This window comes from Amycolatopsis sp. cmx-11-51 (assembly GCF_047608665.1).
Classification (GTDB): domain Bacteria; phylum Actinomycetota; class Actinomycetes; order Mycobacteriales; family Pseudonocardiaceae; genus Amycolatopsis.
The window spans coordinates 1-41494 of the sequence record NZ_JADNQO010000030.1 but is presented as its reverse complement, the minus strand read 5'-3'; the positions used below and the strand labels follow the sequence as shown (position 1 = coordinate 41494).

Annotated in this window: 42 protein-coding genes and 7 pseudogenes; 29 read left to right on the top strand and 20 right to left on the bottom strand. The window is 66.4% G+C overall.

All coding sequences use genetic code 11. The annotated features are described in order from the left end of the window. Positions 1 to 419 precede the first annotated feature (419 nt). The 4 genes and pseudogenes from ACM6LU_RS38525 to ACM6LU_RS38510 form a co-directional block, all read right to left on the bottom strand. Positions 420 to 761, bottom strand: a complete 342-nt coding sequence (locus ACM6LU_RS38525; RefSeq protein WP_414942800.1) for a hypothetical protein — start codon at positions 759 to 761, stop codon at positions 420 to 422. Positions 762 to 854: 93 nt separating this feature from the next. Beyond that, a pseudogene (locus ACM6LU_RS38520) lies at positions 855 to 1055 on the bottom strand (ATP-binding cassette domain-containing protein); the annotation flags it as partial. Between the two features lie 293 nt (positions 1056 to 1348). Further along, positions 1349 to 2068 (bottom strand): annotated as a pseudogene (locus tag ACM6LU_RS38515) (ABC transporter transmembrane domain-containing protein); the annotation flags it as partial. 68 nt (positions 2069 to 2136) lie between these two features. Further along, positions 2137 to 2694, bottom strand: a complete 558-nt coding sequence (locus ACM6LU_RS38510) for an ATP-binding cassette domain-containing protein (RefSeq protein WP_414942806.1) — start codon at positions 2692 to 2694, stop codon at positions 2137 to 2139. Between the two features lie 745 nt (positions 2695 to 3439). Here ACM6LU_RS38510 and ACM6LU_RS38505 point away from each other — a divergent pair. Further along, positions 3440 to 3796, top strand: a complete 357-nt coding sequence (locus ACM6LU_RS38505) for a peptidase inhibitor family I36 protein (protein WP_414942799.1) — start codon at positions 3440 to 3442, stop codon at positions 3794 to 3796. 971 nt (positions 3797 to 4767) lie between these two features. Continuing rightward, a complete protein-coding gene (locus tag ACM6LU_RS38500) occupies positions 4768 to 5169 on the top strand; it encodes a DUF6924 domain-containing protein (RefSeq protein ID WP_414942798.1) in 402 nt (133 codons plus the stop codon). Between the two features lie 359 nt (positions 5170 to 5528). On the opposite strand, the gene ACM6LU_RS38495 is transcribed toward ACM6LU_RS38500, so the two are convergent. After that, entirely contained in the window at positions 5529 to 6308 is a 780-nt protein-coding gene (locus ACM6LU_RS38495) for an alpha/beta hydrolase family protein (protein WP_414942797.1), read from the bottom strand. A 536-nt stretch (positions 6309 to 6844) separates the two neighbouring features. Then, a complete protein-coding gene (locus ACM6LU_RS38490) occupies positions 6845 to 7603 on the bottom strand; it encodes an SDR family oxidoreductase (protein ID WP_414942796.1) in 759 nt (252 codons plus the stop codon). A gap of 102 nt (positions 7604 to 7705) precedes the next feature. Here ACM6LU_RS38490 and ACM6LU_RS38485 point away from each other — a divergent pair, with 102 nt between their 5' ends. Next, positions 7706 to 8695, top strand: a complete 990-nt coding sequence (locus tag ACM6LU_RS38485) for a helix-turn-helix domain-containing protein (protein ID WP_414942805.1) — start codon at positions 7706 to 7708, stop codon at positions 8693 to 8695. 631 nt (positions 8696 to 9326) lie between these two features. Here ACM6LU_RS38485 and ACM6LU_RS38480 read toward each other — a convergent pair. The 5 genes from ACM6LU_RS38480 to ACM6LU_RS38460 form a co-directional block, all read right to left on the bottom strand. After that, complete coding sequence (locus tag ACM6LU_RS38480) at positions 9327 to 9908, bottom strand: carboxymuconolactone decarboxylase family protein (RefSeq protein WP_414942795.1); 582 nt, start codon at positions 9906 to 9908, stop codon at positions 9327 to 9329. Next, positions 9895 to 10233, bottom strand: coding sequence for a hypothetical protein (locus ACM6LU_RS38475; protein ID WP_414942794.1), 339 nt, complete (start codon positions 10231 to 10233; stop codon positions 9895 to 9897). Before ACM6LU_RS38475 ends, ACM6LU_RS38480 begins: the two co-directional genes overlap by 14 nt. A 51-nt stretch (positions 10234 to 10284) precedes the next feature. Beyond that, entirely contained in the window at positions 10285 to 10779 is a 495-nt protein-coding gene (locus ACM6LU_RS38470; RefSeq protein WP_414942793.1) for an SRPBCC family protein, read from the bottom strand. 77 nt (positions 10780 to 10856) lie between these two features. Continuing rightward, positions 10857 to 12092, bottom strand: coding sequence for an RNA polymerase sigma factor (locus tag ACM6LU_RS38465; protein ID WP_414942792.1), 1236 nt, complete (start codon positions 12090 to 12092; stop codon positions 10857 to 10859). After that, positions 12089 to 12463: a YciI family protein gene (locus ACM6LU_RS38460; RefSeq protein WP_414942791.1), complete on the bottom strand. Its 375-nt coding sequence runs from the start codon at positions 12461 to 12463 to the stop codon at positions 12089 to 12091. The genes ACM6LU_RS38465 and ACM6LU_RS38460 overlap by 4 nt, the downstream gene beginning before the upstream one ends. Positions 12464 to 12577: 114 nt before the next feature. On the opposite strand from ACM6LU_RS38460, the gene ACM6LU_RS38455 reads away from it, so the two are divergent. After that, entirely contained in the window at positions 12578 to 12877 is a 300-nt protein-coding gene (locus tag ACM6LU_RS38455) for a hypothetical protein (RefSeq protein ID WP_414942807.1), read from the top strand. On the opposite strand, the gene ACM6LU_RS38450 is transcribed toward ACM6LU_RS38455, so the two are convergent. Next, a complete protein-coding gene (locus ACM6LU_RS38450) occupies positions 12857 to 13942 on the bottom strand; it encodes a response regulator transcription factor (RefSeq protein ID WP_414942804.1) in 1086 nt (361 codons plus the stop codon). The genes ACM6LU_RS38455 and ACM6LU_RS38450 overlap by 21 nt on opposite strands. Before the next feature lie 44 nt (positions 13943 to 13986). After that, positions 13987 to 14634, bottom strand: a complete 648-nt coding sequence (locus ACM6LU_RS38445; RefSeq protein WP_414942803.1) for a sensor histidine kinase — start codon at positions 14632 to 14634, stop codon at positions 13987 to 13989. Between the two features lie 287 nt (positions 14635 to 14921). On the opposite strand from ACM6LU_RS38445, the gene ACM6LU_RS38440 reads away from it, so the two are divergent. The 10 genes and pseudogenes from ACM6LU_RS38440 to ACM6LU_RS38395 form a co-directional block, all read left to right on the top strand. Beyond that, on the top strand, positions 14922 to 15197 hold the full coding sequence (locus tag ACM6LU_RS38440) for a hypothetical protein (protein ID WP_414942790.1): 276 nt from the start codon (positions 14922 to 14924) through the stop codon (positions 15195 to 15197). A gap of 121 nt (positions 15198 to 15318) precedes the next feature. After that, the gene (locus ACM6LU_RS38435) at positions 15319 to 16923 is read left to right on the top strand and encodes a carboxylesterase/lipase family protein (RefSeq protein WP_414942789.1); all 1605 of its coding nucleotides are present in this window, start codon (positions 15319 to 15321) and stop codon (positions 16921 to 16923) included. 25 nt (positions 16924 to 16948) lie between these two features. Then, complete coding sequence (locus tag ACM6LU_RS38430) at positions 16949 to 17128, top strand: hypothetical protein (protein ID WP_414942788.1); 180 nt, start codon at positions 16949 to 16951, stop codon at positions 17126 to 17128. 453 nt (positions 17129 to 17581) lie between these two features. Continuing rightward, positions 17582 to 18490, top strand: coding sequence for a hypothetical protein (locus ACM6LU_RS38425; protein ID WP_414942787.1), 909 nt, complete (start codon positions 17582 to 17584; stop codon positions 18488 to 18490). Then, positions 18483 to 18839 (top strand): hypothetical protein, encoded by a 357-nt coding sequence (locus ACM6LU_RS38420; protein ID WP_414942786.1) that lies wholly within the window; start codon positions 18483 to 18485, stop codon positions 18837 to 18839. Before ACM6LU_RS38425 ends, ACM6LU_RS38420 begins: the two co-directional genes overlap by 8 nt. 575 nt (positions 18840 to 19414) lie before the next feature. Continuing rightward, positions 19415 to 19810, top strand: a complete 396-nt coding sequence (locus tag ACM6LU_RS38415; RefSeq protein WP_414942785.1) for a DUF4260 family protein — start codon at positions 19415 to 19417, stop codon at positions 19808 to 19810. Next, positions 19803 to 20312: a TetR/AcrR family transcriptional regulator gene (locus tag ACM6LU_RS38410; RefSeq protein WP_414942784.1), complete on the top strand. Its 510-nt coding sequence runs from the start codon at positions 19803 to 19805 to the stop codon at positions 20310 to 20312. Before ACM6LU_RS38415 ends, ACM6LU_RS38410 begins: the two co-directional genes overlap by 8 nt. Before the next feature lie 45 nt (positions 20313 to 20357). Continuing rightward, a pseudogene (locus ACM6LU_RS38405) lies at positions 20358 to 21089 on the top strand (DDE-type integrase/transposase/recombinase); the annotation flags it as partial. Between the two features lie 242 nt (positions 21090 to 21331). Beyond that, positions 21332 to 22528 (top strand): IS30 family transposase, encoded by a 1197-nt coding sequence (locus ACM6LU_RS38400; RefSeq protein ID WP_414942783.1) that lies wholly within the window; start codon positions 21332 to 21334, stop codon positions 22526 to 22528. 46 nt (positions 22529 to 22574) lie between these two features. After that, positions 22575 to 22820 (top strand): annotated as a pseudogene (locus tag ACM6LU_RS38395) (transposase); the annotation flags it as partial. A gap of 580 nt (positions 22821 to 23400) precedes the next feature. Here ACM6LU_RS38395 and ACM6LU_RS38390 read toward each other — a convergent pair. Continuing rightward, entirely contained in the window at positions 23401 to 24540 is a 1140-nt protein-coding gene (locus ACM6LU_RS38390) for an epoxide hydrolase family protein (RefSeq protein WP_414942782.1), read from the bottom strand. A gap of 81 nt (positions 24541 to 24621) precedes the next feature. On the opposite strand from ACM6LU_RS38390, the gene ACM6LU_RS38385 reads away from it, so the two are divergent. Continuing rightward, a complete protein-coding gene (locus ACM6LU_RS38385) occupies positions 24622 to 25581 on the top strand; it encodes an AraC family transcriptional regulator (protein ID WP_414942781.1) in 960 nt (319 codons plus the stop codon). 382 nt (positions 25582 to 25963) lie between these two features. Here the strand turns inward: ACM6LU_RS38385 and ACM6LU_RS38380 are convergent, their stop codons facing one another. Then, the gene (locus ACM6LU_RS38380; protein ID WP_414942802.1) at positions 25964 to 26323 is read right to left on the bottom strand and encodes an amidohydrolase family protein; all 360 of its coding nucleotides are present in this window, start codon (positions 26321 to 26323) and stop codon (positions 25964 to 25966) included. On the opposite strand from ACM6LU_RS38380, the gene ACM6LU_RS38375 reads away from it, so the two are divergent. The 5 genes from ACM6LU_RS38375 to ACM6LU_RS38355 all read left to right on the top strand — a co-directional run bounded on the left by ACM6LU_RS38375 (position 26288) and on the right by ACM6LU_RS38355 (position 29258). After that, entirely contained in the window at positions 26288 to 26950 is a 663-nt protein-coding gene (locus ACM6LU_RS38375; protein ID WP_414942780.1) for a DUF2891 family protein, read from the top strand. The genes ACM6LU_RS38380 and ACM6LU_RS38375 overlap by 36 nt on opposite strands. A 289-nt stretch (positions 26951 to 27239) precedes the next feature. Further along, entirely contained in the window at positions 27240 to 27404 is a 165-nt protein-coding gene (locus tag ACM6LU_RS38370; RefSeq protein WP_414942779.1) for a hypothetical protein, read from the top strand. After that, positions 27401 to 27736, top strand: coding sequence for a helix-turn-helix domain-containing protein (locus ACM6LU_RS38365; protein WP_414942778.1), 336 nt, complete (start codon positions 27401 to 27403; stop codon positions 27734 to 27736). The genes ACM6LU_RS38370 and ACM6LU_RS38365 overlap by 4 nt, the downstream gene beginning before the upstream one ends. A gap of 395 nt (positions 27737 to 28131) precedes the next feature. Further along, the gene (locus ACM6LU_RS38360) at positions 28132 to 28794 is read left to right on the top strand and encodes a hypothetical protein (RefSeq protein WP_414942777.1); all 663 of its coding nucleotides are present in this window, start codon (positions 28132 to 28134) and stop codon (positions 28792 to 28794) included. Next, the gene (locus ACM6LU_RS38355; RefSeq protein ID WP_414942776.1) at positions 28764 to 29258 is read left to right on the top strand and encodes a hypothetical protein; all 495 of its coding nucleotides are present in this window, start codon (positions 28764 to 28766) and stop codon (positions 29256 to 29258) included. The genes ACM6LU_RS38360 and ACM6LU_RS38355 overlap by 31 nt, the downstream gene beginning before the upstream one ends. 113 nt (positions 29259 to 29371) lie before the next feature. On the opposite strand, the gene ACM6LU_RS38350 is transcribed toward ACM6LU_RS38355, so the two are convergent. Further along, positions 29372 to 29521, bottom strand: a complete 150-nt coding sequence (locus ACM6LU_RS38350; protein WP_414942775.1) for a hypothetical protein — start codon at positions 29519 to 29521, stop codon at positions 29372 to 29374. Positions 29522 to 30308: 787 nt separating this feature from the next. Here ACM6LU_RS38350 and ACM6LU_RS38345 point away from each other — a divergent pair. Next, a complete protein-coding gene (locus ACM6LU_RS38345) occupies positions 30309 to 31127 on the top strand; it encodes a MerR family transcriptional regulator (protein ID WP_414942774.1) in 819 nt (272 codons plus the stop codon). 17 nt (positions 31128 to 31144) lie between these two features. On the opposite strand, the pseudogene ACM6LU_RS38340 reads toward ACM6LU_RS38345, so the two are convergent. Together ACM6LU_RS38340 and ACM6LU_RS38335 are read right to left on the bottom strand one after the other, a co-directional pair. Further along, positions 31145 to 31638 (bottom strand): annotated as a pseudogene (locus ACM6LU_RS38340) (transposase family protein); the annotation flags it as partial. Positions 31639 to 31679: 41 nt separating this feature from the next. After that, entirely contained in the window at positions 31680 to 32525 is an 846-nt protein-coding gene (locus ACM6LU_RS38335; RefSeq protein WP_414942773.1) for an NAD-dependent epimerase/dehydratase family protein, read from the bottom strand. A gap of 110 nt (positions 32526 to 32635) precedes the next feature. Between ACM6LU_RS38335 and ACM6LU_RS38330 the strand changes: the two genes are divergently transcribed. After that, positions 32636 to 33073, top strand: coding sequence for a MarR family winged helix-turn-helix transcriptional regulator (locus ACM6LU_RS38330; RefSeq protein ID WP_414942772.1), 438 nt, complete (start codon positions 32636 to 32638; stop codon positions 33071 to 33073). 392 nt (positions 33074 to 33465) lie between these two features. Here the strand turns inward: ACM6LU_RS38330 and ACM6LU_RS38325 are convergent, their stop codons facing one another. Then, positions 33466 to 34194, bottom strand: coding sequence for a dienelactone hydrolase family protein (locus tag ACM6LU_RS38325; RefSeq protein WP_414942771.1), 729 nt, complete (start codon positions 34192 to 34194; stop codon positions 33466 to 33468). A gap of 448 nt (positions 34195 to 34642) precedes the next feature. Here ACM6LU_RS38325 and ACM6LU_RS38320 point away from each other — a divergent pair, with 448 nt between their 5' ends. The 5 genes and pseudogenes from ACM6LU_RS38320 to ACM6LU_RS38300 all read left to right on the top strand — a co-directional run bounded on the left by ACM6LU_RS38320 (position 34643) and on the right by ACM6LU_RS38300 (position 38501). Further along, positions 34643 to 35005: a VOC family protein gene (locus ACM6LU_RS38320; RefSeq protein ID WP_414942770.1), complete on the top strand. Its 363-nt coding sequence runs from the start codon at positions 34643 to 34645 to the stop codon at positions 35003 to 35005. Positions 35006 to 35209: 204 nt separating this feature from the next. Further along, positions 35210 to 35593: pseudogene (locus ACM6LU_RS38315) on the top strand (transposase); the annotation flags it as partial. Between the two features lie 307 nt (positions 35594 to 35900). Further along, positions 35901 to 37036: pseudogene (locus ACM6LU_RS38310) on the top strand (reverse transcriptase domain-containing protein); the annotation flags it as partial. Further along, entirely contained in the window at positions 37019 to 37522 is a 504-nt protein-coding gene (locus ACM6LU_RS38305; protein WP_414942801.1) for a group II intron maturase-specific domain-containing protein, read from the top strand. The pseudogene ACM6LU_RS38310 and the gene ACM6LU_RS38305, both read left to right, overlap by 18 nt. Before the next feature lie 28 nt (positions 37523 to 37550). Next, complete coding sequence (locus ACM6LU_RS38300) at positions 37551 to 38501, top strand: IS256 family transposase (protein WP_414942769.1); 951 nt, start codon at positions 37551 to 37553, stop codon at positions 38499 to 38501. A 450-nt stretch (positions 38502 to 38951) separates the two neighbouring features. Here the strand turns inward: ACM6LU_RS38300 and ACM6LU_RS38295 are convergent, their stop codons facing one another. After that, positions 38952 to 39491 carry a PadR family transcriptional regulator gene (locus ACM6LU_RS38295; protein ID WP_414942768.1) on the bottom strand — a complete coding sequence of 180 codons (540 nt, stop codon included), beginning with the start codon at positions 39489 to 39491 and terminating at the stop codon, positions 38952 to 38954. Positions 39492 to 39586: 95 nt separating this feature from the next. Here ACM6LU_RS38295 and ACM6LU_RS38290 point away from each other — a divergent pair, with 95 nt between their 5' ends. Next, positions 39587 to 40726, top strand: coding sequence for a serine hydrolase domain-containing protein (locus ACM6LU_RS38290; protein WP_414942767.1), 1140 nt, complete (start codon positions 39587 to 39589; stop codon positions 40724 to 40726). Positions 40727 to 40948: 222 nt separating this feature from the next. Continuing rightward, a complete protein-coding gene (locus ACM6LU_RS38285) occupies positions 40949 to 41362 on the top strand; it encodes a hypothetical protein (RefSeq protein WP_414942766.1) in 414 nt (137 codons plus the stop codon). Positions 41363 to 41494: the final 132 nt, after the last annotated feature.

Here is a 41494-nt window from a genome sequence, read left to right as displayed (position 1 = left end):
CCTGATCACCACCGCGCCCGACCGCGCCGTGACCTGGACATGGTCACACTGGCGCCGACGCCACCAACACCGAGCCCGACAAGCCCACTACCAGCGAAGACAAGCCATCAATCACAAAGTGCGGCTGGAGTACTAGTACTCCAGTGCGGCTGGAGTACTAGGGTCCTGCTACGCGAGACCGCGCTGTTGCGAGCTGGGAGCACGGTTATTCCTGACCGGCCCTGCGTGCGCACAGGGCGTTGGCCGCCATCGGCCGCAGGACTGTTGTCCCAGCAAACAGCAGCGGCGATGCATGTTCGGCCAGCCCCAGGACGCCCCGAGCTACGGGAGGTTGAGCCAGGAGACGTTGCAGGAGAACAGTTAGCCGAGGCGGCAGCGCGAGCTTGCGGTCGGTGTTATCAGCGCGCTCCCGGAGGCAGTTATACCCACATGCTCACGGCGTAGCTGCACAATCGTGGTGACTGAGATTCCGTAGAGCAGGGTAAGAGCACCTGCGACGCGGAGTGGAAGCGGAATGCTCTCGTCATCGAGGCACCGAGGGAGCTGGATGAGCCATTCTTCGTCGTCTCGTACTGGGCGTACACACGGGCGAACATTCCCCCGGTCTCGCGGAGCTGGACAGGGGTGCCCTGCTCGACCACTCGGCCCGCGTCGAGCGCGACCACCGCGTCGGCCGTGGCCAGGGTGGCCGGACGGTGGGCGATGACGATGACCGTGCGGTCGGGGTCGGTGGTCAGATTGGCGATGGCTTCGCTGACCATGGCCTCGTTCTCCGGGTCGAGGGCCGAGCCCGCCTCGTCCAGGCGGGCGGCGCGGGCCGCGGCGTGCAGCTCGTCGTCGGTGGCGTCGGGGCGGGCCAGGCGGAGGTTGTCCTCGATGGTCGTGTCGAACAGGTAGACGTCCTGAAAGACGATGGCGATGTCGTCCAGCAGCGCGGCCGGGTCGAGGTCGCGGACATCGACGCCGCCGACGCGAACCGAGCCCTGGTCCGGGTCGAAGAAACGGGCGACGAGCCGGGTGACCGTCGTCTTGCCCGAGCCAGAAGGGCCGACCAGCGCGGTCGTCGTGCCCGGCGCGCACGGAAGGACACGTCCGACAGCGCGGGCCTGCCCTCGGGGCCGTAGGAGTAGGTGACCCCGGCGAACTCGATGCCCGCGTCACGCTTGTCCGATATCGGGTTCGCCGAGTCGGGCAGCGGCTCCTCGGCGAAGATGTCCTGCACGCGCGTAGTCGCGTTGTCCATCGCGTGCAACACGCCCATCAGCTCGGTCAGCGTGCCCAGCGGCTCCAGGAACCGAACGGCGAGCACGAGCAGGGCGACCGCGTCGGCGACCGGGAGCTGGCCGCTGAGCAGGAAATGCGTCCCCATGATCAGGACCGCGGTGAACCCGAGCATGATGACGCCGGTGTAGGAGAGGTCCGGGAACACGGTGCGGCGCAGCCCGCGGCGGTAGCTGGCGCGGTGCTCGTCCAGGGCGGCGCGCATCCGTCCGCTGCCCACTCGGCCCAGCCCGGCGGCGCGCAGCACCGGTTGCGCTTGACCCAGCTCGATCGCCCGGCCCGCGATCTCGACCGCGGCCTTCTCCAGGTCGCGGTCGACCTCGGCGACGATGCGACCGGAGCGGCGCAGCGCCAGGAAGGCCGCAGGCAGCACCAGGAGCAGCAGCAGTGCGAGCCGCCAGTCCACGAAGAACACCACTGCGACGACGGTGAGCGGGACCAGCGCGCCGCTGATGGTGGGTGGGCCGAAGGTGACGCCGAGGTGCGCCACCGCCCCGGCCGAGGTGGTGATGGTGCGCGAGAGCTTGGCCTTGGCGCTGGAGGTGAACCAGCCCAGCGGCAGCTTGGTCACGTGCGCCATCAGCCGGTTGCGCACCTGGGCGGCGATCCGCATGCTGACGGCGAAGTCGATCGGGGTGGAGACCGCCTTGAGCACCCAGTAAACGGTCACCCCAGCCGCACCCAGCAGCAGCCACGGCAGGGCTGCGTCGATGTCGGGCTCTGGCTGGAGCAGCGCACGCAGGACGGGAACGAGCAAGGCGAGGATGAGCCCTTGCAGGATCGCCATCGTGCCGTGCACGCCGATGACCTTGGCCAGGTCGGACGGGTGCGGGTGGAGCCGGTGCAGGCGGCCGATCACGAGTCGTCTCCGTTCTGCTGGGCGGCCCACATGCGGCGGTAGAGGCCGTCGTGGGCGAGCAGGGTGGGGTGGTCGCCGGTCTCCACGACGCGGCCGCCATCGAGCACGACGATCCGGTCGGCGGTGGCGACGGTGTGCAGGCGGTGGGCGATGACGACGACCGTGCGGCCCACGATCAGAGTGGCCAGCGCGTCCTGCACAGCGGCCTCGCTGTCCGGGTCGAGCGCGGCGGTGGCTTCGTCCAGCACCACGATCGGCGCGTCGGCGAGAATGGCGCGGGCGATGGTCAGCCGCTGCCGCTCGCCGCCGGAGAGGCCGCCGCCGACAGCGTCGAGGACGGTGTCGTAGCCGTGCGGCAGCCGCTCGACCACCTCGTCCACACGCGCGGCCCGAGCGGCGGCGCGCACCTGCTCGTCGGTGGCCCCGGGGCGGCCGATCTGGATGTTCTCGGTGATGGTGTCGCGCAGCAGGATGACGTCCTGGAACACCAACGCCATCGACGCCAGCAGCTGCTCCGAGGCCATGTCGCGTACGTCCACGCCGCCGATGCGCACGGAACACGACGAACTCAAGGTCGCCGCCCCCCTCGTCGTCTGACCACGGGGTGCGACACAGGGGGCCTTCGCTATGAGTTCCGTCGGGCACGCGAAGAAGCGGGGATGCCAAAACCCTGTGTCTTATTGGGCGCTACCCCGGCCTCGAATTAGTGACTTGCGTCACGCGAGCGAAATGATCGGGTTGGCCGCCGCCCTGACAATCCCAGCACATTCATGCAGTTCCGGACTTCGCCGTAAACGTCTCGGCACCATGCTCGCGCTAAATCGCGCTGCGACGGGGGAGGACGATGCCGCGCCGGGCGACCTGGTCGCTGATCCTCGCCGCACACTGGCACCGCCTGGCGCCGCTGTGAGAGCGTGACGCGCGGTGATGTCCGATAGTGCATCGTGAGTCGAGCAGATCGCATCAAAAGGACATTGCTTTTCCCGCGGTGCAGGACAAGGCTGAATCTCGCAGACGTCCTCGGATCGAGCGATCGCCCCTGCGGTGATCTTAGTGGCCACGGCCGTCAGATCGAGGGTTTCCTACCGGTGCCTCGGCAGCACACCTGAATGAAGCGCTCCGCGCGACCGGTGTCGTCGCGTCGGGGGAGTGGGTGGCTTCACCGACGTACTCGGTACTTCCGGAGGCGCTGACCTTTGTCATGCTCGCATCGATACCGCTAGGCGAGAATGGCGCAACGATCTTCGCCTGGACATGAACCGCAGAAGTCTCTGCGCTGGATCAAGGAAAGGAAAACAGATGTCGTTCTTCAAGAGAGGTCTTGGCATCGTGGTGATCGCTTTGGCCGGTGTGCTGGTCACCGTGCCGTCGGCGGACGCTGCGACGGGATATGACCGCTGTACGGCGGGGTATATGTGCCTGTTCGCGGGAGATGACGGACAAGGTGCCATGGCACTCTTTCAGGTTGGTTCACCGGACTTGTCCTTGCAGAATTTCGATGATCGTACGAGGAGTTGGAACAACAGGAATTCGAGCTCGTTCTGCATGTATGTCAACAAGAACTATGACAACAGTGCGGGTGCCGGTACCTTTCATTCAGGAACCAAGGGGAACGTTGCCGAATTCAATCGGTACAGCTCACTTCGCCGCTGCTGACGAAGGCCCGCCTCTAGATGGGCTGAACTTCGTCACCGGCGTTGCGCTTTCTCCCTGGAAATCGCGGAGCTGATGATGCGGGCGGCCGTGTCTCCGGACGAGATGTCGACTCCTGCGGAGGCGGTGGCTTTCGAGTGCGACGTCACGCCATCGTTCCCCTGCGCCGTCGGCTGGATGGATGCCGTAGGTGGTCGGACTCGCGAGTCGTGCTTGTTCGCCGGCGCTGATCCAGGACTGGAGAACGGCAGCTTCGGTGTGCTTGTGGCCCAGCTCCGGCTACACCCGCGTCTTGACTGAGGGCATTCGCGTGGTCGTAGGTCGCCGGAGATGCTGATGCGCCGGTCACGCATTGACGAGCGATGGGATGGGACCGCAGAACAGGTCGTGGTCACGTGTCGGCCGGCTGCGGATCGCGGTATCTGCTTCAAGCCCACATCGAACTTCTCTACGCTCTGGCGGTACGGCGGAAGAATCGTGTACCGAGGTGCAGGTTCGATGGTCGCCTGGGGCGGTGATCAGTCGGCGCGGTGTGTGGGGTGAGCACAGAGCGCCGGCCTCGGCCGGTTCGTGCGGTACTGCCGCCCACGCCGGCGGGAACCGGTCGTCGTGTCCGATATCGCCACCGACCGGTTCTGGAGGATTTCCAGGCTGGCTTGGCAAGCCAAGCCAGCCTGGACGCCTGCTGGCCGACGCCGACCCTGGCCCGTGACGGGGCCTGCTGGAACCTTCCCCATGTACCGTCGTGTCCAGCGCGTCCCGCAGGACTCCGCCCCCGCCCGAGTTTCGGCCGGCACCGCGGCCCTGATTATCGAACGCCACTATAACGAGCAGGCAGGGCAAAACGCGGAGGACAGGCCGCCCGGTATTCCCTCCCGGCCGTTCTGGAGCTAAGGTGGCAGACAGGAGCGCGGGTGTCTCTGAAATTCAGCTAACTGGCATGTCGCATGCGCGAGAAGTGAAAGGACGTCGCCATGAAAAGTCAGCCTGAAGCTGTCGGAACTCCGCTGATTCGCACGGATTTCTCCGATCCGGCTCGCTGGGAGGCATTGCGAACGGCGGTGGAGACACCGAACGAGGACGACTTCCTGGCGCATGTGCACTTTGTGGACGACCAAGCCTATCGCGACATGACCGCCGAGCAGCTTCTGCCGTTGATCGGTCCACATTCGCTCTTCATCGTCGCCGACAGACGGGCATTGTCTGATTTCGGCCAGCCGTTACTGTGCATATACCGAGGTGGCCAGCAAACTGAACAGCTAAGAGTTATCTCTAGAGAGTTGTGGTCAATCGAGAACAACATTTCCTTGGCGAACATGGACTGGGACGAGTTCGCCCGCGCGGCAGACGACGACGGCGTCTTCCGAGGGTTTTGAGCTGCAAATCGCGCCGGAATAGACGTGGTATCCCGCAGCAGGCCTGCTTACGTTGGACAACGATGTCAACATGAACACGATCTCGGGGAACGTCACACGATCGTTTACCGGGCGGGGCCCCGCTGACGTGACTCAATTCTGGGATCAACGCCTACAGCTCATCCGGACCCAAGCGCGGCGATAGATCTTTGCCTCGCCATCAGCACAGGGGTTGCGACGGCATCGGCACCGTCTGCGAAGTCGGAGAAAGCGTGTGGTCACCGGCCAAGGCTGCCTTGACCGGCATCCGGTCCCGCATCGGACCGATGAACCTTGACCTGACTGGTGCGACGCATGCGTCAGCACTGCTCTGGCCGAGCTCAGCTCCTGGTGAGCCCGAGGTGCTCAGTCAGGAACTCAGCCCGGTCGGCATACGCGGCCACGTCGTTGATCACGTGCCCCGAGTCGTACCATCGCTGCTGCTTGGGCTGCGGCGCCATCGCGTAGAACTCCTCGGACTCCGCCGCGGTGACACCGATGTCGAACCGCGCGAACTGGTAGAGCACTGGGACTCGCACGTCACCGATGAAATGTTCCGCGTCGTACGGCGCCATCTCGGCCAGGGTCCGCTCGAACAACTCCGGCGGCAACGACGCCCGCATCCGTGCGACCTCGGGGTGGTGGGTGTTGCGCCAGTGATGCGTCAGGCCCGCCATCGGCACTTCGAGTACGAAACACGCAAACCGCTGGTCGAGCCCGGCAATCACCGCCATCATCATCGCACCACCGCTGTGCCCGACACCCGCGATCCGATCTGTCCGGCCCAGCAGCAGATCCGCGCCCCGACGCAGGGCCAGCATCGACCGGCGGATCGCGGCCACCTGGTCGTCATCGACGTACTGGAACTGCAAGCACAATCCGATCCCGCCCGATCTGGCCAGCGCGATCGCCTCCGGCAGGAACCCCTCCGTGCCACTGGTGGTGTGCATGTACAGCACGCCCGCCCTGGGTGTGCCGTCGGGCTCGACCAAGTATCCTGTGACGCGGCCGCCCTCGGCGTTTTCGAACGAGCAACGGGAAATCGTCACACCGGGACGGACGGCAAGTAGTTCGGAAGTTTCGTGCAGCGGGGCAGACGGGTCGCAGTGCAAGTCGGGCACGAATTCAGTATATACGCGCCCGACAGCGGTTGACCCGATTTTTGCCGTCTTTAACAAGCTCAACCTGTTGCTTGCCAAACGGGTGGGGCCCTGCCGACGGCGTTTTCCAGCGGACGCTTCGATTTCGTCGTTGCACGGCGTTGCGGGCAGTCCGGGATGAACAACCGGATCGAGCTGAGCTCTTTCGGAGCAGTGAACACTGAGTCCATTTCCTGGCGATGTTCGTGGCGATGATGACGACTTTCGCCGTCTGCGGACAGCTTCAGTCCTGCTCGACAGTTCCCAGACAGCTCCACTCACATGTGGAGGCCTTCACCTGTCAGCATGACAGGCCTAACCACCCCAACCCGAATTACACCTCAAGTGCTCGCTGATGCGGAATATGGCACTTCGATACTTGTCTGTTTATCGATGCGTGAACAGTGAGGTGGCAGGGATCGGCGTCGGGGCTGAGCAGCCTATACGCGTGAATCTCGGGGCAGCAACCCTGTAGGACCGCTCGGTGGTAACACAGCGAAGACGGTCACCTCGTCGTCCTACTGCGGTTGGGCAGACGGCATCACCGTGAGCTGGGAGAGGCAGGTCCCCACCGGACGGCTCACCGCGTAAGCGATCGCGTCAGCGACGGTAGCCGGATCGAGCAGTTTCCCACTACGGACCGCCGAGGCGAGCCGATCGCGGATGCCGGTATGAGTGGTGTGTTCGAACAGTTCGGTGGCAACGCCACCGGGTTTGACGTCGGTGACTCTAAGTCCCGTGGCGGCGAGTTCCACACGTAGAGCTCGGGATAGATAGGACAGTGCGGCCTTCGTCGCGCCGTAGACGGCGAATGCGGAGACGGGGACGTCAGCGCCGGTACTGGAGACGTTGACGACGTCTGCGGCCCTCCCGGCGCTAGCTGCGGCTTGGAGACTGGGGAGCAGTGTGCGAGTCGTGTGGAGAACCGCGCTTACGTTCAGGTCGAGCATCTGCCGCCATTCTTCGTCGCGACCCTCGGTCAGTGGATTGGGGAGCATGACGGCGGCGTTGTTGACCAGGAGATCGACGGTCTTGAGGTTGACACGATCGCCGAGTGCTTCGACAGCGTGCCGATCGGTGAGATCTGCCGGTATCGCTACGGCCTGGTCGCCGATCTCGTCGGCGAGTGCCTTCAGGCGGTCGGCACGACGGGCGACGAGAACGACACGAGCACCGTCTTCGGCGAGACGACGGGCGGTAGCGGCACCGATTCCGGACGCGGCACCGGTGATCAGTGCTTGCCGCCCGGCAAGTGGTGCGGTAGGGGTTGTCGACATGGTCGGAAGTCTGACCCCGTCCCAGATGGTGTATCCAGGCCTGGTTCTGACTAGGTTGGATTGACCCATGTTACGGTCGGATCGATCGTGGATGATGGAACCATGTGTTCGGAACTAGGCAGCTTCCTCCGGTCCCGGCGTGCTCGCATCCAGCCGGCCGACGTAGGGCTCAGCCCACAGGGCCGGCGTCGGGTGCCCGGATTGCGTCGCGATGAGGTGGCCGCAGCGGCCGGGGTGAGCACCGATTACTACACCCGCGTCGAGCAGGGGAGAGCGACACCGTCGTGGCAGGTGCTGGACGCGGTGGCCGCCGTGCTGCGGCTCGACGACGTCGAACGTGAACATCTGCTTCGCCTGACCGGTCCTCGGTTGTGGCCACAGCGTTGTGAACAGCACGCGGCGGAGGGCGTGCAAGCCGGGATGCGGGAGATCTTGGTTCGGCTGGTGGATCTACCCGCCGTCGTCCTGAGTGGAACTCTGGACGTACTCGCGTGGACACCCCTCGCGGCCGAGCTTCTCGGTCTGCACCCCGACGGTGAGCGCAATATGGCGCGTAGACTCTTCCTGCAGCCGGAGAGCCGCCTTCTTTATCCTGAGTGGAACACCGTAGCAGCGGAAACAGTGAGTCATCTGCGCCGGATTTCGGTAGAACGGCCGTCAGATGTCGAGCTTGTGCACCTCGTGCGGGAACTCTCTGTCACATCCGCCGATTTCGTCCGGCTATGGCGCAGGCACGATGTGGCAGCTGGAACTAGCCGTCGTAAGGTCTTCTACCATCCTCAGGCAGGCTGCTTCGAGCTCGAACCCGAAGTACTGGCCTCTGCCCGTGACCGGCAAACGTTGTGTATCTATCGGGCGGAGACGGGAACCGTCGGCGCGGATGCGCTGGTCTCGCTCAAGACGCTCGATCTCGCGGGCTCGGACGACCGGCTGGCTGAGGCACCTCGGAATAGGCAGATTCGTGACGGCATGCGGCAAACACCCCGTCGGCAGGGTGTCCTCGCCTCAAGCGGGGCCACTCCTCGCGCCATCGGCTTGTCCGAACTCGGTGCCCGCGAGGTGAGGGTCGGGCTGGAGGGCGTCGACCGGTGAGTCCCGTTCGAACGACGGCGCAGGTCGGCGTCGCCCGCTTCGTCGAGGAGGCGAGCGAAGGTGAACCGCGTCCCGGTCCATCCACCCAGTGTCCGACGCCGGGGCCTGAGTCGCTAGTCGCCGTCCTGGCGGCTGCGCCAGGCGCCGAACGCGGATTCGGAGCAGTACCGCTAATGCCGCGGCGGTGCCGGTGGTGTGGTCCGGCGAGCCGACCCCGGCCACGTTTAGGAACGTCACCGCCGCGAGATGGACCACGATCATCCCCGGTTGTGGCCTCTCGTTTCAGTGCCAGCAGCATTGCCGAGTCAGGAACGGTATCAAGGTCGTGTCCAGCTGGAGCACGCGATCGACGCCGCCACGGCTTCGGCACCCTGAGGATGCTGAGGCACCGATACGGGCGCCCGTGCTCGTCGACGCCGGCGAGCACGGGGGCGGAACTTCGTTGCCAGTCCGCGCGCCCGCCGATGGAGATCAAGGGCATCGGGTTCCGGGGGATCAAGACCGAGGTGGTGGTCATCGTGTGGGGCGATGACATCAGCGCATCGGCGGGATTCGCGTTGCGGCAGTCCGATATTCGACACTCGCTGGCAGTTGGGTGCCGCGATCACGTTGATTCGCCGACCGCCGGAGGTTAGGCGTAGCCGCGTTTGAGCATCATGCCGGCGGCCTTGTCGAACTCGGCGTCGGTTGGGATGGCGAAGTCCAATGCGTTGGCGTAGCGGGTGACGATGTTGAACACGGCTGCGACCGCGGCCGCGTCTTCGAGCTGTTGCCGGGTGGCCCCTGCGGCCAGCGCCGTTCGGATTTGTCCGCCCTCCAGTTCGTCAGGACGCAGGGTCACGGTTTCCAGGACGGTGAGTGTGGCGCGCAGGGGGTCCGAGATCGGCGCGGTTCGGTAGTCGGTGAGGGCCGCGTCGGCCACCGTCTTGTCCATTCCGTGCACGGCGATGGCCCGGTGAGCTCCGATGCAGAACGGACACGAGTTCCACTTGGCGACCATCGCGGCCATCAGTTCCCGCTCTGCTATGGACCATTCGCTCGGCCCGCGCATCGCATCCTGCGTCCACGCGCCGAGCGCTGTGCCGACGAAGCCCTTGTGGTAGAAGGCAACGCGGGCCGCGTCCGGGAGGCGCGCTCCCAGTGCCAGGGAGATGACCCGGATCAGCGTCCTGGTGCGGAGACTGTCACCGCGTTCGACTTCAGGCAGGCGCATCGGTCGCCTCCGCGATCACTCGGGTGGCGGCGTCCCATCGGGCCAGGCCCGCCCCGACGCAGGCGGACATGACGATCTCGAACGCGGCCTTGTCGCTGCCGGCCGCCTGCCGGACGGCGTCGAGTTCGGCGTCGGTCACCCGGTAGGAGGCGTCACCGATCTGCCGGGCCAGATCGTCGTACGGTTCGGCGACAGGCGGCCCGCCCGCCGAGCGGGCCGCCACCGCGGTCCGCAGCGCCACCTCGGTGATTCCGGTGTCGCCGGCCATCGCCGAGCGCAGCGTCTCCGCGTGATAGCGGTGTGAGTCGTCGGCGCCTGTGCTCATGTGGCCTTTCCGCTGACGCTGGGATCGGGTCCGGTGTGGACGGTATCGGCTTCAGTCCCCGGCGGCATCCCGTTGTGTCGCGGCGCGGAACCGCTCGAGATACAGCGGCCAGCCCGAGCCGGCACTTAGGCTCGTGAAGCTCTCCCAGCCCTCGCCGTGCCGGTCGAGATGCCGGTGTTCGAGCGAGACCCGGGTATGTTCGGCACCGTCGGCGATGAACCGGATCTCGACCTCGCTGGTGTGGCTGGGGTCGGACTCCAGCTGCCAGCGCGGGCTGATGTCCCAGCTGAGGACCAGCCGCTCCGACGGCTCGTACGCCAGGACCCGCGCCCAGGTGCAGCGGCTGCCGTCGGAGCCCACGTCGTACACGGTGCCGCCGGCCCGAGGTTCCAGCACGGTCCGCTTGATCGGCGTCGCGAGTAGGTTGTGCTCGCGAGGCTTGATTTCGTCGAACCGTTCGGTAAACACGCCGAAGGCGTTCTTCTTGCCGACATCGACGACGACGTCGGCCTTCACGGAGGTCACGGCTTGGGAAGTGCTGCTCATGGGGGTGGGTCCTTTCGGTGAATCGTCAGTTGACGCACCAGAGGACGAATAACCACCGGGCTTCTCGACAGCTCAGTTCATCGAGTTTCCGGTTTTTTGAGAGCGCGCATGCGGCCGGCGAGGTAGCGCTGGTCGGCGGGGTTGGTGGCGAGCTCGTGTGCGCGCCGGTACGCCGCGACCGCGTCGTCGGTGCGGCCGAGACGGCGTAGGAGGTCGGCGCGGGCGGCGTGTAGCAGGTGGTAGCCGTCGAGGCCCTCGATCCGGTCGATCAACGCTAGCCCCTCGTCCGGGGTGGTGGCCATGGCAACCGCCACAGCGTGGTTGAGCGCGACCACCGGCGACGGGGTCGCCGTGAGCAGCTGCTCGTACAGCGCGGCGATCGCGGGCCAGTTCGTCTCCTCGGCCGTCGGCGCCTGGGCGTGCAGGATCGCGATGGTCGCCTGCAGGAGATATTGCCCGGGCGTCCCGAACCGCAGGGCCCGGTCGAGAAGCCGGACGGCTTCGCCGATCCCGGCGCGGTCCCAGCGGGACCGGTCCTGGTCCTTGAGCAGGACCACGTCCCCGGCCGGCGTGTACCGGGCGGCCGAGCGCGCTTGGTGGATCAGCAGTAGCGCGCTCAGGGCAAGAGGTTCCGGTTCGTCGGGCATGAGGGTGGCGACGAGCTTGGCGAGGCGGACTGCCTCCTGCTGCAACTCGCGGTACTCCGGCTCGCCGCCGCCGGCGGTGTAGCCGCGGGTGAAGATCAAGTAGATCACCGCGAGGACGCCGGAGAGCCGCTCGGGCAGAAGGTGGTCGGCGGGAACGTCGAGGCTGATGCCCGCATCGCGGATCTTGCGCTTCGCCCGCACCAGGCGCTGGGCGAGTGTGGGTTCGGCGACGAGGAAGGTGCGGGCGATCTGCCCGGCGGTCATCCCGGCCACGGCCTGCAGCGTCAGCGCGACGCGGGCTTCTTCGGCCAGGGCGGGATGGCAGCAGGTGAAGATGAGGCTGAGCCGCTCGTCGCCGACGCCGAGCAGGCTGCTCTCGCCGAGGTCCATGGTCGTCGCCTCCGGTCCCGGTCCGAGTTCGGCGAGCTTGTCCCGGCCATTGCGGGCACGCCGGAGCCGGTCGATGGCGCTGTTGCGGGCCGCGGTCAGCAGCCAGGCCACCGGATCGTCCGGCACGGCGGCGTCCCATTTGCGCAGGGCGAGCGCGCAGGCGTCCTGCAACGCGTCCTCGGCCAGCTCGAAGTCGCCGAGGACGCGGACCAGTGCCGCGAGCATGCGGGACCGGTGTTCGCGGTAGACGGCGCGCAGGACCGGCGCCGGGCTCATACTCCGGCCGAGGGCCGGTGGTCGAGGTCGGGAACTCCGGCGATTGGGCGGACTTCGATCGTGCCCACCTCGGCCAGCGGGCACAGCGCGGCCAGTTCGAGTGCTTCGTCGAGGTCGCGGCAGTCGAGGATGTAGGCGCCGCCGAGGTGTTCGTGGGTCTCGGGGAAGGGGCCGTCGGTGATCAAGGTCTTGCCGTCGCGGACGCTGACCGTGGTGGCGGTGTGCTCGCCTTGGAGCGGATGCCCGGCGACGAACACGCCGCGGCGGCGGCACTCTTCGGCGAAGGCGTTCACCCTGGCGAGCGCCTCGGGGAACGCCGGATCCGCGGGTTCGGGCCGGTCGCAGTTGTAGATCAGCAGCATGTAGTGCACGGGTCCTCCAGCTCGGGCGGTGTCGATCCGTCGAAGAGGATGACGAACGGCTTGACCGTAACTCGACAGGTCGCGTCAAGCTTCTCTGAACCCGTCAGGTCGGGGCCCCGTCCCGTGGCGGTGGCGTTCGACGATGTGCCGGGCGACGTGGGCGGCGTCGTGGCCGACGAAACCGAGCAGGGCCGAGCCGGCGGTCCGCTGCCACGGCAGGCCGAGGACGTACAGTCCGTCGACCGGGGTGTGCGCGCCGTGATGGCGGAGCCGCCCACCGGTGAGCGCGTCCGGGATGTGTACCCAAACAGGAGGTCCTGGTGGGAACGGAACAGCGAGTCCCGGTCAGTCACATTTGTTGACAGCCGGGTTACGCAGACCCCGGTTGCCGAGTACGACGTCCTAATAAGAGATAACCCGTGAGTTCTGGGGTTCCTCGTCGGGAACGCGAGGGTCCGATCCGCCCAGGACCAGGGCGTTCCCACTCCTTCGGGTGATCATCTGTCGTTCTGACTCAACTTCAGCTTCTGTGAACCGATCTCGAACAGGTCGAGGATGTGCGGACAGGACTGAAGGCGGGGCTGCGGGTTGAGTCTGGCGGTTGTGCGGGATCTCCGCGAGCGGCGGTCGCCGGCGAGTCCGGAGGAGTTGGCGCAGTTCGAGACCGACGTGCTGGCCGGGTTCGTGCTCGCCCGTGCCTCGGCCGGGCTGGCCGATGGCACAATCAGCTCCGATGTCGGCCACCTCGAACAGGTGCGGACCTGGTTCGGGAAACCCTTGTGGGACATGGAACCCGCTGACGCCGACACCTGCTTCGGCAAGGTGCTGCGGACCGCCGCGAAGGGCACTCGGCTGGCGCGGGCGCAGGCGGTGACGACGTTCTTCGCGTTCCTGGAGCTGAGGCACAAGGTCGAGATCCATGCCCTGACCGGCCGGATTGTCGAATGCCCGATCGACGAGATGAACAAGCCCCGTGGTCGCAAGCAAGCCGCGCTTCGCATTCCGCCGACCGACGCCGAGGTCACCACCCTGTTCGCCGGCTGGCGCGGAGAGCTGGTGACCTGCCGCAAGTTCGCGCCGACCGCCCGGAACTTCGTCGCCGCGAAGCTGATGTCGCAGGTCGGCCTCCGGGTCAACGAGGCTCGCAGCCTGGACCTTGCCGACGTGAAGTGGGAGCTGGGCCGGTTCGGCAAGCTGCACGTCCGGATCGGTAAGGGCGCCCGTGGCAGCGGACCGCGCGAGCGCGGCCAGCACCTGTTCGTCGGTGTCCACTGTGGTCATCGCCAGCACCGCTGGCGGTTGCGGCAGGCTGCGGATCTCCGCGGTGGCCGCGATCCCGTCCACCTGTGGCATTCGCAGGTCCATCAGCACGACGTCGGGCTGGTACCGGACCGCGGCCTCGGTGCCCGCGGCGCCGTCATAGGTCACCGCGTCCACGACGATCCGGCCGGTGTCGGACAGGATCGTGCGCAGGAACTCACCGACCATGGGCTCGTCATCGACCACGACGACATGCACGACATCATCGGCAGTCAGCTCTGCTGCGTCGGCTCGGTCCACGTACCATCCCGGAAGTCCGTACGGGCCGCCCCGTCGAGGGGCAGGATCACCTGCACAGCGTAGCCGCCGCCGGATTCGGCGGCATGCTCGCAGCTACCGCCGAGCATGCCGACCCGCCTGCGCATCGCCTCGATGCCCCGCCCAGAGCCGGTGCCGCTACCCTCGGCCGTTCCTGGTCCGTTGCGGATGGTCACCCGCACCACGTCGCCGTCGGTGGCCACGGTGACCCGGACTTCGCTGCCCGGCGCGTGTTTGCGCGCATTGGTCAGTCCTTCCTGGACGACCCTGGACACGGTGCTCGCGGTCGCCGGTGGCAGTTCCGGTTGCTCCCCCTCGCGGCGCAACTCCACCCGCTGCCCGGCTTCCACCGCCCTGGCGACAAGCGTCTCCGGCGGATCGTCGGCCGGTCGGTTGCCCAGCCGCACCGATGCCGGACCGGCTGGTGCGTCGAGCAGTGCGAGGATGTTCCGCAGTTCGTCCAGTCCCGCGTTGCCGAGTCCGCTCATCCGTTCCGCGGCCGAGCGGGTCTCGGCTTCCTTGCTGCTGACGGTCAACGCGTTGGCGTGCAACACCAGCAGGGTCAGTAAGTGACCGAGGGTGTCGTGCAGATCGGCCGCCAGCCGTTGCCGTTCGTCGGAGCACCGCTGTCCCGGCCGAGCCCGTGGTGCCGTCCAGTCCGTCGAGCACGCCGGCGAGCGTCACGTGTGCGACGGCGATCGCGGCGGAAATCTGCAGCTGCCGTGGCGTCCGTGCGCATTCGACGACCCGCACGGTCGCCCAGGCCAGTGCGACGGGCACCCACGGCACCGCCTGCTCGGCCAGGAGATGCTGCCACGGCGAGGGAGTCGCCCGCAGCAGCGACGCCACGAGCACCACGGCGCCGAGGCCGAGATCGGGGCGCGCGGGCATGCCCGCCACGAGTGCCGACGCGAGCAGTTGCCCGGCCAGTCCGATGCCCAGTGTCGCCGCGAGTCCCGGCCACGGTTCGCCGAGCACGGCCGCGGCGAACCCGGTGCCGGGCAGCGCGAGCAGCGCGGTGATGATCAGCAGGTACCGCTCACGTCGGGCGTTGCGCACCGGCCGGCCGGATTCGTCCGTCGTGGCCACCCCGCGATGGTACGCCCGCCCGGCCCGGCCGCAGTCGGGCCGGGCCGAGGTGTGGACGTTCCTCGCGCCGGACTGACTTTCGTCGCACGGATTCCGACGAACGATCCGCCAGGACTGGTCGTCCGCGAGTCGCGGCGCCGACTACACGTGACATAGCTTGCGCGGTGTTCCCGATCCCGACCGGAAGGCCGATCTCCATGCGCCGTGTGACCACCCGTCGCAGGCTCGCCACTGCCCTACTGCTTGCCGCGACCACGGTCGGATCGACGGCCTGCACGAACGAGGCGGCGGCCGATCCGACGCACATGCACACCGGTTCCGGGGAGCTGCGCGGTGTGCGGGACAACGACATCGTCCGGTTCCGAGGCGTGCCCTACGCCGAACCGCCGACCGGTTCGCAGCGCTGGGCGCCGCCGAAACCGGTGCGCCCGTGGGACGGGGTGCGCGAGGCGTCCGCCCCGGGGCCGCCGTGCGCGCAAGCGGGCAACCCGCCGGAGGGCAGCACCGCCGAGGACTGCCTGTACCTCGATATCACCGTGCCGGCGAACTCGGCTACGGTCCGGAGACCGGTGCTGGTCTGGTTGCATGGCGGCGGCTTCAGCAGCGGCGCCGGCACCGAGTACGACCCGCGCAGGCTTGCCGTCCAGGGCGATGTGGTGGTGGCGACCGTCGACTTCCGGCTGAACATCTTCGGCAACCTGGCGCTACCGGGGATGACCGACGGTGGCAGTTACGGCTTGCAGGACCAGCAGGCGGCGCTCGCCTGGCTGAGGCGCAACGCGGCGGCGTTCGGCGGCGATCCAGGCAACATCACGCTGTTCGGCCAGTCCGGTGGCGCGGTCGCAATATGCGGTCAGCTCACCTCGCCCGCCGCGAGAGGTTTGTTCAGCAAGGCGATTTTGCAGAGCGGCTCGTGCCACACCACGCTCGCGGCGAACGCGTCCGGTCCGGAGAGCCCGGCGTTCGGCGCGTTCTGGCGGCCCAAGGCGCAGGCCGAACGCAGCAGTGCGCAGGCTGCGGCCGCGCTCGGCTGCCCGCCCGGCGGCGACCAGCTCGGCTGCCTGCGCGCCCTGCCGGTGGACAAGCTGCTCACCCAGGCCGGGACGGCGACCGCGGCCACAGTGGGCGGCACGACGCTGCCGGTCGATCCGCGGGACGGGCTGAAGCAGGCGCTTGACGTGCCGGTACTGTCCGGGAACACTGCGGATGAACAGCGCACGGTCGCCGGCGTCTACGAACTGCTCGGCAAACCGATCACTGCCGCGCAGTACCCGGAACTGCTGGCCAAGGGATTCGGCGCGGCCGCGGTTCAGCAGCAGTACCCGCTGCGTGACTACCCGACGCCGGGGTTGGCCTGGGCCGCGGTCTACACCGACTCCGGATTCGCCTGCCCACAGCAGCAGACCGACACCGCGCTCGCGGCGCGCGGCCCGGTGTTCGGCTACCGCTTCGCCGACCCCACCGCGCCACCACTGATCCCGGTGCCGCCGACGTTCCAGCCCGGCGCCTCGCACGCCTCCGAACTGTTCTACCTGTTCGACGTCAAGGGAAAGCCGGTGCACCTGGACGGTTCGACGTATCCGCTGACAGCGGCCCAACAGCAACTGGCCGAGCGGATGATCGCCGCCTGGTCGACGTTCGCGCACACCGGAAACCCCGGTCACACAAGAACTGCCGACCAGTGGCCGGCGTGGGACCCGGCCGCGCCGAAGGTGCACGAGTTCACCGCCGACGCCGATCGTCCCTCCACAGTAGACCCGGCCGCCGCGCACCAGTGCGGCTTCTGGTCATCGCTGCACTAAACCCGCGACGCCGAGGAGATCCGACATGCCCGAAAGCCGTTCGAAGTCCCAGCGTGTCATCGTGCTCGCCATCGCCGTGGTGTTGATCATCGGCGGCATCACCGGGGTGAGCACCGCTCACGACGTGCCACTAGCCACGATCAGTTCAGCAGTGGCGATCCTGGTCGGCCTACTATTCCTCCGGATCGCCGCCCGCAAATCCTGACCTCACAGAAGCATCGACCTGCCGATCTGCGCTAGATCACGCTGGTGCAAGGTCCTGTCCGCAGTGACCCGAATTTTCGGGGCGTCGCTCGCGCGACCGGTTCCAGGTCAAACTCCGGACCGGCTCTCGGTCGCCGGGAGATGCCGGCGGCGTTGGCAGCGTTGGATGGGTTGGCTTGGTGGGCCCAGTGGGTCGCGGTGATCGGGCGTCCTGGAGCGCCTCCAGGGAACAGCCACGGGTGGATGTCGGCGTGGCTGTGTCGATTGTTGGCGAGCTGGTGCATGAGGTCGTCCAGCGGGCTGGGCAGTCCAGCGGTTCGGCGCCCGACACATGATCCGGGTTCCCTTGTCGTCGTGGACGATCTGGTCGCGGGTCGGGTTGGGCTACTTTGGATAGTGGCTGTCCGAACAGGAGCAGACGGGCGACTCGGTCATGGATGGTGACGGTGTCGTCATGCAGGAGGCGGCGGACCAACGCCCAGCGGTGATCGTCCTCGATGGCGGCTCGGTTGCCACGCCCGCGGAGTTCGTCGGGGATGACGATGCCGCCGGTGTGGTGGTTGTGGTGGGTCCAGAGCAGAAACGTCCGAACCTTCCGGTTGCGAGCCGGGTTCTCAGCCAGCCACCGCAGACCGGTGTTCGGCTCGTTGGCCGCCAGCGCCTGGAGCCATGCGCGCCGCTCACAGCACGCCCGACATCCGAGCCTCGCCCGGTCGATCGAGTGAGGGGTGACCTGCTAGACCCTGGTTACCGCTGGACCCGCCATGCTCTTGCGAGATCGCTGATCAAGCCTGCCTGTCAGGTGAAAGCCGCTACTATGTGGCCTGTGACCGGTGGTTGTAAACAGCGTCCGCTGCTCTTCCTTGACGTCGACGGGCCGCTCATCCCGTTCGGTCTCGCGCCGCGACAGTATCCGACCTACCGGACAACGCCAGATCCACAGCAGAACAGCTCGAACCCGCTGCTGAGCAGAATCAACCCCGAGCACGGCCCTCGCCTGGCGGCACTGCCGTGTGAACTGGCCTGGGCCACCACATGGATGCACGACGCCAATGAGTGCATCGCACCACGGATTGGGCTGCCGCGGTTGGCAGTCGTGATCTGGCCGGAGCCATCCGACGTCGATGAGCAGGACGAACGCAACGGACTGCATTGGAAGACTCGTACCCTCGTCGACTGGGCTGCGGGACGCCCCTTCGCCTGGGTCGATGATGAGATCACCGACACCGATCGGGTTTGGGTGTCCGCACACCATCACGGATCTGCTCTGCTGCATCGGATCGATCCCCGTCACGGCCTGACAGCGGCCGACTATGCCGCCCTCAAGGAGTGGCTACAGAAGACGGGGACTGGAAGTGGCTGACCTGCTGTCTGTCGACGACCTGCCCGACGGTTTCGATTACCCGCCGGAATTCGTTCGCGTTGTCGAATTGGGGCTTACCGACCTTGAGCCGTGGTGGATCGTCGAAGGCGACCTGCTCCGACGCAGCAACACGATACTGGCGAAGTCGTATCCACACCGGCGCCTGGTGATGTTCGCCAGACGGCAGGACAACGACGACTGGGCCTGCTGGGATCTCGACCGTGGTGACGTCGCGATCGTGCATGTGGGCGCGACGCGCGGCTGGGAGCAGCGCGGGCACCGGTTCTCGGACTTCAACGCCTGGCTACGACAAGCGATTGAGGACCTGATCGAGTTCGGCACCCTGTGACAACATCTCGAATGACACGCCCGACCACCCACGGACACCAGATTTCCCTCGTCGCTGTCCGTGAATGCCGAAGCCAACAGGTTGAGCGATCTGTATTCGAGATCATCCGATGAGCTTGCTTGCGGTGTGTGCAATCGCATGCAGATCCGAAGATGCTGCCCCGGCTCGATGAATTGGAGTCCGACTTGGAAGACCGGAAAGCGCGCGCCGCGTCCGAGGCTGGCTGGGTGAGATCGAGGGGATTGACCGCACCCTTCAGTGCTTGTGCGGCAAGCGTGCCGGCGGGTGCTGCGGCCCACCCGCAGCACCCGCCAGGTCGACCTCGGGATGCCTACCATCGGCACGGCTCGATATCCACGCAAGCTGGATCGCTCCGAGCGACTGAACCACGCCGGCAGCGATCCGCCCGCGAACCGCGAAACGTCCTCAACACGACGGAGGTGGATTTCGGTCCAGCGGCGAACATGGATACGCGTCCCCTCGGCTCAGCTCCCGGAAGTCTTGGGGCAAGTTGACGGCTAACGGCGTTAGCCTTAAACTCAAGCTAACACCGTTAGCCGTCAACTGGGGGTTCCATGTCTGTCGTTGTCACACCCGCCCGCCAGGTCGCGAAGCGGGTGGCATGGGCCGCTCTGGCGGCGTTCCTACTGGCTTTCATCGTGCTCGAGGTGATCAACCACGGCGGCTCGGCGCTGGTCGCCGCGCTCCTGTTACTGATCGCACCCGACCTGACGATGTTCGTCGGCGTCGGCGTTGCCGGCAAAGGCAAGTTGTCGCCGAAAGCCGTGCCCTACTACAACGTCATGCATCGACCATGGATCCCGCTGGCCGTCTTGGTCGTCTACAGCGCCGGCGGACTAGGGGATTGGGTACCGTTGTTCACGGCGGGGCTCGGCTGGCTGGCGCATATCGCGTTGGATCGGGCGTTCGGCTACGGCCTGCGTGAGCGTGACGGGAGCCGGCGTGCGTGAGCGGACCGGGCAGATCGTCGACGCAGCACGCGTGCTGATCGACGAAGGCGGCTCCGCGGCGCTGACCATGCGGGCGCTCGGCGACCGGCTGGGCATCCGCGCTCCGTCGCTCTACAAGCACTTCCCGGACAAGGGTGCGGTTGAAGCGCAGGTGATCACGCTCGCCATGCGGGAGCTGGCGAGCGCGCTGGCACGAGCCGACTCCTTGGTCGCGCTCGCGGCGGCCTACCGTGCCTACGCGCTCGCGCATCCCCATCTCTACCGGCTGATGAACTCCGTACCCCTCCCTCGCCACCTGCTGCCGCCCGGGGCGGAGGAAGCGACCGCGCTGCCGCTGATGCGCGCTGTCGGCGGCGACATCAACCGGGCACGTGCTGTCTGGGCGTTCGCCCACGGCATGGTCATCCTCGAACTCGACGGCCGTTTCCCGCCTGACGCGGATCTCGACAGCGCTTGGCGCACAGGGCTGGCAGCGTTTGCCGATCCCGCTCGACACAGCTGAGCCTGTCCCCGGCGGCGACGGCCAACCCTAAGGTCCGAATCGCCCATGGCCCTACGACCGCTGACCCGGTCGTCAGGCTGGCGGCACAGTCGTGAACACAGTGACGCCATCCCGCATGGTGAAGAGGCGCAAGAGCTTTCCGGGAATGACGGTGACTCCTTCAACGAGGCGCATGCACGCCGCATCTTCGGCCATCTATACGAACAGGCCGGAGGTGCGGTCGACGGTGCCGGTGTCCGGACGTCGTTCTCGAACCAGCGGTCGACTTACGAGCCCGACAAGCAGGAAGTCCGATCGGGGATGGACTCATACTGCGTCTCGACCGAACGAGGTGTCACGGTGTACGGCTGCCTGCGCGGCGTGCAATTGACCGGTGCCTGCTCACCCTGGAGTTCACGGCCGAGGACGCGGAAATCCTGCACGTCCCGACGGCCGTGGCGGCATGCCAAGAAGAAAGGCCGCAACCGCAACGCGGGGCCGCCGGTGCACGACGACTTGGTGCGTAGGGATTTCACCGCCGATGCGCCGAACGTGAAGTGGCTGACTGACATCACCGAGCATCCCACCGCGCTGGGCAAGCTGTATCTGTGTGCGATCAAGGACTGCTACTCCAACAAGGTCGTCGGGTACTCGATCGACTCCCGCATGAAATCCTCACTCGCCCTCGCCGCACTCCGCAACGCGATCACACTGCGCGACCCGGCCGGGGCCATCGTGCACTCCGATCGGGGCAGCCAGGGCGGATTCAACCGGTCGTCGCAACACCTTGATCATGGAGGTGTGCGGTGGGGCGCGGTAGGAAGCAGTTGCCGGGGGCGCCGGTGGGTGCGCGGCGGCAGTGGGCGGCGGATCGGGCGTTGCGGCCGCCGATGCGTTCGCCGGGCCGGCCGGAGCCGTCTCGGGCGGTGCAGCGGGATTTTTGGCGGGAGATCGCGTCGGGAGCAACGACCGCTGAGGCGGCGGAGGCTGTGGGGGTGTCGTGGCCGGTCGGGGTCCGCTGGTTCCGTCACGCTGGAGGCATGCCGCCGATCAGTCTGGACGAGCCCGCAGGCCGGTACCTGTCGTTCGCCGAGCGTGAGGAGATCGCGCTGCTGCGCGCGCAGGACGTCGGTGTGCGTGAGATCGCCCGCCGCATCGGCCGCGACCCGGGAACGATCTCACGCGAACTGCGCGGCAACGCGGCGACCAGGAGCGGGAAACAGGTCTACCGCGCCTTGGTTGCACAGTGGAAAGCACAGCAGGCAGCGAAACGCCCGAAGACCGCGAAGCTCGCGGTCGACGACAGGCTGCGCGAGTACGTGCGGGAACGGCTCGCCGGGAATGTCCGGCGGCCCGATGGCACGGTCGTTGGCGGGCCTGAGTCGGCGTGGAAGGGGTTGAACAAGCCGCATCGGCAAGACCGGCGGTGGGCGACGGCGTGGAGCCCGGAGCAGATCTCTCACCGGCTCCCGGTTGATTTCCCCGATGATGAGTCCATGCGCATCAGCCACGAGGCGATCTATCAGTCGCTGTTCATCCAGGGACGCGGCGCGCTCAAACGGGAGCTGGTCGCGTGTCTGCGCACCGGCCGGGCCCTGCGGGAACCGCGAGCCCGGTCACGCAACAAGCCACAGGGGCATGTCAGCGCGGATGTCGTCCTCAGCGAACGTCCCGCCGAAGCCGCCGATCGCGCTGTTCCAGGGCATTGGGAAGGGGATCTGATCATCGGGACAGGCCGGTCCGCGATCGGCACGCTCGTCGAGCGCAGCAGCCGAGCCACGCTCCTGGTGCACCTGCCCCGGTTGGAGGGCTGGGGCGAGAACCCGCCGGTGAAGAACGGTCCCTCGCTTGGTGGCTATGGCGCCATCGCGATGAACGCCGCGTTAGCTGTCTCGATCACACAACTACCGCAGCAACTACGACAAACCCTCACCTGGGACCGCGGGAAGGAACTGTCTGCGCACGCGCAGCTGACCCTTGAGACGGGGACGAAGGTCTTCTTCGCCGACCCGCACTCGCCATGGCAGCGACCGACCAACGAGAACACCAATGGTCTGCTGCGCCAGTACTTTCCGAAGGGAACCGATCTGTCCCGATGGTCGGCCGAGGACCTCGAAGCCGTCGCCCACACGATTAACAACCGGCCCCGCAAGGTCCTCGACTGGCGAACCCCGGCCGAAGTCTTCGCCGAGCAGCTACGCTCACTCCAACAACCCCGTGTTGCATCCACCGATTGAACTCGCCCAGTACACCTCGGCCGAGTTCCGCGGCACACTCGACACTGCGGGCATCCGTCCGTCGATGGGGCGTGTCGGATCGTGCTACGACAACGCGGTCGCGGAGTCGTTCTTCGCCACCCTCAAAACCGAGATCGGAACCCAGGTCTGGGCCAGCCGAGATGACGCCCGACGAGCCGTCTTCGCCTACCTCGGCTACTACAATCACGACCGTCTACATTCGACACTCGACTACCGAACACCCCACGAAACCCGCATAAGCTATCGTCAAGATCTCGCCCTCGTGGCATAAACCCCGGTGTCCGGTTCCCGGGGGCAACCTCACACTAGGGTCAGCGCGGCGGCGGGGCCGGGGGCCGTATCGACATCGGCGGTAGGGGGCGACGTGCTCGGGATGGTGGTGTACTTCCTGCGGCGTATCGTGAGGACCCCGCCCGGGGTCGGCTGCCCGCTGGCTGGGGTGATGCGATCCGGGTGCGGTCATTGCACGGACGCTGGCGCGCCTGCCGGGGCTCTGGTGCACCTTCGCTCGTGACCCCGCTGCTGCCAGGTCGCGTTTGGATGACGACCGGTGAACCTGTCCGGCTCGTTCGCCATGCCGCTGGCTGGGCTGGGACGGCCAGGACGTCACCCACCTCATGGTCAGAAGCGGACACCAGGACCTCCGCGGCGTCGCCCGCTACGCCCGCCCGTCGGCCGACGACGCCCAGCGCACCGCCGAAGTAAGGACGGGCTCGCCGCGAGAGAGTGCGTTGATCACACGCTGCAGAGCTCTCCAAGGCGCAACCCCGGAGGGACATCCCTCCGGGGTTGGATGTGACGGGCCATCGTGCCAACGATGATCCATCGTTCCCTTGGCTCGAGCCAGAGTATTACTTCCGCAGCGGTCGGAAGAACTCTCGCAGCTCCTGGGCGTACAGCTCGGGCTCCTCATGCTGGAAGAAGTGTCCGCCAGCCGGCATCTCGGTCCACCGGTGGACGTTCATCCAGCGTTCGGCGTACGACCGGGGCGGCTGCGCGGCACCCGTGACCGGATCGGCCGGCCAGAGCGCGGCGCCGACCGGGACCTCGATGTTCGAGACCTCCTGTGGGTGGTGGACTGCGTCGTAGTACGCCAAGAAGGAGCTGCCGATACTTTCCGTTGCCCAGTACAGAGTGGCGTTGGTGAGCAGGTCATCCTTGGAGAATCGACGCTCGACCTCCCCGCTCGAGTCGCTCCAGGACCGGAACTTCTCCACGAGGTAGGCCACCAACCCGGAGGGAGAGTCGTGCACTGCGGGTGCCAGGCTGGCTGGTTTCGTCGCCTGGAGCATGGAGTACGCGCCCTCGGCTTCCATCCAGTTCAACACGTTCTGTAGGAATGGCTGCTCCTCTTCGGTGGCTTCCGGCAGGGGAACCATCGGATAGATGATCAGTCCGTTCGAGTCGGTGTGCACCCCGGCGACGTGCTCGGCGTAGTCCATGCCGAGCCGTAAGGCCACGCTGGCTCCGACGTCACCACCTGCCGCACCGAATCGCTGGTAGCCGAGGTGGTCCCGCAGCAGGGTGAGTGTGCGAGCGGCGATCCGCTGGTACGACACGTCGCCCAGCTCTGCCGGTTTGTCCGAGAAGCCGAACCCGGGATGTGCCGGTACCACCACGTCGAACGCGTCCGCTGGGTCGTCGGGATGGGTCAGCAGGGGGATCAGCCGTTCCATCTCGGCGAACGTACTTGGCCAACCGTTCATCACCACCAGCGGGAACGGATTCGGTCCCTGTCCCCGTTCCCAGACGAAATGCACGCCCGTTCCGTCGACGGTCGCTCGGTACTGGCTCAGCCGGTTCAGGCGGGCTTCCTGCGTCCGCCAGTCGAACCCGGTCCGCCAGTACTCGACCAGTTCCCGCAGGTAGTCCTGGTCGGTCCCGTAACCCCAGCCTGACTGCGGCATCGGCGGCGCCCAGCGAGTGGTGGCGAGCCGGTCCGCCAGGTCGCGCAAAACATTTTCCGGTATGCGTGCGGTGAACTTTTCCATGTTCGCAGTCAATCGGACCAGCCTTGAGACGGTCCATGCCTTAAAAGCGCGTGTTGATGTCTAAGCGTCTACGCTCGCGTCATGGACGCCGTGTCGGAACTCTTGGCAGAGGTACGGGCGCGCAGCGCCGTCTTCCGACAGGTGATCATGCGACCGCCCTGGGGCCTGCGGATGGCCAGCGGCGCCTCCCTGACACTGGCTGCGATGCTGCGCGGCCGGGCCTGGATCGTTGTCGACCAACACGAACCGGTACTCCTCGACGTCGGCTACATCGCCGTCATCCGCGGCGACGCGCCCTACACGGTGGCCGATGACCCCGCCACCACGCCAACGTTCGTGGTGACCAGCGCCGACTACTGCTCAGGCACCGATAGGGCCGCCGGACCCGCCCGGACCTGTGGAACACCAGCCGAGGGGTCTGCCGTGCTGGTCAGCGGAGCTTTCGAACGCCGAGGAGAACTCAGCGAACGACTACTGCAGGCCCTGCCCGCGGTGCTGGTAGTGCCGGCCGAGAACAGGCCCTACCCATCGGCGGAAATGGTGGCCGAGGAGGTTGCCGGGGACCGACCGGGACAGCAGCTGGTACTGGACCGGCTGCTGGACCTGATGCTGGTCTCGGCGCTCCGCAGCTGGTTCGAAAATCCGGACGCCAACGTCCCGGCCTGGTGCTGCGCACTGGGTGACCCGGTCGTGGGTACCGCGCTGCGGCTACTACATGACACACCCGCCCACCCGTGGACAGTCGCGCACCTGGCGGATAAAGTGGGAGTCTCACGAGCGACACTTGCCCGGCGGTTCACCGCCATGATCGGCGAACCACCGATGTCCTACCTCACGGGCTGGCGGATCGCCCTGGCCGCGGACCTGTTGCGGGAGACCGATCACACAGTGACCACCATTGCGAGGAAGGTCGGCTACGCGAACGCCTTCGCACTCAGCGTGGCATTCAAGCGAGTGCGCGGTACCCGACCCAGCGATCACCGGCACCCAGAACCAACGTGGCGGGCGGCCGAAGGCTCGCTACCCCGACGCGAAGTGTGAAGGCCAGGCGGGCAAGTCCGGGAACTCCGGCACCGAACAGTCCGGCGTGTCGACTCTGCTTGGTGCAGAGAAGCACTTCGGATCACAAGCGAGGCCCTGCAAAAAACTCATCACGCAACTGGTCGCCGAGCTCGGTGATCTGGGCCGTCCGGCCCGCGTGCTGAAGTGCATGGGCCTGCGCGCCGAGGAGTCGCGGGCACGGCTGACTGGTCATGTCAGCTGCGGAATCCCATCGCCGGTGTGCGGTTCGGTGAGTGGCGGACCGCGGCCTGGACGCGGCCAGGCTGACCTGAACGCCGACGAAAAGCGAAAGATCTCGTTCGTGTTGAGCGGACAGTCGAGACCAGCTCCCGGTCATGAGTTCGGCGATTGTCCGCCCGCGTCATCTCCTGGCCAGATCGCGGCCGAGCAGGCGGCTGATGTTTCCGGAGAAGATGGCCTGCTGTTCTTCCTCGTCCAGGCCGATGGAATGGAGGTTCTCGATCGTCGACCGGATGTAGCCGGAACCGCGTTCGGGATCGTAGGGACTGTCCGATGCGAACAGAACGTGGTCGGTTCCATAGAAGTCGATCGAGCAGCGTAGTGCGTGCGCCGCTCCGAACAAGGCGGTGTCCGCGTACATCGTCTTGAAGTAGTCGATGGGACGCCGGGTAAGCGGGTATCCGGTGACGTCCTCGCGCTGTGACTCTGGTGTCCGGGCACCTAGTTGGCCCTCGAGACCGCCACCTGGGACGACCCGGATGCCGCGCGCTGGTCAACAGCCCTGCACGAGTTGAGTGCGGTCTTCGTGGCCCGCTATCTCGATTGGCTGCCGCGGGCCACTTATCCGATCCGGTCCGGGGTGCACGACAACGGTGCGTTCGGGCTGTCCCGCGCTCTGCCCTACGCCGGCTACCTCGCCGACCATGGCGAACCGCGGCTGCAGCAGGTCATCACCGAGACCGCCTGGCGGTGGTTCGGATCCGACCACGACTATCCCGGCGCCTGGGAGCCCTCCGGAGCCGACTTCCTGTCCCCAGCCTTGGCCGAAGCCGAACTCATGACCCGTCTGCTATCCCCGACCGAGTTCGCCGACTGGCTACGGCGGTTCCTACCCGGCATCGCCGAGCAGAAGCCCGCGCCCCTGTTCACCCCGGCGACCGTCACCGATCCCTCCGACGGGCTGATCGCCCACCTGCACGGGCTCAACCTGCACCGCGCCTGGTGCTGGCACCGCCTCACGCACGCACTCCCCGCCGGCGACGACCGGATCCCCGCCATGCTCCATACCGCGCACGCCCACACCCACGCCTCATTGCCACAGATCACCGGCAGCTCGTACGCAGTCGAACACTTCCTGGCCTACTACGCACTCCTTCTGCTCAGTTAAGGACCACGCACACGAGACTTGTGTCGCTGCCCGCGCCGCGGACGACAGGGGTGATTCGGAGATCTACTTCATGATCCATGAGACACCAGACCCGCTACGGTCTCCCATTTCCGAGGCAACACAGCTCAGCGCCCCGACCTGCCTCACGATCAACAAGACAGGCCACGAGCCACTGGCTTGGCGTCCCAGTCAAGTAACGATCGGCTCTTGCTGAGAGGCAACCACCATGCATCCAACCGACACGTCAAGGACAACGTCCACAATGGAACGCCGCAGGTCAGAGGTCTAGATGCTCTGGCAGCTCAAGATAATGCAACAACAAGTCGGCCACGAACACGCCTCCACGACCTCGATCTACACCTGCGTGGGCTCGGACTTCCGCAAACGCACCCTGCGCCGCCACCTCGACAGTGTCGTCACCGCGGCCCTGGCAAGCCCGGGAGCACAGTCGTGAAGCGGAAAGTCGGCTACACCTGGCAGCTACGGGAAATCATGGCCTCGCACAAGATCTACACCGCCACCGAGCTGGTTCCCTTGCTCAGGGACCGCGGCATCGACCTGTCCGCGTCGCAGGTCCACCGCCTGGTCTCCGGCACCCCCGAACGGCTCTCGCAACAGGTGCTGTCCGCGTTCTGCGACATCCTCGGCTGCACCCCGGCCGACCTGGTGGCCACCACCGCGGAGAACGCCGGCGTCCGCAAGACCGCCACCGACGATCGGCCCGCACCATCAGCCACGGTCGCGAAGCTACGACCCCGCGCCGCCCGAATCCTGCCCGGCGAGTAAGTCCCGCCTACCGCACGCTGGAGCAGCTGGAACGCTGGCACAAGCGGACCTGTTGCCGCTGCGGCCGATTCGGATTCTTCGCCGCCGTCTGGCCGGACGGACCGGTCTGCCGCACCTGCGAGTGCCGCGCCCTGCGTGTCCACGGGCGCTGCCCCGAATGCGGAGAGCACCGGATCCTCCCCAATCTCCGGCCTGCCGACGCCGTCGCTATCTGCACCAGCTGCGCCGGATTCCGCCCGTCCTACGCCTGCTCGCGCCGCGGCCAGGAAAGTGAGCTGCGCGCGGGCCGCCTCTGCCTTCGCTGCGCCCCGTCCGACCGAGTCGCCGCACTGCTGGACGACGGCACCGGCCGGATCCGTCCTGAGCTGCTTCCGCTGCACGAGCTGCTCGTCGCGATGAAGAACCCGCGCACCGGGCTGAGCTGGATCGACGGGCGACCACCGAACGCCGGCGCGGCGGCGAAGCTGTTGCGCGGCCTGGGAAACGGCGACATCGCCCTTACCCACGAGGCGTTCCACCGTCTTCAGCCCTGGCGGGCAGCCGGGCACCTGCGGGAACTGCTCATGTCTTGCGGCGTGCTGCCGCTGGTGGACAAACAGATCTGCTCGTTCGAGCGCTGGCTGGGCGAATACCTCGGCGGCATCAGCATTCCCGACCACGAACAGCTCGTGCGGCGGTTCGCCACCTGGGAGGTCCTGACGCGGCTGCGCCGCCGCGCCGCGCGGGAACCGCTGACTCCCTCCACACGCTATTTCGCCTCCGGACAGGTCAAGGCGGCCACCCAGTTCCTCGGCTGGCTCGCCAACCGCGGCCGCCCCCTGGACACCTGCTGCCAGGCCGACATCGACACCTGGCACGCCGGGCGCGGTGAGCACGAACGGGGCCGGCTTCGCGGTTTCTGCTCTGGGCCATGGCCAGCAAGCTCGCCCGGACGTTGCGGCTGCCTGCTCACACGGTCACCCGCAACGCCCCGCTGCCCGAGCCCGAGCGGGTCGCGCTGCTGGGCCGCCTGCTCACCGGCCACGACTTGCCGCTGCGGTCCCGGGTCGCCGGTGTGATCGTGCTGCTCTACGCACAACCGCTCAGCCGGATCGTCCGGCTCACCGTCGATGACCTCACCCGCGACGGCGACCAAGTCCTGCTGCGCCTCGGCGAACCGTCCTCACCAGTCCCAGCACCGGTCGCGGAACTGCTCCTGGCCTGGATCGGCCAACGGGACAACATGAACACCGCCACCAACCCGAACGCCCGCTGGCTGTTCCCCGGCCGCCGCGCAGGGCAACCGATGCACCCAAGGTCGCTCGGCGCGCTGGTGACCAGACTCGGCGTCCCCACCACAACTGGGCGCACCGCGGCCATCCAGCAGCACGTGCTCACCATGCCCGCACCCGTGGTCGCCGACGCCCTCGGCTACCACCCAGTCACCACCACCAAGATCGCCACGCAGGCCGGCGCCTCCTGGAGCCGCTACGCCCCAGGCGATCACTCACCGCCCCAACCCCGACGAACACGCGACAGTTGAATACGCGACCTCACCAGTCTCAACCCAAAGTCCGACGGCACCTCTAACCCGTACTCCACCGTCCGGTGGGGTCGCGATCAGCCAGATCACGCCCAGGCAGGCCACCGCCCCATTCACAGCAGGGTGTCGTGGATGCCCAGGTTCGTGCCCAGTGCGTCGTCGAGCAGACTGCCCAGCGTTACCACGCCGAAGACCGTCAGTTCCCTTGTTCTGTTGACCGGCCGAGAAGACCGGTCGGGCAGACCGTCGACGGATGCTGTCACTGATGTGGAGCGCCCACGAGTCTGGCAGCGAGTGGTTTCATCCCGGCTTCACCTGCTAGGTCCCCGGTGATCTTCCTACTGTTCCTGCTATTCCTGCTGTTCGATGCACAATTGATTATCGATTCGCATCGATCGGCATGGAGGGTTTTTTGACTTGGGCTCCCATCCGTTGCTTTCCGGTCGAGGACCGGGAAGTTCGCAGGACAACTACAAGCAAAGGAGGCAACTTGAAGGTCCGCGAATACTGAAGCTCACGTTGTAGCGAACGCGAGGGCATCGCCGAACTGGAGACCGCTGTGATCGCGCTGCCCGCCCTGGCCACCGACGATCCACCACGCCCGGTGGACACGCTCGCGCAGGCGGTGGCCACTGCGCCTGCACCTTGACCTCTCTGAGTAACACATCCGCCGTCTCACCGTCGAAAACGACAAGCTCCGCACCGAACTCGGCCGAGCCGCCGGAATCACCACCCTCAACACCAGCAACCACATCAACCGGAGGTCGTGACCATTCCCACTGCGAACGTGGACGCCGGCAACGCGGCTGAGCTGGCTGAACTCCTGCGCTTTTTCCACGATTGGCCGGCCAACGAGCACGATCACCTCAACGCACCCCTACGGCATTTCATCGGTAATCCGGCCTACGACCTCGGCCAGCTCCGCACTGACCTGGCCCGGTTCACGTTCCTGCTCGGCCACGACAACGGCGAAACCTGTTCGGCCCCGGCGGCGAGCAGCATTAATCTGTTGACCCTGACACGGTGTCAGGGAGGAGCGTTGCCGCCATCATGTTCACCATCGGAGATTTCGCCACCCTGGGTCAGGTATCCGTGCGGATGCTGCGGCACTACGACGCGATCGACCTGTTGCGGCCCGCCCGGGTCGATCAGTTCACCGGTTACCGCTTCTACGAGGCCGACCAATTGAAACGGCTCAACCGCCTGGTCGCGTTGAAGGATCTCGGTTTCACACTCGCACAAGTCGCCGAGATCATCGACGCCAAGGTCGACACCGTGGAGCTACGCGGCATGTTGCGGCTGCGGCAATCCGAGCTGGCCGAACAGCTCTCGGCCGACGCCGCGCGTCTCAGCCGGATCGAGGCGAGACTTCTGATGATCGAGAGGGAAGGTGCTATGAGCACGAAGAACGTCACGGTCAAGAAGATCGCGCCAGTCCGGATCGCATCGGCGTCGGGTGTCGCGGAAAGCAACAACCACGAGGACGTCGGTCCGGTCGCGAAATCGTTGTTCGGTCAGTTGTTCGGGGCCCTGGAACGGGACCAGGTACGTCCGGCGGGCATGTCGCTGGCCACCTACGCCCCGGCTGACGGGGATCGGCTGACCGTCACGGCCGGGTGCCCGGTCGACGACGACGTGGCACTCGACTCGATCCAGATCGCCAACCTCGACGGGATCGAGCAGGCGGCCTGTTATGTCCATCACGGAACGATGGCCACCATCGGCGAGGGCTATCAAATCCTGGCCACCTGGATCGAGGACAACGGCTACCGCACGGACGGCACCGCCCGCGAGGTGCACCTCGTCACCCACCCAGAGCCCGAGGAGCGCTGGCAGACCGAACTGCAGATGCCGATCACACAACACTAAAGGTCGGGACTGCCCCGAGTTTGGTTGACGCCGGAGTCGGTGCAGGCGCGGCAGTCGTTGCGGTTGCCCGGGGCGGGGTCGCCGATCGCGACGACCAGGCGGGTGTCGGCGTCGATGACGACCTGCATGTTCACCGAGTACCGGTAGTTTTTGCTGGAGGCGGACCTGGTGCGGTCATGGGTGGGGACCAGGGTGGCGTCCACGATCAGGACCGTGTCCGGGCCGTGCTCGCGGGTCACCGGCGAGAGCGCCAGATGATCCACCACCCGGTTCGCGGCCGATTTCGAGATCCCGAACAACAGCGCCACCTGCCGAAACGTCAGATTCGTGCGGTAGTACACGGCCGTCAGCAGCACGCGATCCGCAACGACAGGCTCCATCGCCGGCCAGTTCCGGCCTGCTCACCACCCCGACCGGCCACGATCCGCACCAGCTCCCGGAACTGCCGGACCGACAAACCCGTGAACACCGGCACCCACTCCGGCCGGTCCGCGCTGATCACCTGCTCCACCAAATCATTGATCTCAACGCGACATCGTTACGGGACAACCTTTAGAGGGCTCCGGCGTCCTGAGCTGAGTACACAGTCGGGTGGATAGGCCGAAAACCGAGTTCACGGCGGATGCGGGCGTTCTCGCAGACGCCGTCCCAAGGGTCTTCCAGCGGGCGGTCTTGTGCGTCCTCGGCGACCCGCTCGCCGTTGAGGGTGAGCAATTCGTGCGCGGTCACCGGGGCGTCGTCGGCCACGTTGTAGATCCGGCCCTCGATGCCCTCGGCTTGGACGAGCCGGAACAGCGCCTGCGCCACGTCGGCGTGGTGCACCATGTGCAGACGTTTGTGCGGGGCCCAGTCACGCGCCCACGTCAGCGATTCCGCGAGGTGCGGATCACCGTCGCCGTAGACGAACGCGAGCCGGGCGATCCGCACCGGCAGGCCCTGGGTCCGGTGCAGGCTCAGCAGCGCTTTCTCGGCGATGGCCTTCTGCTGCGGGTACGCCCACGGCGGCGGGGCCGGTTCGTCGGACTCGGTCGCGGGCCTGCCGCGGCCAGGGCCGTACACGAGTGTGGTGCTGGTGTGCACGAATCGGGCCACCCCGGCTTTGAGCGCTGCGGTCGCGAAATCCACCGTGGCCGCGTTGTTGACCTCGGCGGTTTCGTCGGGGGAAACCCCGCGGAAGGCGGCGCCGAGGTGGACGACCGTGCGGACGCCATCGAGCGCGGCGTCCACGGAATCGGCATCGCGGAGATCGCCGAGCGCGACGTCGGCGCCGAGGTCCGCCAGCGGTGCCGCACGGCTCATGTCCCGGGCGAACACCCGCACGGGCCCCGAAACGCGGAGCAGACGCGGCACGAAGCGGCTGCCGACACGGCCGGTCGCGCCGGTGACGAGGATGGTCAAGGGAAACCTCCAGGGAGAGAAACGCTGACCGGGAGCACATTAGCCGGATACTTTGAGATATCCAATATTATTAGAGATCCAACCTTTTTTGGTTCCCGTAAGCTGCCCGCATGCGGCAGGAAGAGCGAGTCCGAGCGGAGGTTTGGCAGGCGCTGCGCGGGTTCGTGATGAGCGAGCATGAGCGGCACCTCGGCACCCTGACCCGGCTCGACGTCAGTGCCGGTGACCTCAAAGCACTGCTGAGCCTGGAGCCGGGGCAGGGCCAGCCGATGCGCGCGCTCGCCGACACCTGGCACTGCGACGCCTCGACCGTCACCTGGATCGTCGACCGGCTGGAGAAACGCGGGCTCGTCCGACGCGGGCCGCACCAGACCGACCGCCGGGTCAAAGTCGTCGTGCTCAGCGAGGAAGGCGAGCGCATCCGGACGCGCTGGCTGGACGAAGTGCACCGTCCGCCCGCCGTGCTCGCCGACCTATCCGACACCGAGTTGCGCGCGCTGTGCGCACTGGTGGACCGGCTCGGCACGACCGCTACGGGCGGCTCCTAGCAGCTACTGGTCCCACGTGGTCAGGTGATGGGTCATTCCTCCTGCGCCGGACGGAGTACCCCGCGCACGGCAGCCACTGGTGGCCCGTCGGCGGTGTGCCGCGGGTGCCAGGCCATGCCGATTGTCAGTGGTGGCAACGGCAGTGGAATGGGCACGAGGGGCAGGACGGCGTGGAGGTTCGTGGCTCGGGGAGGCCTGCACGGACAGCAGCACCATCTGGGCCCGCCGCCAGGTCACCACCGACCCGGTGCCGCGCCGCACGATCCGCGACAGACGAGCACCCTCATCGTCATCGATCTCCCGCACCCGCTCGGCCCTGCCGTACAGTCTGGACCGAACGCGCCGGCCGGGAACGAGTTCCGGCCGGCGCGTTCGGGCACTGTGATCTGGTGTCAGCTCAAATGCCGGGTGAAGAACCTCAGCGAGCTGTCCACTTCGAACCACGGCACATCCCCGTGCTTGCCGGGGTTGGCGAGCAGCGCCTTCTCAACCGAGGCCAAGGCGTCGAACAGGGCCAGGCTCTGGTCGCGTGGCACCAGCTGGTCGTCCCACTGGATCAGGAACTGCACCGGCACGGTGATCCGCGCGGCGTCCTCGGCCAGCCCGTGCACGCCGAGCAGGCCCAGCACCGCGGCGCGGATTCGGGGTTCTGCGGCGATGAGCGGGATGCCGATCCCACAGCCCATCGACATGCCGCAGTAGCCCACCGGGCCGACGTCAACCTGGTCGAGGCGCTGGACCGCAGTCAGGACCGCCTGCCAGTCCACCACGGCCTGATCGGTCAGATAACTGTGCATGCCGGCGACCAGCGCGCCCGGATTCCCGCCGGCGGCCATACCGGCCCGCATCTCGGCCACAATCCGGCCGAACTCCTCGTCCTTGGGCCGGTCGCCGTGGTTGGGCATGTCGATCGCGACGACCGCGAAACCCTCCGCCGCGTAGTGACGCGCGCGGGACACGATGCTGGGGGCCGTCTTGTGCTGCCCGCCGCCGTGACTCAGCAGAATCAGGGGACGAGCACCGCGGGCGTCTTCCGGCGTCCACAGCACGCCAGGAATCTCGTCGAGGGTGAAGAACTGTTCGGTGACGCCATCCGACGACGTCTGGGAAGTGAAGCGCATCAGCGTTTCAAGCCTTTCGGGATGCCTTGTACGGGCACTCCCTAGGCCATGCAAAGGAGGGAGCCCCGACCTGTGACAGTGTTGATCGGTCTCACCTCCTCGAATTCGCAGTGGTGCACGGCGACGCCGAAAGTACCACAAAGATCATCACAGGGGCCTCACAGGAGCGAACGTTGCCTGACGCGGCACTGGGGCGAGCTGCGTCGGAGACGGCTTGTCCTCGGTTGCCGGCTATGGCGTGGGCATACCGGCTCGGAGTCGGGCAGGCGTGACCGCCGCACACCAATATATCGGGAGCCGCGACTGTGTGATGACGTGCGGAAGCACCGCCACGCCAACCGTTACCGGGCATGGCACGCCCGCGGGGAGCATCCTGGTGCAGCCGCCGAGGAAGCCGCAGTGGTGGTTAGTCTTGCCGGAGTGAGCGCTCACTCCGTACCGTGAGCACATGCCGATTTCCCTGAACCACACCATCGTGCCCGCCAGGGACAATGAACGGGCCGCGCGATTCTTCGCCGACGTCATGGGCCTGCCCTGCGCCGGTCCCGACCGCCACTTCGCGCCGGTCAAAGTGAACGAACAGCTCACCCTCGACTTCATGGACACGGACACACCGGGCCACCACCTGGCCTTCGACGTGGACCCGGCCACCTTCGACGGCATCCTGGACCGCCTGCGCACCGGCGGCGTGCCCTACGGCAGCGAGCCGTCCGCACCGGACAACGGCCGCATCGACCACCCGCTCTGCCCGCGTGGCCTGTTTTTCACCGACGAGACCGGCAACCTCTACGAGGTCATGTCCCCGGCTTGAACCCGCCGGTCGTCCTTGATGTCCCCGGCCTGATCGCCGACCACCGAAGTCCGATCAGCGGGCATGACGGAAGCCCCCAAGGTCCGCTAGTGTCCTGCGCCGGAAATTCGCTGGCAATATCGGGCGAGTGAGGGACTGTCCCAGTAACGGTGTTTCCGGCCCGACACGCCGGGCGTGGGCTCGGCGGGATGGGCACGGTGTGTGATGACACTGGATGTTGTGACTTCACGATCGACGGGTAAGAAGAAGGCGGCGAAGCCGCGGTCGGCTCAGGAGGAGCTGGTGGCCTCGATGGTCGCGCAGGCTCAGGCGCGGGGGCTGGCGTTGACCGGCCCGGAGGGACTGCTCAAGCAGCTGACCAAGACGGTCCTCGAGGCGGCGTTGAACGCGGAGATGACCGAGCATCTCGGCCATGAGAAGCACCAGGCCGAACCGGGGCGCGCGGGGTCGAACGTGCGGAACGGCACGCGGTCGAAGACAGTGGTCTCGGACGCGGTGGGCGAGGTGGAGATCGCGGTGCCGCGGGATCGGGATTCGAATTTCGAGCCGGTGATCGTGAAGAAGCGGCAGCGTCGGCTGGGTAGTGTCGGCCCTGACAAAATCGGGACGTGCCAGAACTGCCAGATGGTGCGGGTCCGGCAAACGAGTCGAAGAGGTATACGCGAGGAACTGGCGTGTTACGTTTCCTAAGTAGTCACCGGCTGAAACCTGGCGGATGGCCGGTTGCGATGCGCACCCGTTCTCTGGTGAGGCGGGGAACTCCTGAGCGGGGATTTTCACCTTCGCAGGGAGGCCGTGGTGAAGGTCTGCGGCGTAGCCACGGCGATATCGCGGGAACAAAGTCAGATGCCTCCTTCGGCGAGCGATCAACAGCGAACACGGGAACTGTCTGGCGATGGTTCCCGGCTCGCGGGCATCCAGTCTGCGCGTCGGGATAGGCACACCGTCTGCTGAACACGCTGGGCAGGGCGGAGCCGTCGTAGTACTCGGAGACCGGGAGAGCCGGTCACGTTGGGGAAGGACGGCAGCGGTTTCGAGAAGAAGGGATGCTGCAATGCCGAAAGATGCGTCGCTGAATAGTGGCGCTCCGGAACAACCCGAAGCTGGGTCGTTCCGTCGGGTATCGGAAATGCAGGCCAAGCTTCATCGTTGGGCGTCGGCCGATCCTGGCCGACGGTTCGATGACTTGTTCAACCTCGTGCACGACCCGGCAACCCTGCGTGTTGCATGGGAGCGGGTCGCATCGAATACCGGGGCACGTACTGCCGGTTCGGACGGCGTCACCGTCGCCCGGATCGAGAGGGAAATCGGCGCCCTGGAGTTTCTGGGCGGCATCCGTGCAGCGGTCAAAGACGGTTCGTTTCGGCCGCAGCAGGTTCGGGAACGATTGATTCCCAAACCAGGCGGGTTGGGGAAAGTCCGCAGGTTGGGCATTCCTACTGTCACTGACCGTGTTGTCCAGGCTGCCTTGAAACTGGTCCTGGAACCCATTTTCGAGGCTGATTTTCATCCAGTCTCTTTTGGGTTCCGGCCCAAGCGGCGGGCGCACGACGCGATTGCCGACATCCATCTATTCGGGAGCCGCGGCTACGAATGGGTTCTGGATGCCGACATCGAAGCTTGTTTCGACACCATCGACCATGTGGCCCTGATGGATCGCGTGCGGGCGCGGGTGACGGACAAGCGTGTGCTGACGTTGGTGAAATCGTTCCTCAAGGCTGGGATCCTGACCGAGCTCGGCGAGGAACGGGACACGCCGACGGGGACGCCGCAAGGGGGCGTCTTTCTCCATTGTTGGCCAATATCGCGTTGTCGGTGCTGGACGAGCATCTGCACCGCGACTGGCGGCCAGGGGGTTGGATGTCGACAGAAAACCGGCGTCACCGCCATCGGCGCCTGGGTCTGCCGACCTGGCGACTCGTCCGCTATGCGGACGACTTTGTCGTCATGGTGTTCGGCACCAGAGACCACGTGGTGGCGTTGCGCGAGGAAGTCGCGCAGGTGCTCGCTCCGATGGGTCTGCGTCTATCGCCGGCCAAGACTCGGATCGTGCATATCCGCGATGGGTTCGATTTCCTGGGTTTCCGCATCCGGTGGAGAATCAAGAAGGGGACCCGCGATCAGTGGCGGCTCTACACTTTCATTGGCGATCGTCCACTCCGTTCGCTGAAAGCGAGAATCCGTGCGCTGACGCGCAGGACATCACAGCAGGACCTACGGGCCGTGTTGATCCGGATCAATCGGATCACACGCGGATGGGTTGAATATTTCCGGCACGCCGTGGCCAAGCACACCTTCGACCGGCTCGCTTACTTCATTTGGTGGCGAATTGTCCGATGGGTCAAGACCAAACGGCGTTGGAGATGGAAGGACGTCCACCGCTGGCTGCGTACCCCAACGGGGTGGCGGCCGATCGCGGCGGACGGGATCGAACTGCGCAACATCGCGGCGACACCGGTCACCCGGTACCGTCGGCGCAGTATTCCCAGCCCCTGGCCCTGCGCAAACCACGCCTAACGACAGAAACCGTGGAGAGCCCGTTGCGTTGAAAGGCGCACGGCGGGTTCGGCGAGCGGCCTGGGGAAAAAGACCGACGGCAACGCCGGAACTGCGCCCCAGGCCGACTCGACTCTCGGCGCACTTCGCGGAGATTTATGGTGCGTCGGTGTCGAAGGAGACGGTGTCCCGGATCACCGATCAGGTTATCGGTGCGATGAGCGATTGGCAGTCGTGGCCGTTGGATTCGGTGTATGCGGCGGTGTTCATGGACGCGGTGCAGGTGAAAATGCGGGATGGTCAGGTTGCGAACCGGCCGATCTACGCGGCGATCGGTGTCACGCTGGAGGGTCGCCGGGATGTGCTCGGGCTGTGGGCCGGTCAGGGTGGCGAGGGCGCGAAGTTTTGGATGCACGTGTTGGTGGGCATGAAGAACCGTGGTCTGGGCGATGTGTTCTTCGTGGTTTGTGATGGGCTGAAAGGGTTGCCCGAGGTGGTCGGGATGTGTGGCCGGCGGCGATCGTGCAGACGTGCGTGGTGCATGTGCTGCGGAATACGTTTCCGGCTCGCGTCGAAGCGGGACTGGGATGCGTTGAAGAGGGATGTGAAACCGATCTATACGGCACCGAACGCGGCCGCGGCAGGGGCCGCGTTGGATGAACTGGAGGAGGAGTGGGGTGGTAAGTATGGTGCGATGATTCGGCTGTGGCGCAACGCGCGGGAGGAGTTCATCCCGTTTTTGGACTATGATGTGGAGATCCGTCGCGTGTTGTGTTCCACGAACGCGATCGAGTCGTTGAATTCGCGGTATCGTCGTGCGGTGCGGGCACGTGGTCATTTCCCAACGGAACAAGCTGCGCTAAAATGCTTGTATCTGGTCACCCGGAGCCTGGACCCGACTGGCACCGGGCAAGCCCGGTGGACGATGCGATGGAAACCCGCACTGAACGCTTTCTCGATCACCTTCAGTGACCGCTGGCCGGGCGCTGAGACCTACTGACAACCACGGCCGGAAACACCGTTCGCGTTACAGTCCCTTCCCGAATGTCTGGGGACTAGAGTGCCATCGTGCGGTTGCGCCATTGTCGATGAACCGAACGATCCGTTACGTGGAGGGCATGTACATAAGAGATGGTGTGACGCAGCATGCGCCTGAACAGTTGCCGACCCGGGCATGTGCGGCGGGCAGATTACGTTGGCGAGCGCAAGACTCGCACGTTCGTGGCTCCTGTAGTAGTCGAGGGTCGCACTAAGTGCTCAGTGTGTGGAAAACAGGGACGTTGAGGGTCCCCGTTTGCACGCGCCCCTCATCCGACGCCACGTCCGCCCCTCAAGTAACGGCGTCCAACGCACTCTCATGCCGCGAAGCGGTCGATACGCGGTGACCGGGCGCACTGTCATGCCGACGAGCGGGGGTTCACACCGATGCGGGTCGCACCGAGGTGAGGACCTACTTACTCCTCGGCCCGTGGCGGTCGGCGTAGTCGCGGAACCAGTCGAGCGCGAACCGGAGCGAGGCGATGCCGTAGTCGAGTGTGGCCCGCTGGTGGGCCGCGACATCGCCGCGTCCTTCGGGGATGTCCACGGTTTCGAGTTGTTCGTCGAGTTGCGAGAACCTGGTGAGGTCGCTCTCGATGCGAGCCTCGATGCGGTGGAGGACGGGCACCCGTTCCGAGGGCTCCATCAGGCCGAGGAAGTAGAGTCGGGACAGTGCCGCGCTCTCCAGGTCCGACCCACCCAACTCGTCGGTCATCCAGGCGCGGAACTCCAGCCGACCGGCGTCAGTCACTCGGTACGTCTTCTTGCCGCGTCCCCCGGTCTCGGTGCTGGCAACCTCGATGAGTCCTCGGGTGAGCAGGTTGTCGAGCGCGCGTTTGATACTGCCGGAACTGGCGCTGTAGAAGAACGCGACGCCGGCCTTGAAGCCTTTGACGAGGCCGTAGAAGCTCTGCGGGGCGATCAACAGCAGCCCGAGGATGACGTGCGCCATGGCGCCGAGTCTAGTCCGTTGACTCTCTTAGACATGTCCAGTAGACATGTCTAAGAGGCTGATTGATCGCGACGGACAGCTGCGAGGAGACCGATGTGACGCCGCCGCTCGCCACAACTCCGGCACCCGACAACACCGTCACCCCCGACGTCGACGCGCGGCTGACACATCTGGTGGAGAACTTCGTCACCCGCCGCCGGGTGCACCACCTCAACACCGCGATCGCGACCGGTGACGGGAAGCTCCGCTGGTCGGCCACCTGCGCCCCCGTCAGTGCTGATCACCCGCTGCAATCCCGCAGCCCGTTCTTCATCGCGAGCATCACCAAACGCTTCATCATCACGCTCGTGATCCAGGCGCACGAGCGCGACGAGCTCGAGCTGTCCGCACCGATCGCCAGCTACCTGCCGGCGGAGACGGTCGCCGGGCTCCACGTCCTCCGCGGTGTCGACCGGACGTCCGCGATCACCGTTCGCCACCTGGCGAGCCACACGTCCGGCTTGCCCGACTACTTCGAGAAGCGTCGCTCGGGCCCCAGCCTGTACGAGCAACTCCGCGCCGGCCGGGACCAGGCGTGGCGCTTCGAGGACGTGCTGCGGATCGTCCGCGAGCAGCAACGCCCGCATTTCGTGCCACAGGACCTGGCGGCCGCCCGGCAGAAAGCCCGCTACTCCGACACCGGCTTCCAGCTGCTCATCCGCATCGTGGAAGCGGTGACCGGGCGGTCCCTAGCCGACCTGCTGGCCGAGCGAATCACCACCCCGCTCGGCCTCACCCGCACCTGGCTTCCCGGTCATCCCCGGTCGGTCACGGACACCGCGGCACCCTCGCCACTCCACGCCGGACAGCGTCGTGTCGAGCTGACCTCGATGATCGAGTCCAGCAACGACCTGGTCAGCACCACCGGCGATCTCCTCACCTTCCAGCAGGCACTGCTCGCCGGCGAGGTCTTCGACCACACCCGATCGGTGGAACTCCTCACCGAGCGACGGAACAGACTCCGCAACATCCCGATCCTTCGATACGGGCTCGGCACCATGTTCTTCGACGTCGGCCGCCTCATGTCAGCAGGCCGGCGCCCGCTCACGCTCGTAGGCCACTCCGGCGTCACCGGGACATGGTTGTTCCACTGCCCGGAACTCGACCTGCACCTGACCGGCACCGTCGACCACACCCACGGACAAGCCCTCCCCTTCCGCCTCATGGCGCAGATACTCCACGTCTGGCGAGGATGACTCGCCCAGACCGCTCCCACGCCACCGACGATGCCCCGGAAAACTCGGTGAGAACGTCGTCACTGTCCCAGCCGTGTACACGGCTGGGACAGTCTTGAAGCCCGGCCACTGATCCTCGGTGCTCTCGCCCGCGCCGCGATCGACCGCTCCCCAGCGCGGTGGCAGTGGCTCAACGGTGAGCAGTGAGCGCATCTCTCCATCCAGCGAAAGGGAGCCGGTTTGATGGACGACGCCTATCGGCTGATCAAGCTCATCTCCTTCGTCGGCTGGAGCGAGCCCGAGGAGAACAAGTGCGGTCTCTGGTACGAGGATCGGTCGTCGACCCGGCTGACCGAGGACGAGCAGACGGCCGGCCACATGATGGTGTCGTTCTACTCCGGCGCGGTCCGCGTCCACCAGGGCAGCACCGACACCAGCGATGTCCTGGACGAACACACCCTGCCCGCGCTCACGCTCAAGTTCGTCACCCACCTCACGACCGACGCGGTCACCGAACTCGGCGCAATGGTCGCGTCCTCGCTCTCGTTAAAGGGCGATCCGGCGATGCTGGGACGGCATTGGGTGAAGGACGTCACCGCCACGTGCTGGCGGCTCGCCCTGACCCGCGACGACGATCGATTCGGCCTGCACGACTAGTACTTCAGCCGCACTTTGTGATTGATGGCTTGTCTTCGCTGGTAGTGGGCTTGTCGGGCTCGGTGTTGGTGGCGTCGGCGCCAGTGTGACCATGTCCAGGTCACGGCGCGGTCGGGCGCGGTGGTGATCAGG

What these genes read in the sequence shown, in the direction of transcription:
- ACM6LU_RS38490 (WP_414942796.1), bottom strand. Translation starts at nt 7,603, where the DNA reads ATGTCGACAACCCCTACCGCACCACTTGCCGGGCGGCAAGCACTGATC.
- ACM6LU_RS38465 (WP_414942792.1), bottom strand. Translation starts at nt 12,092, where the DNA reads ATGAGCCCGGCGCCGGTCCTGCGCGCCGTCTACCGCGAACACCGGTCC.
- ACM6LU_RS38425 (WP_414942787.1), top strand. Translation starts at nt 17,582, where the DNA reads ATGCAGGAGGCGGCGGACCAACGCCCAGCGGTGATCGTCCTCGATGGC.
- ACM6LU_RS38325 (WP_414942771.1), bottom strand. Translation starts at nt 34,194, where the DNA reads ATGCGCTTCACTTCCCAGACGTCGTCGGATGGCGTCACCGAACAGTTC.
- ACM6LU_RS38505 (WP_414942799.1), top strand. Translation starts at nt 3,440, where the DNA reads ATGTCGTTCTTCAAGAGAGGTCTTGGCATCGTGGTGATCGCTTTGGCC.
- ACM6LU_RS38390 (WP_414942782.1), bottom strand. Translation starts at nt 24,540, where the DNA reads ATGGAAAAGTTCACCGCACGCATACCGGAAAATGTTTTGCGCGACCTG.
- ACM6LU_RS38450 (WP_414942804.1), bottom strand. Translation starts at nt 13,942, where the DNA reads ATGGTCGGTGAGTTCCTGCGCACGATCCTGTCCGACACCGGCCGGATC.
- ACM6LU_RS38435 (WP_414942789.1), top strand. Translation starts at nt 15,319, where the DNA reads ATGCGCCGTGTGACCACCCGTCGCAGGCTCGCCACTGCCCTACTGCTT.
- ACM6LU_RS38385 (WP_414942781.1), top strand. Translation starts at nt 24,622, where the DNA reads ATGGACGCCGTGTCGGAACTCTTGGCAGAGGTACGGGCGCGCAGCGCC.
- ACM6LU_RS38400 (WP_414942783.1), top strand. Translation starts at nt 21,332, where the DNA reads ATGCCGCCGATCAGTCTGGACGAGCCCGCAGGCCGGTACCTGTCGTTC.
- ACM6LU_RS38360 (WP_414942777.1), top strand. Translation starts at nt 28,132, where the DNA reads ATGAAGAACCCGCGCACCGGGCTGAGCTGGATCGACGGGCGACCACCG.
- ACM6LU_RS38480 (WP_414942795.1), bottom strand. Translation starts at nt 9,908, where the DNA reads ATGCGCCTGCCTGAAGTCGAACGCGGTGACAGTCTCCGCACCAGGACG.
- ACM6LU_RS38330 (WP_414942772.1), top strand. Translation starts at nt 32,636, where the DNA reads ATGCGGCAGGAAGAGCGAGTCCGAGCGGAGGTTTGGCAGGCGCTGCGC.
- ACM6LU_RS38320 (WP_414942770.1), top strand. Translation starts at nt 34,643, where the DNA reads ATGCCGATTTCCCTGAACCACACCATCGTGCCCGCCAGGGACAATGAA.
- ACM6LU_RS38345 (WP_414942774.1), top strand. Translation starts at nt 30,309, where the DNA reads ATGTTCACCATCGGAGATTTCGCCACCCTGGGTCAGGTATCCGTGCGG.
- ACM6LU_RS38295 (WP_414942768.1), bottom strand. Translation starts at nt 39,491, where the DNA reads ATGGCGCACGTCATCCTCGGGCTGCTGTTGATCGCCCCGCAGAGCTTC.
- ACM6LU_RS38370 (WP_414942779.1), top strand. Translation starts at nt 27,240, where the DNA reads ATGCTCTGGCAGCTCAAGATAATGCAACAACAAGTCGGCCACGAACAC.
- ACM6LU_RS38475 (WP_414942794.1), bottom strand. Translation starts at nt 10,233, where the DNA reads ATGAGCACAGGCGCCGACGACTCACACCGCTATCACGCGGAGACGCTG.
- ACM6LU_RS38440 (WP_414942790.1), top strand. Translation starts at nt 14,922, where the DNA reads ATGCCCGCCACGAGTGCCGACGCGAGCAGTTGCCCGGCCAGTCCGATG.
- ACM6LU_RS38305 (WP_414942801.1), top strand. Translation starts at nt 37,019, where the DNA reads ATGGGTCTGCGTCTATCGCCGGCCAAGACTCGGATCGTGCATATCCGC.
- ACM6LU_RS38470 (WP_414942793.1), bottom strand. Translation starts at nt 10,779, where the DNA reads ATGAGCAGCACTTCCCAAGCCGTGACCTCCGTGAAGGCCGACGTCGTC.
- ACM6LU_RS38285 (WP_414942766.1), top strand. Translation starts at nt 40,949, where the DNA reads ATGGACGACGCCTATCGGCTGATCAAGCTCATCTCCTTCGTCGGCTGG.
- ACM6LU_RS38500 (WP_414942798.1), top strand. Translation starts at nt 4,768, where the DNA reads ATGAAAAGTCAGCCTGAAGCTGTCGGAACTCCGCTGATTCGCACGGAT.
- ACM6LU_RS38430 (WP_414942788.1), top strand. Translation starts at nt 16,949, where the DNA reads ATGCCCGAAAGCCGTTCGAAGTCCCAGCGTGTCATCGTGCTCGCCATC.
- ACM6LU_RS38415 (WP_414942785.1), top strand. Translation starts at nt 19,415, where the DNA reads ATGTCTGTCGTTGTCACACCCGCCCGCCAGGTCGCGAAGCGGGTGGCA.
- ACM6LU_RS38485 (WP_414942805.1), top strand. Translation starts at nt 7,706, where the DNA reads ATGTGTTCGGAACTAGGCAGCTTCCTCCGGTCCCGGCGTGCTCGCATC.
- ACM6LU_RS38525 (WP_414942800.1), bottom strand. Translation starts at nt 761, where the DNA reads ATGGTCAGCGAAGCCATCGCCAATCTGACCACCGACCCCGACCGCACG.